Below are 41,201 nucleotides of genomic sequence, written 5' to 3' on the forward strand. Positions count from 1 at the left end.
GAATTTGGAGACAAAGATAATAATTTATAAATTTACCCCTCAGGTTTTTACATTGACCCTTAAATACTTTGCGAAACCAAGAATAACTGATATTCAACTTCATTGCCAGTTCTTCCGGGTCAACATCCTTGAATACATTCTCGTTCATGATGATTTTAGCCTGCTCTATTTTCTGATCGACATCACCCACTTCGAAAATCTTGTTTTTAGAGATGGACAATATCATCCCTATCATATGTAGCACAATACCGGCAAGATATTGCTGGGAAGAAATCTTATCAGCTTCCGCAATTTCCAAAGCGCGAGAGAAAAGTGAAACGAGCTCTTCATTCAACCCCACCTCCAACACTTGATTCTCTTTCGATAGAAAACCACCTTTCACCATATCATCAATCACAGCTCCCTCGAAACCAATATAATATTCATTCCAACCCGTCTGCACATAAGGATAATATGTATGCCACTGACCAGGAAACAGCACCATCAGTCGTCCTTTGCACACTTGCTTCTCTGGCGTGGTCTCCGAGGAGCCCCCCCCCTCCCTTTAGTAATATAGACCAACTGGTACTCGCGCAGAATCCGTCCTTTCTGCGCATTGAAAAAATAACCGGTAGGATGATCCTTCAACGGATAAGGAGAATTAGGCTGGATAGACTGAAAGCCCACAGTATTTACCCAAAGACCATATTTCTGGTCCATGTCATTTACAATAAGGTACTTAAACTCTACTCCTAAATCATTATAATTTTTAGTCATAACACGTGCCTTCCATAATAGCTCCGGAACAAAAATAGAGATTATTTATGAAAAATCCCGTCCGCAGCGAATATTATTCATCACGGACGGGAATAGACATGTAACCTAAAATAGCGCTTGCCTTAAAAAGCTTTATGATACAGAGCTTCTATATCTTCCACAGATGTAGGTCTCGGATTGCCACCGGTGCAGACATCATTAAAAGCATCGATAGCCAATTGATGCAAATCCTCTTCCCTAACATTGATTTCACGCAACCGCTGTGGAATGCCAATACTTAAAGACAATTTCCGGACAGCAGCAATAGCAGCACATATACCTTCTTCCACGCTCATACCTTCCGTATTGACTCCCATCGCCTTCGCAATATGGACATATTTAGGAGCAGCCGGGGACGCTGCATTATACTCCATTACGTAAGGAAGAAGCAATGCGTTGGCCACCCCATGCGGAGTGTCATAATGGGCACCCAAAGGATGGGCCATGGAATGAACGATGCCCAGACCGACATTGCTGAACCCCATACCGGCAATGTATTGCGCTTGAGACATGGCCTCGCGGGCAACCGGATCGCTGCCATTGTCTACGGCAGCTTTCAAATGGACAGCAATCATTTCAATGGCTTTCAGTTCGAACATATCCGACATAGCCCATGCACCCGGCGTTATATAGCTTTCTATGGCATGAGTCAGTGCATCCATACCGGTTGCAGCAGTCAATCCTTTCGGCATGGAATACATCAGCTCCGGGTCAACAATAGCTACTGCCGGAATATCATTAGGGTCTACACAAACCATCTTTTTTTTGACCTCTTCGTCAATGATAACATAATTGATGGTCACCTCAGCAGCAGTTCCCGCCGTAGTAGGTAAAGCAAAAGTAGGGACAGCCTTTTGACGAGTATCCGCCACACCTTCCAGAGACTTCACATCTGCAAAATCCGGATTATTCACAACAATACCAATACCTTTTGCCGTATCAATAGAAGAGCCGCCACCCAAAGCCACGATAAAATCGGCACCGGATGCCTTGAAAGCAGCCACACCATTCTGTACATTGGTAATGGTAGGATTGGCCTTCACATCACTGAAGAGCTCATAAGGTATACTGTTCTTCTCGAAAACTTCAATCACTTTATCAGCCACCTTGAAACGGATCAAATCTCTGTCCGTTACAAAGAAAGCCTTTTTGAAACCTCTGCGGGCAGCCTCCACGGCAATCGTTTCGCGACAGCCGGCACCGAAATAAGAGGTCTCATTCAATATCATTCTATACATAATTACACACTATCTGTTAAAACAATTATTTGGGCAAATTAAACGCTACGGACATTTCCTTCATTTGAAGCTGGCTCATACCATCCGGTTCAAAACCCATATTTTTGGCAGCGATATAAATAAGGGCGGATTTATTGAGTACATCCACCTGGTCGAAAGCAGCCATCACATCCACATCCACAGCAAACACACCATGTTTCTCCCACATCACTACATCATAGTCATCCAGTTCGCGGATGGTAGCCTCAGCCAATTCTACCGAACTGGGAAGTTGATAAGGGATGATACCCAAACCGCGGGGACAGAAAGCCTTTGTTTCCGGTATCATACTCCAAAGCAGGTTCGAAGCTACATCTTTTTCCAGAAACTTCTTGTTGTGAGTCATGGCTACCAGCTCAATAGGATGCGTATGCACCGAAGCTTTATAGGGAGAACCTTTCGCTATCAGATTGTTGTGTACACTAAGATGGGAAGGAAGTTCCGATGTAGGCTGTACAGACTGGTCGGCTATAATGACATAGCTGGCACAGTCATCCAAAATGCGGATGACCGAACCGTTCTCCATCGGCCAACGGGCCAAATCGCGCATACGCTTGTTGGTGCCTTTGCAATAAAAATAGCAGTCTTTCAAATAAGGTAAAGTAGCACCGATTGATTTCACCTCACTAATGGCGGGCATAGCCTTGATTTCATCGTCTACAAACTCAGTGATGTTGACCGTAATATTGCCCCCATTACGTTCTGCCCAACCTTTCTGCCAGAGATAACCAGCCACCTCAGCCACCTTATTAACTTCCGCAGCCAGCGCCGGACGATTTTCTAGAATTGATTTCATATATGCAGATATATTTTAGTTTTATATTCAAAGATAGGTATTTAAACTTACCCCAGCAACTGTGGCAGGAAAGAAGAAATTATCAAGACTGCCAAGCCTATGACAAGCACTGTAATTGTCTTGGGTGTACACCCTTTCCATTCCTTCAAAAGGATACCCCAAACATTGGAGAACGTTACGTTCAACGACATCAGGATGCACCACGAGAATGTGAGCAATACCGGAGAGGCAGCAAGGAATCCCTTACCCAAGCTAAGACCAAAGAACTGGCTGTACCACAACACACCGGCCAAAGCACAAAACAAGACATTGTTTACATAAAGGGATTTCTTGCCATAATCGCCCCAACTTTTGTTCCTGGAATTCTGATAGAAACAATAGACGGCATTCGTAATGAAACCACCCAGTGTCACCATCAATGTAGCAGGCAGTGTCTTGAATATATCCGCACTTTCAGCAAAACAGAGTTTCTCTCCAAAACCCAATCCTATACTGAAACACGCACTCATAAATCCGGCAAGAAGGGCTACAATAATACCTTTAGTAAAATTGAAATCCTTTACGGCCTTCTTCTTCTCTTCTTCGCTCAGGCTGGCAGACTTCATGCTACCGGCCAGACCGATAATGCCAATACCTACCAACGTGACCACTACACCAACAATAACCGATGTTGTCAAATCTCCTGCCTTACCAGTAAATACCGGAGTCAATATCGTTCCCAATCCGGCACAAGTACCCAAAGCGATAGACTGCCCAAGAGCTACGCCCAAATAGCGCATAGACAAACCAAACGTCAGTCCCCCCACTCCCCATAAAGCTCCGAAGAACATAGTCCAAAGCGTATCCGCAGGATTGTTTGCATAAATCTCGAACAGCGAATTGCCGGCAGGTACTGCCAGCAACGCGCCCAAGAACGGAAAAACCAGCCAAGCGAAAACACCTTGTACAATCCAATACGACTCCCAGCTCCACTCCTTGATGCGGTTAATGGGTACATAGCAACTGGATTGGCAGAATGCTCCGATGGCAATAATCAATAACCCTAATATTATTTCCATTTCTGTCAGTTACAAGGGTTTCCTATCCTCTTTTAGAGGTTACATTAGCTTCATACTTCTCTATTTCAGCGATGAACTCCTCACCTACCGGAACATTGTTTTTCAGACAGAACATGTCCCAAACAGCGTTCCAAGGCAAAGCCTTAGCCTCTTCGAGCAGAGCAAGGCGCTGGAAACCTTGACCGGTGGCCTCATATTCGCGAAGCTTTGCCAATGGTTCTAGTAACGCACGCAACATGCATTTCTGCGCCGCACGGGTACCGATTACATAAGCACCGATACGGTTGATGGAAGCATCAAAATAATCAAGACCAATGTGTACACGGTCCAGTGCATCGCAACGGACAATTTCTTGGAAAAGTTCAAGAGTGGGGTCATCCATGATAGTTACATGGTCAGAATCCCAACGTACCGGACGGCTTACGTGGAGCATCAGCTCAGGGACAAAGAGCAACATGGAAGACACCTTGTCTGCAGCACTTTCCGTAGGATGGAAGTGCCCGGTATCAATAGTAATAAGTTTCTGATGCTGTACACTATAGCCCATACAGAATTCATTGGAGCCTACTGTATAACTCTCTAAACCTATGCCAAACACCTTCGATTCAAGGCAGTCCTTCATATGCTTGTATTCCGTAGCAAAAATACGGTCGAGAGAATCTTTGAAAAGCACACGATACTTCATACGGTTTACAGTGATATCCTTGCTACCATCATGCACCCAAAGATTCATGATGCAGGGATCTCCCTGGCGGCGCCCCATTTCTTCGGCAATGGCACGACAACGTTTAGTATGTTCGACCCAAAAGTCACGGATACCTTGGTCCGGATGAGCCAGAGAAAGATTACCGCTCTTCGGATGAGAGAAAGAAGTGGAATTAAAATCCAATTTTATACCATTCTCGGCTGCCCATTGCATCCAGCTTTCGAAATGTTTCACCTCTACCTGATCGCGATCTACGAAGGTACCGCCAAAGTCACCGTAAATCTCATGCAAATTCAAACGGTGCTTACCGGGGATATAAGAAGCAGCTTTCAAAATATCGGAACGCAGTTCTTCCATATTACGGGCTTTACCGGGATAGTTTCCTGTTGTCTGGATACCACCGGTCAATGAGCCGGCAGATTCGAATCCCTGAACATCATCGGCCTGCCAACAATGCATGGAGATAGACACTTTCTGAAGTTGCTCCATTACTTTTTCTACATCCAATCCGAGAGCTGCGTAACGCTCTTTAGCAATTTCATACGCTTTGTTTATCAATTCTTCTTTCATGATACGTGATTTGATTATGAGTTATAAGTTATTGGTAATCATTATCCATTATAATTAGTCATCGTCAATTGCTTGAAGTGCAGGTAAGCGGTATTCCAATCCTCCATATCCTGCGGATAGAAAGTCTTTAATGGTATGGAACGGTTGATGAGCTGTCTCATGGAAGCAATGTCTCTAGCTGCTCCGGCAGCCAATGCCTGAACCATAACGTTACCGATAGCAGTAGCTTCGGAAGGTCCGGCAATCACGGGAATACCGACAGCATTGGCTGTCCACTGGTTAAGCAGTTCGTTACGGCTACCGCCACCGATAACATGTAAAGCCTCCACCGGACGTGGTGAAAGATTTCGCAGGCTATCCAGCACCTGACGGTATCTCAAAGCAAGACTCTCAAAGATACAGCGTACTATCTGTCCATGTGTCATGGGAATAGGCTGACGATAATCGGAACAATAGGTCTTGATGGCTTGCTCCATATTCGCCGGATTGGTAAACAAAGCATCATCCGGATTAATTAGACTACGGAATGGTTCACAAGTACCAGCCTCAACGATGAGTTCAGAATAAGGGATTTCCCCCCATTCGGTACGGCAACGTTCAAGCAGCCACATACCACAAATATTTTTTAACAAACGAATGGTTCCTTCCACACCGCCTTCATTCGTAAAATTCAAGGATTCTGTTTCAGCAGTAATGACTGGAGCATCCGTCTCCACTCCCATCAGAGACCAAGTACCACTACTTAGATAAGCAAAATTACGGTCCATGGCAGGTACGGCAGCAACAGCAGAAGCCGTATCATGCCCGGCAACAGCTATCACGGGGACAGCGCCAAGTCCGGTTATTCGTTGTACTTCCTCCGTCAAGCCCCCTATTTTTTCACCAGGATAGACAAAACGCCCGAAATGAGCTTGTGTCAGTCCAATCTCCTGCAGCAAGGCATCCTCCAGCCTGCAGGTATTGGCATTTACCAACTGTGCCGTACTGGCAATAGTATACTCCGTTACCATCTGACCGGTCAACATATAGCTCAAAGCATCAGGCATAAACAGCAATTTATCTGCAGCTGCCAATGCACTGTCATGATTACGGCGTAATGTATCAAGTTGGAACAAGGAGTTGAAATTCATCACCTGAATCCCCGTCCATCCATACACATGGCTACGAGGTATACGTGTGAAGAACGCTTCCGGAGCACCCACCGTATGAGGGTCACGATAGGAATACGGCTGGCGAAGAAATCCCCCATCCTTACCTACACAGACAAAATCTACTCCCCAAGTGTCGATACCGATGGAAGTTATTTCTACACCTTTACGGGCGGCAATCCTTAGCCCTTCAATAATATGACGGTAAAGTTCATAAATATCCCAGTAAAAATGTCTGCCAGCTTCAATCAGATGATTTGGGAAACGGTTTACTTCTTCCATTTCCAAACCATTCGAAGTAAAAGTTCCCAGAATTGTGCGACCACTGGTAGCCCCCAAGTCGACCGCAAAAAAGCATTGTTTCATGGTAATTAGTTTTAGTTGCTATTCAACGATACAAAAATAGGAGATTATCCCCCTACTTTTTGTACAGTTTTTGATTGAAAGGGTGTCAGATTTGACAATTGCATATCTATTCTATATTATATCAACATTTACCAAAGACATACGGAAACAATCTCCAATAACGTAAAAGAACAAACAAGACTCCAACAAAGAGAACAAAAACAACATATACAGTACACCCGATGTATAAAAAGAATAAAAAAGCTCTCCTTTTTGCATATTCTTTCCGAAATAATCCCTAATTTTGCACTACTCTTAGAATAATTATACAGAAAATGAAGAAAAAAGCCAATCGGTTAGACGCCATCAAGATGATTATCTCAAGCAAAGACGTCAGTTCTCAGGAAGAACTGTTGCAAGCTTTGAGCAAGGAAGGCTTTGAACTGACACAAGCCACCTTGTCACGCGACTTGAAACAGCTGAAAGTAGCGAAAGCAGCGAACATGAACGGTAAATACGTATATGTGCTGCCCAACAACATCATGTATAAACGTTCGAACGACCAGAGTGCAAGTGAGATGTTGATGACAAGCGGATTCGTTTCACTTCAATTTTCGGGCAATATTGCCGTCATCCGTACCCGGCCCGGATATGCCAGCAGCATGGCCTACGACATCGACAACCGGGAGTGTCCCGCCATTCTGGGTACCATTGCCGGAGATGACACCATCATGCTGGTGGTGCACGAAGCGGCGTCACATGACGAGGTACGCAGCTTCCTATCGCAAATCATCCCGAACATTAAATGATAGATAACAACAAAAAATAAGAAATTAAATAAGAAATGGATTCGAAACAAATTGATGTGATGGTGGCTGACGCCTCACATGAAGTTTACGTGGACAAGATTTTGGATACCATCCGGGAAGCTGCCAAGGTACGCGGAACGGGCATCGCAGAACGCACACACGAATACGTAGCTACTAAGATGAAAGAAGGAAAGGCCATCATAGCCTTGTGTGGAGACGATTTTGCCGGTTTCACCTACATAGAGAGCTGGGGCAACAAGCAATATGTAGCAACCTCCGGTCTGATAGTACACCCCAAATACCGGGGACTGGGACTGGCAAAACGTATCAAGACCGCCTCTTTCCGCCTGGCACGCCTACGTTGGCCCAATGCCAAAGTTTTCAGTCTCACCAGTGGAGCTGCCGTCATGAAAATGAATACCGAGCTGGGATATGTGCCCGTCACCTTCAACGAACTGACCGATGACGAATCGTTCTGGAAAGGTTGCGAAGGCTGTATAAACCATGATATATTGGTAGCTAAGAACCGTAAATTCTGCATTTGCACAGCAATGCTTTACGACCCGAAGCTGCACGAAGAGGATAAAATATAAAAATACTAAGGATATGGAAAAGAAGAAGAAAGTAGTAGTCGCATTCAGCGGAGGTTTGGATACCTCGTTTACGGTGATGTATCTTACCAAAGAAAAAGGGTACGAAGTATATGCAGCTTGTGCCAATACGGGCGGTTTCAGTGCTGAACAGTTGAAGACAAACGAAGAAAATGCCTACAAGCTGGGCGCCAAAGAATACGTCACCCTCGACGTGACGCAGGAATACTATGAGAAAAGCTTGAAATACATGGTATTCGGCAATGTTTTGCGTAACGGCACCTATCCTATCTCTGTAAGTTCCGAACGTATCTTCCAAGCATTGGCCATTGCACGCTATGCCAACGAAATCGGCGCGGATGCCATCGCCCACGGTTCTACAGGTGCGGGTAACGACCAGATTCGTTTCGACATGACTTTCCTCGTCATGGCTCCGGGCGTGGAAATCATCACGCTGACACGCGACATGGCACTGAGCCGTCAGGAAGAGATTGATTATCTGAACAAACACGGCTTTGCCGCCGACTTCACCAAACTAAAATATTCCTATAACGTAGGTTTGTGGGGCACTTCCATTTGTGGTGGCGAGATTCTGGATTCCGCGCAAGGGTTGCCCGAAAGCGCCTATCTGAAACACTGCACCAAAGAGGGCAGCGAGCAGTTGCGCCTCACTTTTGAAAAAGGTGAGCTGAAAGCCGTGAACGACGAGACATTCGACGACCCCATCAAAGCCATCCAGAAGGTAGAAGAGATTGGTGCGGCATACGGTATCGGACGCGACATGCACGTAGGCGACACGATTATCGGTATCAAAGGCCGCGTAGGTTTCGAAGCTGCCGCACCTATGCTGATTATCGGAGCACACAAGTTCCTCGAGAAGTACACTTTGAGCAAATGGCAGCAATACTGGAAGGACCAGGTAGCCAACTGGTATGGCATGTTCCTGCACGAAAGCCAATATCTGGAACCAGTAATGCGCGACATCGAAGCCATGCTGGAATCCTCGCAACGCAACGTAAACGGTACGGCTATCCTCGAACTTCACCCGCTCTGCTTTTCTACCGTAGGTGTAGAAAGCAAAGATGACCTTGTGAAAAACAAGTTTGGCGAATACGGTGAGATGCAGAAAGGATGGACGGCAGAAGATGCCAAGGGCTTCATCAAAGTAACCTCCACAGCACTGCGTGCTTATTATTCAAATCATAAAGACGAGAAAATCTAAATGACCGGCAGGAAGCAAAAACTGACACGTCCCCGGACTGGAAGGATGCTTTCAGGCGTATGTGCAGGACTGGCAAACTTTTTCGGACTCGATGTCTCATTGGTGCGTATCGTTTATACGTTCGCCACGATCTTTACTGCATTTGCAGGCATACCCATATACATTATAATGCTAATTGTTATACCACAAGAACCAAATAGATATTATCGAAATGATTAAAGTAGGAATCATCGGCGGAGCCGGATACACGGCAGGCGAACTGATACGTTTGCTGCTCAACCATCCGGAAGCGGAAATCGTTTTCATAAACAGCTCAAGCAACGCCGGCAACAAAATTACCGACGTACACGAAGGACTGTACGGCGAAACAGACTTGGTATTTACCGACCAGCTCCCGCTGGAAGAAATCGACGTACTCTTTTTCTGTACGGCACATGGTGACACGAAGAAGTTCCTCGAAAGCCACAACGTGCCCGAGGAACTGAGAATCATCGACCTCTCCATGGACTACCGCATAGCCTCTCCCGAACACGACTTCATCTACGGCCTGCCGGAGCTGAACCGCCGTGCCACCTGCAAAGCGAAGCACGTAGCCAATCCGGGCTGCTTTGCCACCTGCATACAGCTGGGCCTGCTGCCGCTCGCCAAACATCTGATGCTGAACGATGATATCATGGTGAACGCCATTACCGGAAGTACCGGCGCCGGTGTGAAACCGGGCGCCACGAGCCACTTCAGCTGGCGCAACAACAACATGAGCGTCTACAAAGCTTTCGAGCACCAGCATGTGCCCGAAATCAAGCAATCGCTCAAACAGCTGCAGAACAGCTTTGATGCGGACATTGACTTCATCCCCTACCGCGGCGACTTCCCGCGCGGCATCTTCACCACCATTGTGGTGAAGACCAAAGTGGCCCTGGAAGAAATCGTCCGCATGTATGAAGAATATTACGCCAAAGATTCCTTTACCCACATCGTGGAGAAGAATATCGACCTGAAGCAAGTGGTAAACACCAACAAGTGCCTCATCCATCTGGAGAAGCATGGCGACAAACTGCTTATCATTTCCTGCATTGATAACCTCCTGAAAGGCGCCAGCGGACAAGCTGTCCATAACATGAATTTAATGTTTAACCTGGAAGAGACCGTAGGATTACGGTTGAAACCTTCTGCATTCTAAAAAAAATGAATTTATTCGACGTATACCCTCTCTTTGACATCAACATCGTCAAAGGAAAAGGCTGCCATGTATGGGACGAGAACGGTACCGAATACCTCGACCTCTACGGTGGCCATGCAGTCATCTCAATCGGACATGCACATCCACATTATGTAGAGATGGTGAGTAACCAAGTTGCTACGTTAGGATTCTACTCAAACTCAGTAATTAACAAGCTGCAACAGCAAGTGGCAGAACGCTTGGGAAAAGTCTGTGGCTATGACGACTACTCATTCTTCCTCATCAACAGCGGTGCCGAAGCCAATGAAAACGCCTTGAAACTCGCCTCTTTCTACAATGGCCGTACCCGTGTGATATCCTTCTCAAAAGCATTCCACGGACGTACCTCACTGGCGGTGGAAGTAACGAACAATCCTAAAATCATCGCTCCCATCAACAACTGCGGGCACGTCACCTACCTCCCGTTGAACGACATCGAAGCCATGAAGGCCGAATTGTCCAAAGGAGATGTCTGCGCAGTGATTATCGAAGGCATACAAGGTGTAGGCGGCATCCAACTGCCGACAGACGAATTCATGCAGGCTCTCCGCCAGACTTGTACGGAACACAACACGGTCTTGATTCTCGATGAAATCCAAAGCGGCTACGGACGCAGCGGCAAGTTCTTCGCCCATCAGTACAACGGCATCAAAGCCGACATCATCACCGTGGCAAAAGGCATCGGCAATGGTTTCCCGATGGCAGGCGTACTCATCAGCCCAATGTTTACACCAGTATACGGGCAACTTGGAACCACTTTCGGCGGAAACCACCTGGCTTGCAGTGCCGCCCTTGCCGTGCTGGATGTGATAGAGCAGGAAAACCTGATAGAGAATGCAGCCCAAGTCGGCAACTTCCTGATAACGGAACTAAAGAAATTCCCTCAAATCAAGGACGTTCGCGGACGCGGACTCATGATAGGGCTGGAATTTGAAGAACCCATCAAGGAACTGCGCCTAAGACTACTGAAAGAGCAGCATGTATTCACCGGTGTAAGCGGTACGAATGTACTTCGCCTGCTGCCGCCTCTGTGCCTCGGCATGGATGAAGCAAAGGAATTCTTGGAACGCTTCAAGAAAGTACTTTAATATTTGACACAAATAATCAGCCAGCAAAAGAAACGACCGAAAAGCAGAATACCTTTCTCTCTCGGTCGTTTTTTGTAGAAAATTTATCTACCTTTGCCAGCAAAACAACTCTTTTAACAACAAAAAGATATGAAAACAGCAATTATCGGTGCAGGAAATATGGGGGGAGCCATTGCCCGAGGGCTGGCAAAAGGAACAATCATCCCTGCCGGTAACATCATTGTCTCCAACCCCACCCAGGGCAAGCTGGACAAGCTGAAGGCAGAATTCCCCGCATTGCAAGTGACCAATGACAACCAGGAAGCGGCAGCCGGTGCAGATATGATAATCTTTGCCGTGAAGCCATGGCTGATGGAGCCAGTGATAAAGGAACTGGAACTAAAAGGCACAGAGATTCTTATATCCGTTGCAGCCGGCATTCCTTTTGAAGAGCTGACACACTATGTAGCAGACAAAGAAATGACCATGTTCCGTCTTATTCCCAATACCGCCATCAGCGAGATGGAAAGCATGACACTCATCGCCAGCCGCAATGCCACCAAGGAGCAGGAGCAACTGATGCTGGACATTTTCAACCAGATGGGACTCGCCATGCTCATTCCCGAAGAAAAGATTGCGGCAACCACTGCCATGACTTCCTGCGGCATCGCCTACGTGCTTAAGTATATCCAGGCAGCCATGCAGGCCGGCGTTGAAATGGGTATCTATCCCAAAGACGGCATGCGCATGGTGGCACAATCCGTGAAAGGGGCAGCCGAGCTGATTCTGAACAACGACACGCACCCCAGTGTTGAGATTGACAAGGTGTGTACCCCCGGAGGAATTACCATCAAGGGAATCAACGAGCTGGAACATGAAGGATTCACCTCCACTGTGATTAAAGCCATCAAAGCGAGTAAATGATATTTAATGTGCTAATGTAACGATGTCCCGATATGCCTATGAGCTACGGTATAATTAAACATTGTGCAGCCTATTGGCACATTGCCACACTTTAATAACAACCCATTAAAAAAATATAATTATGGACGAACAAATCAGACAAATAGCCGAACGCCTGCGCGGACTGCGTGACGTATTGGAACTGACTGCCGACGATATCGCCCGCGACTGCGACATCTCTGCAGAAGAGTACCGTCTGGCCGAAACCGGAGAATTCGACATCTCGGTCAGCATGCTGCAGAAGATAGCACGGCACTACGGCATATCACTGGACGCACTGATGTTTGGGCAAGAGCCCAAAATGAGCTCCTACTTCCTGACACGTGCCGGAAAAGGAACCAGTATAGAACGTACCAAGGCATATAAATACCAATCGCTGGCAGCCGGTTTCATCAACCGCACGGCAGACCCGTTCATCGTGACCGTAGAACCGAAACCGGACAGCGAGCCGATACATTACAACAGCCATACCGGTCAGGAGTTCAACCTCGTACTGGAAGGCCGTATGATGGTCAGCATCGACGGCAAAGACTTAATCTTAAACGAAGGAGACAGTCTATACTTCAACTCCAAACTGCCGCACGGCATGAAGGCGCTTGACGGAAAGACTGTAAAATTCCTGGCAGTAATCATGTAATAAAGTTATGGTAGAAAGATTTTTATCTCAAACATCCTTCACCTCACAGGAGGACTTCATCAAGAACTTGAAGATAAACGTACCGGAGAATTTCAACTTCGGCTACGACGTAGTGGATGCCTGGGCAGCCGAGCAGCCCGACAAACCCGCACTGTTGTGGACCAATGACCAGGGCGAATGCCGGCAGTTTACCTTTGCCGACATGAAACGGTACACAGACATGACGGCTTCCTATTTCCAAAGCCTCGGCATCGGGCACGGAGACATGGTGATGCTGATACTGAAACGCCGTTATGAATTCTGGTTCAGCATTGTGGCACTGCACAAACTCGGTGCAGTGGTGATTCCCGCCACCCACCTGCTGACGAAGAAAGACATCGTATACCGCTGCAACGCCGCAGACATTAAAATGATAGTCTGTGCCGGCGAAAGCGTCATCACCGACCATATCACGGCAGCTATGCCAGAGTCTCCTTCTGTGAAACGCCTCGTAAGCGTCGGGCCGGAAGCTCCCGAAGGATTCGAAGACTTCCACAAAGGTATCGAGGCCGCCGCTCCTTTCGTGAAACCGGAACATCCGAACACGAACGATGACATCTCCCTGATGTACTTCACCAGCGGTACTACCGGAGAGCCCAAAATGGTGGCCCACGACTTCACCTATCCGTTGGGACATATCGTCACCGGCAGCTTCTGGCACAACCTGAAAGAGAGCAGCCTACACCTCACCATTGCCGACACCGGTTGGGGAAAAGCCGTGTGGGGCAAGCTCTACGGACAATGGATTGCCGGTGCCAACGTATTTGTATACGACCACGAGAAGTTCACTCCCGCAGCCATACTGGAGAAGATACAGGATTATCACGTCACGTCGCTTTGTGCACCGCCCACCATCTTCCGGTTCCTCATTCACGAAGACCTTACGAAGTACGACCTATCCAGCCTGGAATACTGCACCATCGCCGGAGAAGCCTTGAACCCCGCTGTATTCGAGACCTTCAAGAAACTGACGGGCATCAAGTTGATGGAGGGTTTCGGACAGACCGAAACGACCCTCACCGTCGCCACCATGCCCTGGATGGAACCGAAACCCGGCAGCATGGGATTGCCCAATCCGCAATACGACGTAGACCTGATAGACAACGACGGCCGTTCTGTGGAAGCCGGTGAACAGGGACAGATTGTAATCCGTACCGACAAAGGCAAACCGCTGGGATTGTTCAAGGAATACTACCGTGATGCCAACCGCACCCACGAGGCATGGAACAACGGCATTTACTACACGGGAGATGTAGCCTGGAAGGACGAAGACGGCTACCTCTGGTTCGTGGGTCGCGCCGACGACGTCATCAAAAGTAGCGGCTACCGCATCGGCCCGTTCGAAGTGGAAAGTGCATTGATGACCCACCCAGCCGTAGTAGAATGTGCCATTACCGGTGTGCCCGATGAAATCCGCGGCCAAGTGGTAAAAGCTACGATTGTGTTGGCAAAAGAGTACAAGGCACGCGCCGGAGAAGAGCTTGTCAAGGAGTTGCAGAACCATGTGAAGAAAGTGACGGCTCCCTACAAATACCCGCGTGTCATCGAATTTGTTGATGAGCTCCCCAAAACCATCAGCGGGAAAATCCGCCGTGTGGAAATCCGGGAGAACGACCGGAAATAACACTCGCCACCCAGCATCTGAATCATAAGACAACATCCGGGTAAATGAATAAGGAAGGGGTAAAACCGAAGTCTGCCATTCTATTGACGATTTCAGTTTTACCCCCTCTTTTTACAAATAGTTGTCTCATTGTGAATACCAAAAGGAGAAAAAAACTATATTTGCACGAAATTAAACTTCACTTGGAACATTTATAAACAAGAAAGACCGACACGGCATATGAAAAATAGAATGCAGATATGGAAAATACTGGCTTTCTTAGGAGCGGTACTTTTCTTGTCTGATACAATATACGCCCAACAATGGACATCCGATAGTCATTCGGAATACAAACGGGATACACTCCCTTTCTCACAGCGCTTCATCCACAGATTAGGCGTAGAAGGGCGTGCTGGCTATATTTTTCAGACCAACCCTTTTCTGGAGTACTCCAACCACCAATACAAGGCCATGAAAAATGCCTATGCCGGCCATCTGAAATACTCCTTCCAGCTCCGTCCCCACACCGTTGCCGACCAGGCTTATATAGGAGCCTATCAAGGGATTGGAGTCGGCTATTTCAACTTCGGCAATCCGGAAGAGCTGGGCAACCCGCTGGCGGTCTATCTGTTTCAAGGGGGACGCATCGCCCAATTCAGCCCCCGCATATCCTTGAACTATGAATGGAACTTCGGCGCATCGTTCGGCTGGAAACCCTACGATGAATATGACAACCCGGAGAACCAGATTATCGGCTCGAAAGTGAATGCCTATCTCAATGTGAACCTCTACTTAAAGTGGGCACTCTCCCCCAAGTTCGACTTGATGATAGGAGCTACCGGAAGCCACTTTTCCAACGGAAACACCCAATATCCCAACTCCGGTCTGAACACGGTGGACTGCAAAGTGGGACTGGTATATAACTTTAACCGCAGAGCGGATGAACTCGCCCAATCATGGCAACGCCCTATTGTTCCTCCATTCCCCCGCCACGTCAGCTACGACTTGACTTTGTTCGGCTCCTGGCGAAAGAAAGCAGTGGCCCATGAGGGCAGTAGTGGCCAGGTACCCGCACCCGGCACTTACAACGTGTTCGGTTTCAGCTTTGCACCCATGTACAACTTCGGCTATAAATTCCGCGCCGGTGTGGCGTTGGACGGCGTATACGACCACAGTGCGAACATGAAAGAATCGTACGAGGAAGAGAACGGCTTCTATACTCCGCCCGCCAAGAAACAGATGGCATTGGGCTTATCCGCCCGCGGAGAATTTGTCATGCCTTACTTCACGGTAGGTATCGGTCTGGGAGCCAATGTTCTGCACGGCGGCGGTGACATGAAGTCTTTCTATCAGATTCTTGCCCTGAAAATAGACGTAACACGCAATTCGTATCTCCATATAGGATATAACCTCCGGGAATTTCATGAGCCCAATTATCTGATGTTGGGTATCGGCTATCGGTTCAATAACAAACGCCCCAAGCTGTTCTGAACAATAAAGAGGAGGCTATTTATATAGATTCTTTTATTTCATCTGCAAGCACATATTAGTAAGTGCCACGCGCATATCATCTACTATAGTATTATAGTTAGTTTGTTAGTTCACAGCGATGAACACTTTGTTCAAGTATAGAGAAACAGTTTGTTCCAATAAGGAAAAACAGTTTGTTTTCATATGATGAAACGAAATGTTTTGTTAAGGGAAACAAAGTGTTCGCCATAATGAAACAACTTGTTCTATTAAGGGAAACACTTTGTTCGCTATAGAGAAACGGTCTTTCATATCAAGAGCTTATAAAGAAAAAGCTCTGCAAATCAATGATTCACAGAGCTTAATCGAGTACTCGAAGCGGGACTTGAACCCGCACAGCCGCAATGGCCAAAGGATTTTAAGTCCTTCGTGTCTACCATTCCACCATTCGAGCATCCTAAAAAGGGAAAAGAGAGCGGAAAACGAGACTCGAACTCGCGACCCTAACCTTGGCAAGGTTATGCTCTACCAACTGAGCTATTTCCGCATTTGGAGAACGGGTGCAAAGATAAACAGTTTTCCCGTTTCTGCCAAATTTTTTTTTATAAAAGTACAGTACTCGCAGCGGGACTTGAACCCGCAGAACCTTTTACCTGCCCAGCAACTCTTTCTCTGCAGCTTGCATGGTCTCAAAATTGAAACCATCTACCACTTTCCGCATCAGGGCAGAGACTTCATCGTTGCAAAGGTTTCCGATACTGCCTTCATGGGTATGATGTACCTCTTTGCTGTGCGAGAAGTTTCCGGCTTCAATATCCAGTCCCACCTTCTTGTAGGCATCGCGGAAAGGCATCCCTTCACGTGCCAAGCGGTTGACTTCCTCCACACTGAAAATAAGCAGATACTTGTCATCATCAAGAATATGTTCGTTCACCTTGATTTCATTCATAATGTAAGTCGTCATCTGCAGACAGTCTTTCAGTTCCTGAAAAGCAGGCAGGAAGACCTCTTTGATAATCTGCAAGTCACGGAAATAGCCGGAAGGAAGATTGTTGGCTATCATCATAATCTGCTGGGGAAGGGATTGCAGTTTGTTGCACTTGGCACGCGTCAGTTCAAAGACGTCCGGGTTCTTCTTGTGAGGCATGATGCTGGAGCCGGTAGTGCAATCGTCCGGCAGCTTCACAAAACCGAAGTTCTGACTGTTGAACATACATGCGTCAAAAGCCAATTTCGATATGGTTCCGGCCACACTGGCAAGGGCGAAAGCAACATTACGCTCCATCTTGCCACGCCCCATCTGGGCATACACTACGTTGTAGTTGAGGGAATCAAATCCCAAAAGACGGGTAGTCATCGTACGGTTCAGCGGGAACGAGGAACCGTATCCCGCAGCAGAACCCAAAGGATTGCGGTTGCACATCTTGAAAGCTGCCTGAAGGAACATCATATCGTCCACCAGGCTCTCGGCGTATGCCCCAAACCAAAGTCCGAAAGAAGACGGCATGGCTATCTGCAAGTGTGTATAACCCGGCATCAGTACATCCTTGTAGCGTTCGCTCTGCATAACCAGCACATGGAACAATTGCTCCACAGCTTCCGCCACCTCCTTTATCTCTGCACGGGTAAAGAGCTTCAAATCGAGCAACACCTGGTCGTTGCGCGAACGTCCGCTGTGTATTTTCTTACCTATATCACCCAAGTTGCGCGTCAGCATAAGTTCCACTTGTGAGTGAACGTCTTCCACTCCCTCTTCTATCACAAATTCTCCACGCTCGGCCATCGCATAGATTTCCTTCAATTCGGCCAGCAATTGCCGCAGTTCTTCCTTCGTCAACAAGCCAATGCTTTCGAGCATCGTGATGTGCGCCATGGAACCCAGCACATCGTGCTTTGCCAAATAAAGGTCCATTTCACGGTCACGGCCTACCGTGAAGCGTTCGATATCCTTATTTACCTGAACGGATTTTTCCCAAAGTTTCTGAGCCACGTTGTTTCTAATGATTAATGGTTAGTGATTAATATTGTATCATCGCCAACATATCTGCCATCTTCTCCAATCCTTCCTGCAAGGGTTTCTGCACCATGGTCTTCATAAACGGATTTATATCCATGCCGATGGTCAGTTTCATTTTGCATTCGGTTTCGGTGGTGGGTACAATCTGTATCCACAGATTGAAGGGTAGCGGTGAAGTGGTTGTTGCAAACTTGATACACTTGCAAGGTTCCTTCTCCACAATCTGCAACGTAATCTTTCCCACGGGGGCCACCTCTATCGTCATGCTCTCCGCGTCAAAACTCAAGTTCTTCACTTTGTCTTCAGGCAGACGGTCTTTCACCTTCTCCAGATTGCTCAGGTCGGAAAGCTTTTCATAAACAGCTTCTTGTGAAGCCGGTACAACTTTCACTCCACTCTCAAATTTCGTCATAATCAATCGTATTCAAAAAGAAAAAAGAACTATCCGGACAGAATCTATCCGAATGGCTCTTTTATCCATATTAACATTTTTACAAATAAGTTCTTATTTACCAGATTCCCAATGTGCAGGGTCTTTACGCCATTCATTCAGAGTCTCCACATCTTCTTCCTCGATATAGCCCGTACGCAGTGCCACTTCCATCACAGCCTCGTAATTGGTCAGCGTCACCAAAGGCACCTTGGCATCCTTGAAAGCCTTTTCGGCAACCGGGAAACCATAAGTATAGGCAGCCACCATACCGATGACCTCACATCCGTCACGGCGGATAGCTTCTACAGCCTTTAAACTGCTTCCACCCGTAGAAATCAAATCTTCCACGACTACCACCTTCATACCGGGACGAAGTTCACCTTCAATCAAATTCTCCAGTCCATGGTCTTTCGGAGTGGAGCGTACATATACAAACGGCAAGTTCAATGCATCGGCCACCAAGGCACCTTGCGGGATAGCTCCCGTTGCCACACCGGCAATGGCATCCACCTGTCCGAAACGTTCCAAAATCAGACGCATAATTTCAATCTTTACGAAATTACGGAGAGAAGGATAAGAAAGGGTTTTGCGGTTATCACAATAAAACGGAGACTTCCATCCGGATGCCCAAGTGAACGGGTTAGCCGGTTGTAGTTTAATCGCTTTTATCTTCAGCAACTTCTCTGCAAACAATCTTTCTAAAGTTTTCATAGCAAAACTAATCTATATATGATAAATATGGCACAAAAATACGGAAACAGAATGAGAATAAAAAAGAGAAAGCCGATAATTTTCATTCGGAGTAGTCATTTTCCTCAGAAACCTCTATGCAACGACATATATCCTTCATTTCGAACCCCCTGCTCAAGGCAAAACGCACCAGTTTGCCATTCAACTCATACTCACTTTCGGCACGGACGCTTTTACGCTTTGCCGCCAGCAGTTTCTGCAAGACGGCGTGGTATTCCTCCTCATCAATCTCGTTCAAATAGGGCCAATAGACAGATGAAGATATCTTTTTCAACTGGAGCGCCTGCCCTATCTTCATCTTGCCCCATTTGGCTAAACGGTATTTGTCGTTGATGAAAGCACGGCAGAAGCGTTCTTCATCAATGTACTTCTCTTGTTCCAGACGGTTGATGATACGGTCTATGGCATCATAGGCAATGCCCCAGCGTTGCAGTTTCTCCGCAATCTCCGCCCGGCAATGCTCGGCAGTGGAGCAATATGCCGCCACTCTGTTCAAAGCTTCAGTTTCAGTTATTTCTATCATCGTTCTGCAATTACGTACCGGTCGTTGCCGGAAATATCTTTTCGGATACGGACATTCGTATAGCCTTGCTTGCGAAGCATCGAAGCGACAGCCTCTCCAAATGCCCGGTTGATTTCAAAATAGAGTCGGCCGCCGACCGTCAGCATGCTCCGTCCCAGTTCACCTATACGCCGATAGAAACGGAGCGGGTCGCTGTCTGGAACAAACAAAGCTCCCGAAGGTTCCCAGTTCAAGACATTTGGCTCCATGTCCTTCTTTTCTGTTTCCGTAACATAAGGCGGATTACTGACGATTACATCAAAGTACTCATCCTCAGTCGGTTGATACGTCAGGACATCACGCTGTACAAATTGTACGGAGGTCTGCAAAAGGCGGTTATTGTCGCCGGCTATGGCAAGAGCTTCTCCGGAAATGTCCCAAGCAGTTACTTCCGCTTCCGGCAACTCTTTAGACAAAGTGACGGCAATACACCCACTTCCAGTGCCAATGTCGAGAATACGGGAAGCCGGAGCGACTTCCTCCAGCATCCTCTCCACCAGTTCTTCCGTTTCGGGACGGGGAATAAGCACCCCCGGAGCCACCCGAAAAGTACGTCCCAGGAAACGGGCAGTACCCTGCACATACTGTATGGGCTCAAAATTGCACAGACGGGAAAGAATGCTTTCCAATTCCTTTTCATCCTTTGGAGATAAAATCATATCTTTGCCCAGGTAATAGTCAATATGACTCTGACCTAACATTTCACAGCAGACAATACGGGAAAGATTGGCTGCCTCCCGGGGAGGATAGCACTCCTGCAAAGCACTGCGGATATGTGAAACGGTTACATTCATTCGGAGTCCGGTTTTATTCGGGCTGCAAAAGTAATCATTAATTTTGATTATTCAACCAAAAGACAAGCAAGGATATGAATTCAGAAGAAGAGAAATATATGCTGCGATGCATCCAACTGGCACAAAACGGACTTTGCAATACAGCACCCAACCCGATGGTGGGAGCGGTAATAGTATGTGACGGGAAAATCATAGGCGAGGGATACCATGTGCGCTGTGGAGAAGCCCACGCCGAGGTCAACGCCATCCGTTCCGTGAAAGACACGTCCCTGCTGAAACGTTCCACCATCTATGTCAGCCTGGAACCGTGTTCGCACTATGGCAAAACTCCTCCTTGTGCAGACCTCATCATCGAGAAGCAGATTCCACGCATCGTCATCGGGTGCCGGGACCCTTTTTCTAAGGTTGCGGGCCGGGGCATACAGAAACTGAAGGATGCCGGACGTGAAGTTATTGTCGGAGTGCTGGAAACAGAATGTCGGCAGCTCATCCGCAGGTTCATCACTTTCCATACTTTGCGACGCCCCTACATCACCCTAAAATGGGCGGAATCTTCTGACAGATATATCGATTACTCCCGCACGGACGGTAAACCGGTTATCCTCTCCAGCCCGCTGACTTCGATGCTGGTACACAAGAAACGGGCAGAGCACAGTGCCATATTAGTAGGTACCCGTACGGCTGAACTGGACAATCCCGGCCTGAATGTCCGCCATTGGTATGGTCGTTCACCGGTACGTATCGTGCTGGACCGGCAACAAAAGCTATCCCCCAGCCTTCACCTATTTGACGGTAGCGTGCCGACCCTCGTTTTTACAGAAATCCCGCACGCTCCGCTACCGAATGTAGAATATCTGCCAGTCAGCGACTACCGGCAGAATATACTCCCCGAAATCATGGAAATGCTGTATACACGCGGATTACAATCCCTTTTGGTAGAGGGTGGCAGCCAAACGCTCCAATCCTTCATTGATGCCGGATTGTGGGACGAAATCTTTGTGGAAGAAGCTCCGCACCTTCTTCATTCCGGCGTCAAAGCGCCCGAAATCAGTGACGGATATCCATTTGCAACAGAGTATTCTTTCGGCAGGAGTTTTCGCCATTATACGGCCTCAAGAAACAGTCAATAGCCTCATTTCAGGGCTTTTTTATCGAGAAAAAGGGGGATATTATCTATAATTTTATATAAAACTTCCCCGTAAAGCTGTTTATAGAAAAAAATGTTCCTATTTTTGCAACTTGTAAATAAACACTAACTTTCAAAATGAGAATAAAGTTTCTATCAGTAATTGTGAGTTTTCTTATTGTGTCATTTGCTCTAAGTTCATGCCTTGACTCTGACGACAATTATGAATTCAGCTCCGATGCTACTATACATGCTTTTGGTATCGATACCATACATGGCAAACATTACAAATTTACAATTGACCAGCTCAATAGACTCATCTATAACAGAGATTCATTGCCCGTAGGTTCAGATACCATCATTGACCGTATTCTGATTGATACTATGACCGTTACCGGTTGGATAACTTCAGGCTCGCCTACCGACACGGTATTCGTCATGTCGGACTCCGTGGATTTGAGACCCGCCATGAATAACGATGCCGGCATGCTGTTCAAAGCACATGCCGCCGACGGTGTTACAGTCCGCGAATATAAATTGAAAGTTAATGTACACCTGCAAGACCCGGACTCACTCGTATGGACAGACATGCAGAAAAGGGGGAATATATTCTCCAATACCATCAATTTAGGTCAGCAAAAAGCGGTTGTACTGGGAGACGAACTATTTGTCTACACTTCCAACAGTACTGCTTACAAGACATCGACTGCGCCCGATAAATACAACTGGAGTAAAGTCAATGTCAGCAACCTCCCCTCAGACGTAAAGCTGACATCTGCCGTAGAGTATAACAATGCGCTTTATATGGTTACAGAAAGCAAAAGAGTATTCAGCTCTACCAACGGCGGCGCCTGGACAGAAGTCACTACATTGGGAGACAATGTCATAGTCCTCATCAATGGTTTCTCCGACCGGCTCTCGGGTATTGTGGAAATCAACGGAAAGCAATATTTCAACATCTGTAAAGACGGAAAGAATTGGGAAGCGGAAAACACGGCTGACAACCTTACCCTTGAGGAAGTCCCGGCAGGATTCCCTACCGAAAACATATCCACCACCCAGACCAACACCGGCAATGGTGTAGAGAAGGTGGTTCTGGCAGGAATGCCGCTGGCCAACGAACAAGAGACAATACCCTGGTTCTCATTGGACGGCAAAGGCTGGGCAAGCCTGGCTAACACCATGTATGACACATATTGTCCCGGCATGGACAACCCAGCCATCATGTACTATGGCGACATGTTCTATTGCTTTGGAGGGGAACTTGACGCTATCTACAGCTCCATCACCGGCATTGCATGGAGCAAGACAGAAACCAAATTCCTGTTACCCCAGGAATTCAAAGGAAAAGGCGCGTACTCCATTATAGTGGAACCGACGAAAGACAAAACTGTGGCCCCGGCAGACAAACGGGACTTCATTTGGGTGATATTCGGCGGTAACGGCACCAAGAATGAAGTATGGCGCGGACGTCTTAACAGATTGGGCTTCGAAATACAATAATAATGATGTCATATAAGGAAGAAATCGATCTAAACCGGATACCCCAGCACGTGGCGATTATCATGGACGGTAACGGACGGTGGGCCAAGCAGCGTGGACACGAACGCAGCTATGGACATCAGGCCGGCGCAGAGACTGTGCACGTCATTGCAGAGGAAGCCGCTAAATTAGGAGTCAGATACCTTACTTTATATACGTTCTCTACCGAGAACTGGAATCGTCCGTCGGACGAGGTAGCTGCCTTGATGGGGCTGCTCTTCGACTCCATAGAGGAAGAGACGTTCATGAAGAACAATATCAGTTTCCGAGTAATAGGAGATATTGAAAAACTGCCTGCCAACGTACAGCAACGGCTCAACACTTGCGTGGCACACACCTCCCACAACACGGGAATGTGCCTGGTGCTGGCATTGAGCTACTCTTCCCGCTGGGAAATAACGGAGGCTGCCCGGCAAATAGCCGACCTGGTACAGAAAGGTGAGCTGAAACCCGAACAAATCGACAGTGAGCTCATATCCCGTCATCTGACGACCCACTTCATGCCCGACCCCGACCTGCTGATACGTACCGGAGGAGAGCTCCGCCTCAGTAACTACATGCTCTGGCAATGCGCCTATTCGGAACTTTATTTCTGTGATACCTATTGGCCCGACTTCCGTGAAGAAGAATTACGCAAAGCCATATGTGACTATCAGAAACGCGAACGCAGGTTCGGCAAGACCAGCGAGCAAATCAATTAATCACCGGACACACAAATAGTAAATAGTAAATTGTAAAATAGTAAATAAAAAGATGCACTATCGTATTTTCTCCATACTCGTAACGTTTGTCTGCCTTTTCGGCTGCGCACTGACAACAGCAGCACAGGACGTAAACAACACCGATGAAACCGAAAAGCCGGTTATACTCTATTCGGGAACACCCAAGAAGTATGAAATAGCCGACATTAAGGTCGAAGGAGCCCAGAACTATGAGGATTATGTAATTGTCGGATTGTCCGGACTATCCAAAGGGCAGACTATCACCGTGCCGGGTGACGAGATTACACAAGCTTGTAAGCGCTACTGGCGCCACGGTCTGTTCTCTGACGTGGAAATTACAGCAGACAAGATTGAAGGCGACCAAATTTGGCTGACCATTCATCTGACCATGCGTCCGCGTGTTTCCGACATACGCTACAACGGTGTGAAGAAGTCAGAGCGTGAAGACCTGGAAAGCAGAATCGGCATGATAAAGGGCGGTCAGATTACACCTAATCTAGTGGACCGCGCCAAGACCTTGATAAAGCGCTATTTTGACGACAAGGGCTTCAAGAATGCAGATGTAATCATCACCCAACGTGATGATCCGGAAAAGAAGAATGAAGTGATTGTCAACATCGACATCGACAAGAAGGAGAAAGTGAAAGTACATCAAATCACCATTGTAGGCAACGAGGCCCTCACGACCAAGAAGCTGAAGCGTGTGATGAAGAAAACAAACGAAAAGGGCAAGCTGCTCAATCTGTTCCGCACCAAGAAATTCATTGAGGACAACTACGAAGCGGACAAACAGCTGATTATCGACAAATACAACGAACTGGGTTATCGTGACGCCATCATCGTGACAGACAGTATCAAGCCCTACGATGACCGCACGGTAGACATCTTCATGCAGATTGAGGAAGGACAGAAATACTATCTCCGCAATGTAACCTGGGTAGGTAACACACTGTATCCTTCCGAACAACTGAACTTCCTCCTCCAGATGAAGAAGGGTGATGTCTACAACCAAAAGTTACTTGAAGAGCGTACAATGACCGATGACGATGCCATCGGTAACCTTTACTACAACAACGGTTATCTGTTCTACAGCCTCGAACCGGTGGAAGTAAACATCGTGGGCGACTCCATCGACCTGGAAATGCGTATCTACGAAGGTCGCCAGGCTACCATCAATAAAGTCAGCATCAACGGTAACGACCGTTTGTATGAAAACGTAGTACGCCGTGAACTCCGTACCCGTCCGGGCGAACTCTTCAGCCGTGAAGACCTGATGCGTTCCATGCGTGAAATCCAGCAGATGGGACACTTCGACCCCGAACAAATCCAGCCCGACATCCAGCCGAGACCGGAAGACGGCACGGTAGACATCGGTTATGACCTTGTATCCAAAGCCAACGACCAGGTAGAGTTCTCCGCCGGTTGGGGACAAACGGGTATTATCGGTAAGTTAAGTCTGAAGTTCACCAACTTCTCTCTGTCCAACCTGCTGCATCCGGGTGAGAACTACCGCGGTATCCTCCCGCAAGGCGATGGTCAGACATTGACCATCAGCGGCCAGACCAATGCCAAATACTATCAGTCATACAGCGTTTCATTCTACGACCCGTGGTTTGGCGGTAAACGCCCGAATGCATTCTCCGTATCGGCTTTCTATTCCCGCCAGACCGACATCAGTAGCCGTTATTACAATTCAGCCTACATGAACAGCTATTACAACAGCTATTATAGCGGTATGTATGGCTACGGTATGTACAACTACGGCAATTACAACAACTACGAGAATTATTACGACCCGGACAAATCTATCCAGATGTATGGTCTTGCAGTGATGTTCGGTAAGCGTTTGAAGTGGCCGGATGACTACTTCCAGTTCACAGCCGAGTTGTCTTACCAACGTTATGTTCTGAGTGACTGGCAGTACTTCCCGGTTACCAACGGTAAGTGTAATAACCTCAGCCTCAACCTGACCTTGTCCCGTAGCTCTATCGACAACCCGATTTATCCGCGCCAAGGTTCCGAGTTCTCGTTGTCTGCACAAATCACACCGCCTTTCTCTCTGTTCGACGGTACCGATTACAGCAAGTATAGCACCAGCAGCCAGGAAGACATGAACAAGATGCACAAGTGGATTGAATACCACAAGTGGAAATTCAAATCCAAAGTCTACATCCCGTTGATGGACCCGATTACCGTCAAACGTACTCCGGTGCTGATGGGACGTGTAGAATTCGGTTTGCTGGGACACTACAACAAATACAAAAAGTCTCCGTTCGAAACGTTTGACGTGGGTGGTGACGGTATGACCGGCTACTCCAGCTATGCTACAGAAAGTATCGCCCTCCGTGGTTATGAGAACAGCTCATTGACTCCATACGGTTCTGAAGGTTATGCCTATACACGTCTCGGACTGGAATTAAGATATCCTTTGATGCTCGAAACAAGTACCAGTATTTATGCGTTAACGTTTGTGGAAGCCGGTAATGCATGGCATGATGTCAATAAGTTCAACCCGTTCGAATTGAAACGTTCAGCCGGTGTCGGTGTCCGCATCTTCCTCCCGATGATTGGTATGATGGGTATCGACTGGGCTTACGGTTTCGACAAAATAATGGGTTCCTCGCAATATGGCGGCAGCCAGTTCCACTTCATCCTGGGACAGGAATTCTAAGCAATGGACAATTGATAATTGACAATTAATGCAGTATCGTTATGAAGAAGAGTTTATTGATCCTTTTTACGCTGTTTGCAGTAAGTATAACAGCCAATGCACAGAAGTTCGCCTTGATTGACATGGAATATATCCTGGAAAATATTCCTGCCTACGAACGTGCCAATGAACAACTGGAGCAAGCCTCCAGACAATGGCAGAGTGAAGTCGAAAAGATTTCCGAAGAAGCCAAGACTCTGTACAAGAACTATCAGTCTCAGATTGCCTCCCTTTCTGAAACACAGAGAGGTAAAAAGGAAGAAGAGATTGTCGCTAAAGAGAAATCAGCAGCCGAACTGCGCCGCAAATACTTCGGTCCGGAAGGCGAACTGTATAAAAAACGTGAAAGTCTGATGCAACCCATTCAAGATGAAATATACAATGCTGTAAAGGAAATTGCGACACAGAACGGATATGCGGTAGTTGTAGACCGTGCTTCCGCATCAAGTATCATTTTTGCCTCGCCGAGTATTGACGTCAGCAATGAAGTACTTGCAAAACTGGGATATTCAAATTAATTTCATACATTTGTTTCAGAATATAGACTGCATTCAGGATTAAAAATAAGCTTGCTTATTTTGTATTGCGTTCAGTTTGCGCTATATTTGTCCCCGACGAATAATCATTCAAATAAATAATAAACATTATGCTTAAAAAAATCGCACTACTCGTAGTTATGTTCGCCCTCCCGCTGGGAGCTATGGCGCAAGCTAAATTCGCTCACATGAATTCTCAGGAAGTAATCACTGTTATGCCTGAATTTACCAAAGCTCAAGCTGACCTTGATGCTATGTCTAAGAAATATCAGGATGAAATGCAGCGCACTAACGAAGAATTCCAAAAGAAGTATCAGGAATATCTTGTTCAACAAGATTCTTTGCCCAAAAACATCGCTGAAAGACGCCAGAAAGAATTAAACGATATGGCCCAACGCCAAGAACAATTCCAACAAGAAGCTTATCAAAGTATGCAGAAAGCACAGCAGGATGCTATGGCTCCTATCTATAAGAAACTGGACGAAGCTATCCAAGCTGTCGGCAAAACTGAAGGTGTTGTCTACATTTTCGACTTGGCCCGTACCCCGATACCATTCGTAGGAGCACAGAGCGTTGATGTAACTGCCAAAGTCAAAACGCAATTGGGCATTAAATAATAGAATTATTATGATAAAGCAAGCGCGGATAGTTTTATCCGCGCTTATTTTTTATACATTACTGAGAAATTTGAATTATCTTTGCATGGTACATAGCCTTTAGAACGCATGAAACAGACATTACCTTCTGCAGCCGGTCCCATCGGAATATTCGATTCCGGATATGGTGGACTGACTATTCTGAGCAAGATACGGGAAGCCCTTCCCCAATATGACTACATTTACCTGGGCGACAACGCACGTGCACCTTACGGGACCCGCTCATTCGAGATTGTCTATGAGTTCACTTTACAGGCAGTCACCAAACTGTTCGAGATGGGATGCCATCTCGTCATTCTGGCATGTAATACAGCTTCGGCAAAAGCCCTGCGCAACATACAAATGAATGATTTGCCCCGCCTCGACCCAATGCGTCGTGTGTTGGGAGTAATCCGCCCAACCGTAGAATGCATAGGGAACATTACCCAAAGCCGCCATGTGGGAGTGCTTGCCACGGCAGGAACCATCAAGTCTGAATCCTATCCGCTGGAAGTGCATAAACTCTTCCCCGACATCAAAGTGAGCGGTGAAGCCTGCCCTCTATGGGTATCCCTCGTAGAAAACAACGAGGCACAAGGTGAGGGTACCGACTACTTCATACGCAAGAACATCGGCAACCTGCTGGCCAAAGACACGCAGATAGACACCGTCATTCTGGGCTGCACACACTTCCCGCTGCTGCTGCCTAAGATACAACAATACATGCCCGACGGCATCACGACCGTCACCCAAGGGGAACTGGTGGCAGACAGTCTGAAAGACTATCTTCACCGTCATCCGGAAATGGACAGAAAATGCACCAAAGGTGGAAGATGCGTCTACCGCACCACAGAATCGGAGGAGAAATTCACAGAATCGGCTTCCACTTTCCTGAATGAATCGATAAGAGTTGAGAGGATTGAACTATAAATCCATCAGCATTAAACATTAAAACAAAAACATTTGTTATATTTGTAAGACAGAAACCTCTAAATTCTTACCATCATGAAAGAAGAAGATAAAAGCAAACTCATTGAGGTGTTCACCGGTTCACCGTGGGAAGCAGAACTTGTAAAGAGCCTGCTGGGAAATAGTGATATTGAAGCTGTAACAAAAGACGGAATGGTAGTAAACGTTGTACTGCCTGCCACTGCGGTAGATGTTTCCGTCCTCGTCAATGAAAAGGACTACGAAGCCGCTATGGAAGTAGTCCGCGAATACGAAAAGAGAGAAAATGGAGATTGATTTCAATAGAATTGCTGTCAAGATAGGCAGCAATGTTTTGACACGTCGTGACGGCACTCTCGACGTCACCCGCATGTCCGCTTTGGTGGACCAGATAGCCGAGCTGCACAAGGCCGGCATAGAAATAATACTTGTTTCTTCCGGAGCCGTTGCTTCGGGACGTAGTGAAGTGCACCCCACCAAGAAGTTGGACAGCGTAGACCAGCGCCAGCTCTTTTCCGCTGTAGGGCAGGCCAAACTCATCAACCGCTACTACGAGCTGTTCCGGGAGCATGGCATCCCCGTGGGACAAGTGCTCACAATGAAAGAGAACTTTTCCACCCGCCGCCATTACCTCAACCAGAAAAACTGTATGACCGTAATGCTGGAGAACGGCGTCATTCCCATTGTCAATGAGAACGACACCATCTCCGTGAGTGAACTGATGTTCACCGACAACGATGAGCTGTCCGGCCTGATAGCCTCCATGATGGATGCCCAGGCACTAATCATTCTCAGCAATATAGACGGCATCTACAACGGTTCACCCGCCGACCCGAATTCTCAGGTCATCCGTGAAATAGAACAAAGCAAAGACCTCTCCTCCTACATACAAACTTCCAAATCCAGCTTCGGACGCGGCGGCATGCTGACAAAAACCAACATTGCCCGCAAAGTGGCAGATGAGGGCATCACAGTAATCATAGCCAACGGGAAGCGGGACAACATCCTCGTGAAAATAATGAATAATGAAGAATTAAACTATACCCGTTTCATTCCGTCTCCGGAACCGGTATCGAGCATCAAGAAATGGATTGCGCACAGCGAAGGGTTTGCCAAAGGCGAACTGCACATCAATCATTGTGCCACCGAACTGCTCTTCTCGGACAAAGCAGTAAGCATCCTACCGGTAGGCATCACTGACGTTATAGGCGAGTTCGAGAAGGACGACATCGTACGGATTATCGACTTCGGCGGTAAACCCATCGGTGTGGGAAAAGCCAACTGTGACTCCAGCCAGGCACGGGAAACAATGGGAAAACATGGAAAGAAACCCGTAGTGCACTACGACTACCTATATATAGAATAGGCCACAGACGGATACTATCCACGATATTCATACTTGCATATTTATCACTCTATACTCAGTAAGAAAATGAACTTAAACAAAACTTTTGTCGCCGTACAAGATGCCAGCCGTAACATGCTAGCGTTGAGCGACAAAGAAATCAACCAAATATTACTGGCTGTTGCAGACGCTGCCATAAACAAAACAGACTTCATTCTGAGTGAAAACCAGAAGGATTTGGAGCGTATGCCTTCTACCGACCCTAAATACGACCGCCTGAAACTGACAAAAAGCCGTTTGCAGGACATCGCTGCGGACATCCGCAACGTAGCCGCCCTCCCTTCTCCTTTGGGAAAAGTCCTTAAAGAGAACGTATTACCCAACGGATTGAAGATAAAAAGGGTCAGTGTACCTTTCGGTGTCATAGGCATTATCTACGAAGCCCGTCCCAACGTCAGTTTCGATGTATTCTCACTCTGCCTTAAAAGCGGCAATGCCTGTATTCTGAAAGGCGGAAGCGATGCAGACTATTCCAACCGTGCCATAATCAGCGTGATACACGAGGTACTGGAGCATTTCAACGTAGATACACATATCGTGGAACTGCTTCCTGCCGACAGAGAGGCGACTGCCGAACTACTGCATGCCAACGATTATGTAGATTTGATAATTCCGCGCGGCAGCAGCAGCCTGATAAACTTCGTACGCCAGAATGCCACAGTACCGGTTATAGAGACAGGTGCCGGCGTATGCCATACGTTCTTCGACCGCTATGGCGATATAAGCATAGGTCCATCTATCATTGCCAATGCAAAGACACGCCGGGTCAGTGTATGCAACGCTTTGGATTGCCTGATTATCGAAGCCGACAGCCTGGCTAATTTGCCCGACCTATGCCTGCCGCTGCAATCAAGCAATGTAGAGATATTTGCCGATGAACCCGCCTACCACAGTCTGCGTGACAAATATCCCGTCGAGCTGTTGAGACTTGCCACTGAAGACTGCTACGGCAGAGAGTTCCTGGACTACAAGATGGCCATTAAAACCGTGAATTCTTTCCAGGAAGCATTGGCACATATCCGGAAGTACGGTTCCAAACATAGCGAATGCATCATTACGGACGACAAGACACGTGCCGAATGGTTCTGCCGGGAGGTGGACGCCGCTTGCGTATACGTCAATGCACCGACCTCTTTCACCGACGGCGCACAATTCGGACTCGGTGCCGAGATTGGCATCAGCACCCAGAAGCTACACGCCCGCGGTCCGATGGCTCTGGAAGAAATCACCACATACAAATGGATTGTCGAAGGTTCCGGACAGACCAGACCTTGACAGCCGAATAACAAAGATATAGATACACTAAAAAGACTGTAAATATGAAGAACTTTACTTGCGTGCAGGACATCGGTAACCTGAAGTCTGCACTGGACGAAGCATTCGAGATTAAAAAAGACCGTTTCAAATATGTGGAACTGGGACGTAACAAAACGCTGATGATGATTTTCTTCAACTCCAGCCTGCGTACCCGCCTCAGTACACAGAAGGCTGCATTGAATCTGGGCATGAACGTAATTGTACTGGACATCAACCAGGGAGCCTGGAAACTGGAGACAGAGCGTGGTGTCATCATGGACGGTGACAAACCGGAACACTTACTGGAAGCCATTCCCGTGATGGGCTGCTATTGCGACGTCATCGGCGTACGTTCTTTTGCACGCTTCGAAAATAAGGAAGACGATTACAACGAAGTGATACTGGAGCAGTTCATCAAGCATTCCGGCCGGCCGGTATTCTCCATGGAGGCTGCCACACGCCATCCGCTGCAGAGTTTTGCCGACTTGATAACCATTGAGGAATATAAGAAGACGGCACGCCCCAAAGTAGTGATGACATGGGCTCCACATCCGCGTCCATTGCCCCAGGCTGTCCCCAACTCCTTTGCCGAATGGATGAATGCAACTGATTATGACTTTGTGATTACACATCCCGAAGGTTATGAACTCGACCCCAAGTTCGTAGGAAATGCCCGCGTAGAATATGACCAGATGAAAGCTTTTGAAGGAGCCGATTTTGTCTATGCCAAGAACTGGGCGGCCTATACAGGCGACAACTACGGACAAATATTGAGCAAAGACCGCACCTGGACAGTAGGCGAGCGCCAGATGGCCGTTACCAACAATGCCTACTTCATGCACTGCCTACCGGTTCGACGCAACATGATTGTGACGGATGATGTGATAGAAAGCCCGCAGTCCATCGTAATCCCCGAAGCGGCCAACCGGGAGATTTCAGCAACAGTGGTGCTGAAGAGACTGCTTGAAAGCCTCTAACCAGAGGACAAGACTACTTTATTCTTTTTAGGCGCGGATTACGCGGAAAACGCGGATTCTTTTCTTAAATTTTTCCGTGAAATCCGCGTAATCCTCGCCTAAAAAGAAATTATAGCAAATGCATTTCAGCTACACCGCTATTACTTTTCCACTTCTTTGTCCGCTTCTTCCCAACCGATGAAACCTTTGTCAAGGTCATAGATTATATATCCTTTTTTGCTCAGTATGGCAGCGGCCTTTTTACTACGCTTACCACTACGACAATATACTGCAACCGGTTTGTCCTTCTGCAGAGTGGAGTCGGCCATCGTTTCAAACGACTCATCCAATACATTGATATTGATACTGTGGGGCACGTGTCCTTCCGAGTATTCGGCAACAGTACGCACATCCAGAAGCTGCACCTCCGGATTGGCTATCAATGTGGAAAAGTCATCTACCGAAACAGACTTGAACTGTCCCTCCTTCTGCTGGCAGGAAAAGAGGGTGGTAAAAACGAGGCAAAAGCCCGCGAACAATGTCTTCATCGAATATTTCATTTTAGTCAGGGTTATAAACAAAATCGTAAGTCTTGATGTCACCGGAATAAGTGTGCACACTGAAATGAACCATAACCTTCTGTATACCCTCTGCCGCATACTGCCGCAAAGGTACGGAAGCGTAGGCACGCCTGGTATAAGACACCACCTCCTCCTTTGCGTCATGATACAGCGTCAGATATACTTCACTACACCCGGTAGCAGTATCCACAATCACTTCATCCTCAATAAAATGGAACTTATGTTCACCATTCTCCTTGACTATCAGTGTCATATTGAGATAGTCGAGTCCCATCCAGATACCCAGTACATCAGTAGGGTCTGTCTTGACGCCCTCCTCGAACTTGTCGACCGTTTGGGGAACGACAGAAAGAACACCGCTCAAGGCATACAGCACCGCACCGGCAGTTCCATCGGCAGTTACCTCCGAAGCATAATTACTGATGACACGTACCGAGGCGTTTGCCTCTATGTTCGTCTTTGTCTTGTCCTCCACTACCGGCAAGGTTTCCCCTTCATCCGTCACAACAGACCGCAGATAGCCGTCAGCCCCCGAAAAGGCAGTCAAGAATTCCAACTTCACGGAAGGATAATGATAATCATCATCGCCACAACCAGCCAACAGACAGGCCAACAAAGGCAAAAGCCACCAATCACAGTACTTCTTCATGTATTCATTCTTTTATAGCCGCCAGATAATTCTTCAACGGGTTGGCATACATCAGCAGCATTTTTCCGCGCAGAAAGTCCACGTCCTTATTAGGAATGGAGATACGCTCCAACTGTTGTTCTATATAGGTCGTGAAGCGCTGCTTATCCTCGGCAGTGTAATGGTCGGAAAAATCCTCCTTCCCCTCGAGAAGGTCGTGTGCCACATAATTATTGGGATACATCCGGTAGCTGGCATGAATACGTTTGTCTATCAGTGCAGACATGCGTGCAAAGAGTTCGGGCTTCGGAAGTGAACGGTCCATCTTCGCCAATTCATCATTCATGCAGGCACCCGTCTGGAAATGTACCCGCCCTTTATAGCCGAACAGTCCGGTCTGCATATTCAGCAAGTCGTCAGCCGTCGTTTTCTTATAGCCTTCAATGTCCCGTTTCAATTGGAACTCCTGCGCTTTCAGGAAGTCGCAAGGGTCGTATTCATAGGAAATGGCAAGCGGAGCTATATTCATTTCCATTAAGCGGTCAATGACGTCGCCTTCACCGCCTATTGCCAGCATCTTCAGCACACTGTCCTGCGTGCGGTCGTTGGAATCCTTGGCACGCCCTTCACGTTGTGCAATCCAGATAGACTGTTTCTTCTCACTGATGGTATAATGCATATAGCGGGACATGCGTGCGGAAGCCTCCAGCATCTGGCGCATGGTCAACGCACGCAGCACGATGAAGGACTTGTTGACACGCACGAATTTCTTAATCCACGGATAGACAAGCAGGTTGTCGCCAATGGCTATCTCTACCGTATCCATACCCTGGTCTACCAAAAGAATGGACAAGAAACCGGAATCGAGAATAATGTCGCGATGATTGGAGATATAGGTATACGCCGCCGACTTGTCTGCCGGCAACGCGGTATGGTCCAAAGTCAATCCATCCGTAGCCTCCTTCGCCAATTTCCACAGAAGCCCATAGCAGAAGGTCTTCTGAAATTCCAGCTTGGTTTTACACGCGCGCATTTTCTGCGACCAGACTTCAAAAGGTACACCAGGCATCACAGTATCCACTGCCTGCCGGAACGCCGCATCGCCAATCAGTTCCTCATAGACTTGAGGAAGTTCCTCATCATGATAAGGACGGATTTCATCAAATTCCACGTTCGCATTCATAATGAATAATGATTAATCCTTAAACTTGTTTTCTATAATATCTGTCATTACATCCTTCATCTCCATTCCGGCAGCACGAACCTGCTGGGGAATAAAGCTGGTGGCAGTCATTCCGGGGGTGGTATTCACCTCCAGCAGATTGATTTTTTCCCCTTCGGTAATGATATAGTCCACACGGATAATGCCGTAGGCCCCGAGTATATCATAAATGGCAGAAGTCAGCGTCTGCACCCGGCGGGTCAAATCGTCCGAGATGCGGGCGGGAGTAATCTCGTCAGACGCACCATTATACTTAGCTTCATAATCGAAGTACTCGTTGTGGCTCACCACCTCCGTAATGGGGAACACTACGGACTTGTCTTTTGTTTTGTAACAGCCGCAGGTAATCTCGGTTCCGTCCATAAAGGCCTCCACCACTACTTCCTGCGCTTCCGCAAATGCCTTGGCTATGGCAGGTTGTATCTGCTCTTTCGCCGTCACCTTGGTCACGCCGAAGCTGGAACCTCCCAAGCTGGGCTTAATGAAGCAAGGCAGACCGATTTTCTCCATCACATCTTCATCCGTTACCGACTGTCCGCCGCGCAGCAACAACGATTCGGCAATGCGCACACCGAAACCTTTCAGATACTGGTTGCAGGCAAACTTATCGTACGTGAGCGACGCTGCCAGTACTCCGCAACACGAATAAGGGATGTGGAGCATATCAAAATAGCCCTGCAGACGGCCGTCCTCACCCGGAGTTCCGTGGATGGTGATATAGGCAAAGTCGAATGTCACTTTCTCGCCATCCAGCACGAAGCTGAAGTCATTGCGGTCTACCGGAGTCTTAGCGCCGTCGGGCAGCTGTACATGCCAGTCCAGTCCGTGCATTTCTACAATATATAAGGTATACTTCTCCTTGTCGATGAAGGAGTAAATCCCCTGTGCACTACGCAGGGAGACGTGGAATTCGGAGGTATCTCCTCCGGCTACAATAGCAATCGTGCGTTTCATTCTAATTCTCTGTTACTGATATAGCCTCTCCATTTGTCTATCAGTCGGGTCATGTCATCGGGCAATTCCGAAGTGAAGTACATTTCTTCTCCGGTGACGGGATGCACAAACCCCAGCGTCATGGCATGCAATGCCTGCCGCGGACAAGTGTCGAAGCAGTTGTTTACAAATTGTTTGTATTTAGCGAAGTGGGTTCCTTTCAGGATTTCGTGTCCACCGTAACGTTCGTCGTTGAAAAGTATGTGTCCGATGTGCTTCATGTGCACACGGATTTGATGGGTGCGTCCCGTTTCAAGGATACATTCCACCAGTGTGACGTATCCCAAACGTTCGAGCACCCGGTAATGGGTGACGGCATGCTTTCCCTGGTCGTCGGGGAGGACGGTCATCTGCATGCGGTCTCTGGGATTACGACCGATATTGCCGACAACGGTCCCTTCATCCTGCTCCACATTTCCCCAGACCAGCGCCCGGTAACGGCGTTTTGTCGTCTTGTTGAAGAACTGGTTGCCGAGATTCGTCTTGGCATCCGGAGTCTTGGCTATCACCAGCAGGCCGGAGGTGTCCTTGTCGATGCGGTGCACCAGTCCCACATGCGGGTCATTGGCATCATAATCGGGATTATCCTTCATATGCCAGGCTATGGCGTTGACAAGCGTACCGTGATAGTTGCCATGACCGGGGTGCACCACCAGACCGGCAGGTTTGTTCACTACCATCAGATACTTGTCCTCATATACTATATCAAGGGGGATGTCTTCGGGGATGACTTCATTCTCATAGCGTGGACGGTCCATCATCACAGTGATTACATCCATCGGCTTCACCTTATAGCTGCTTTTCACAGCCTTGCCGTTCGCCATCACGAAGCCTGCATCGGCAGCCTTCTGGATGCGATTGCGCGAAGAGTTCGTCAAGCGGTCGAACAGATACTTGTCCACCCGCATCATCTCCTGCCCCTTGTCCACCACCACACGGAAGTGTTCATAGAGTTGCGCCTCGTCACCCACCGGCTCTACGTCGTCCAGCTCATCATTATCTATATCATCCGGCAATTCTTCTATCATCACGGCATTTACAATTTGACTATTTACAATTTACGATTGGAGTCAGATGTTTATCAGAACCAGGACTCATCTGCCGCGGAGTCTTCGGACAACATGGGTTCAACGGTACCTCCCACAGAATCCACTCCCAGGGAGTCTGCCTGCAAGGCGCCTCCATCTCCCACCATCAGCGTCAGCACTGCACCGGCGGGCACTTTCTCGCCGATGGAAAGCTGACGACCCTTATACTTCACGCCATACACCCAGTCCTTCTCACCCGGAATATACTGTATCTCGGCCAGCTTGAAGCCCGAAGCCAGAATACGCGCTTCCGCCTGCCGCAGCGAACTGTTGTCCGCCACATCGGGTACTATGTGCAGAGGGACTTCAATCGTATTGATTGTAAGATAGATGGTACGTCCTTCCTTTACCTTTTGTCCGGCTGCCGGATTATATTCGAGGATGCAGCCGGCAGGAAGAGTCTTGACATAACTGGAATCCGAAACGATGCAGACCAAGCCGCGGTTACGGAACATTTTCTCGGCTTCCTCCACTCCCATGCCCTTCACATCGGGCACTATCACAGCCTCGCCGTGGCGGGTATATATATCCAGTCCTTTCAGCACTCCGAACAGCAATCCCACTACCACAACGGCCATCGCAAGTATGTTCGCCCAGAAGAACCGGTTCTGCCGGAAAGAGAAAAAATCTTTTATTGTCATAATCGATAATGCATTATTTGGGACAAAGATACAATTTTCACCACATAGTACACGGAGTTGGCAATAGTTTTTTCCGGAGAAGCGGGCACAATACATAAGAAAAGCTGCAAAAGACCAGAATCAGTCTTTTGCAGCTCCCTTATTTCTTTAATACGAACGAGAACGACTATTATGCCTTTACTCCGTTGTATTCGTCAGAAACAGTCAGTTTCTTTCTGCCTTTAGCACGACGTGCTGCCAATACTCTGCGGCCGTTTGCTGTAGCCATTCTCTCACGGAAACCGTGTTTGTTCTTTCTCTTTCTGTTCGAGGGTTGAAATGTTCTTTTCATTACTGTATCTTGTTTTATGTTATTATTCTCACGAATTCGGGCTGCAAAAATAGATACTTTTTTCAAATAAACCAAGAGATAACTCATTTTCTCTCAAAAGTTTTTGTGTTTTTTACCGATTTCCATTACTTTTGCACTCGCAAACCAGCACTAACGAAGTAAATACCAATATAATAATATTAAAGACTATAAGTATGATTAATGCCCAAGACATTAAAATCGGAACTTGCATCCGTATGGACGGCAAGCTGTATTTCTGTATCGACTTCCTGCATGTAAAGCCGGGAAAAGGTAATACTTTCATGCGCACCAAGCTGAAAGACGTGGTAAACGGTTACGTTCTGGAACGCCGTTTCAACATCGGTGAGAAACTGGAAGACGTACGTGTAGAACGTCGTCCCCACCAATACCTCTATCATGACGGTGACAACTACCAATTCATGAACCAGGAGACTTTTGACCAAATTCCCATCGCCCACGACCTCATCAACGGTGTTGACTTCCTGCTCGAAGGAATGATAGTAGACGTGGTATCAGACGCTTCTACAGAAACCGTACTCTATGCTGATGTGCCCATCAAGGTTCAACAGAAGATTACCTATACGGAGCCGGGACTGAAAGGCGACACAGCCACCAACACGCTGAAGCCCGCTACGGTAGAATCAGGTGCAACGGTCCGCGTTCCTTTGTTCATCAACGAAGGCGAGACTATCGAAATCGATACGCGCGACGGTTCTTACGTAAGCCGCGTAAAAGCATAAGCCCTTTTGGAAATCAGGCAAATGCCCTTTTCATATCATCCCCGGTGCTCCACTTGGCATCCGGGGATTTTTCTTTCCATTTATTCATCTACAAAGCTTAAATGATATATCTTTGCGGAGACAACCAAAACATAAAGCCATACCCATGAGATACTCCGTCATCATCCCCGTATACAACCGCCCCGATGAGGTGGATGAACTGCTGCAAAGCCTGACGCAGCAAAGTTTCAAGGATTTTGAAGTGATTGTGGTGGAGGACGGCTCCTCCATCCCCTGCAAGCCGGTCACAGAGAAGTATCAGGAACTATTGGACGTGCATTACTATGACAAGCCCAACTCCGGCCCCGGGCAGACCCGTAACTACGGGGTGGAACGAAGCAAGGGCGAATACCTGATAATACTGGATTCGGACTGCATCCTGCCCGAAGGTTATTTCCTTGCTGTGGAAGAAGAGCTGCAGCACGAAGCCGCCGATGCCTTCGGAGGCCCCGACCGCGCGCACGAATCATTCACAAACATACAGAAAGCCATCAACTACTCCATGACCTCCTTCTTCACCACCGGCGGTATCCGTGGGGGGAAGAAGAAGATGGACAAGTTCTATCCGCGTAGCTTCAACATGGGTGTGCGGCAGGAAGTGTACCAAGCCCTGGGCGGATTCTCGCGGATGCGCTTCGGGGAGGACATCGACTTCAGCATCCGAATCTTCAAGGGAGGATATACATGCCGGCTGTTCCCCGGTGCCTGGGTATACCACAAGCGACGGACAGACTTCCGAAAATTCTTCAAGCAGGTACACAATTCCGGGATTGCCCGCATCAATCTGTACAAGAAGTATCCGGAATCACTGAAGCTCGTCCACCTGCTGCCGGCCGCATTTACCCTGGGAGTGGCCATATTCCTGCTGGGAACGCCCTTCTGCCCGTACAGCCTGCTGCCCATCGCTCTTTATGCGCTTCTGGTATGCATGGACTCCACTATCCGGAACCGTAGCCTCAGCATCGGGCTCTACTCCGTCGCCGCCGCCTTCATCCAGCTCATCGGATACGGGACGGGGTTCCTGCGCGCCTGGTGGAACCGCTGCATACTTGGCAAGGACGAGTTCGAGGCGTTCAAAAAGAACTTTTACAAATAAGGAGGATTAGGGGTTAAGGATTAGGGATGATATGGAGAAACTGAATATCAACCAGTGGGCTGCAGAGGACCGCCCGCGGGAAAAGATGATGCAGAAAGGGGCGGAAGCCTTGAGCGATGCCGAACTGCTAGCCATCCTCATCGGCTCCGGCAATACGGAAGAAACCGCCGTGACACTGATGCAGCGCATACTCGCCGCCTGCGGCAACGACCTCAACCGCCTGGGCAAATGGGAGGTGCGGGACTTCTCCCGATTCAAAGGCATGGGCCCCGCCAAAAGCATCACCGTCATGGCATCCCTGGAACTGGGCAAACGCCGCAAGCTGCAGGAACGCTCCGGACGTACCGCCATCCGCTCTTCCGCCGACATCTACGAGCTGTTCCATCCCCTGCTCTGCGACCTTGCCACAGAAGAATTCTGGGTACTGCTTATGAACCACGCCGCCAAAGTGATAGACAAGGTACGCATCAGCCGCGGCGGCATCGACCAGACTACCGCCGACGTGCGCAGCATCCTGCGCGAAGCCCTGCTGCAACGCGCCACACAGATAGCCCTTATCCACAACCATCCCTCCGGCAACCCGCACCCCAGCAACGACGACCAGCGGCTGACGGAACTCGTGAGGAAAGCCGCCCAAACCATGAACATACACCTGACCGACCACGTCATCGTCACGGACGGAAGCCATTACAGCTTCAACGACGAAGGATTGCTATAAATAATCCAAGTTACGGACATACTATACGAAAGACAAAAGCGGTCATAACACTAACTATCAGCATATTGTATTTACCTGCTATTTACCAGCTAATGTAAAAGCCGTTACCGCGGTATGTAAAAGCCGTTACCCTATATTGTAACGCCCTTTACCCCATATTGTAAAGACCTTTACCGCCTATTGTAAAAGGAGTTTCCCCAGGGGTAAAGGGAGTTCCCCCAGAGGGTGAAGCGTGTTTCCCCACCGTCAAACTGTCTTTTCCTAATTTAGCTAGACGCTTTTTCTTTTTATAACCGACATCAGTAGACGGTTCTTGGAATGTTGTACTGGTTCAGTAGTCACTTCTTCCCAAGCCCT

Annotated in this window: 41 protein-coding genes, 2 tRNA genes and 1 pseudogene; 24 read left to right on the top strand and 20 right to left on the bottom strand. The window is 47.9% G+C overall.

Going from position 1 to position 41,201, the window contains the following annotated elements; translation table 11 throughout:
• From DXD65_RS19145 to DXD65_RS19170, 6 genes and pseudogenes are all read right to left on the bottom strand, one after another.
• Window positions 1–756, bottom strand: a pseudogene (locus tag DXD65_RS19145) (AraC family ligand binding domain-containing protein); the annotation flags it as partial.
• A 122-nt stretch (window positions 757–878) separates the two neighbouring features.
• A complete protein-coding gene (fucO, locus tag DXD65_RS19150) occupies window positions 879–2,033 on the bottom strand; it encodes a lactaldehyde reductase (protein ID WP_008662885.1) in 1,155 nt (384 codons plus the stop codon).
• 25 nt (window positions 2,034–2,058) lie between these two features.
• Complete coding sequence (gene rhaD / locus DXD65_RS19155; protein WP_005825102.1) at window positions 2,059–2,868, bottom strand: rhamnulose-1-phosphate aldolase; 810 nt, start codon at window positions 2,866–2,868, stop codon at window positions 2,059–2,061.
• 47 nt (window positions 2,869–2,915) lie between these two features.
• Window positions 2,916–3,926 carry an L-rhamnose/proton symporter RhaT gene (locus DXD65_RS19160; RefSeq protein ID WP_005825105.1) on the bottom strand — a complete coding sequence of 337 codons (1,011 nt, stop codon included), beginning with the start codon at window positions 3,924–3,926 and terminating at the stop codon, window positions 2,916–2,918.
• Window positions 3,927–3,948: 22 nt separating this feature from the next.
• Window positions 3,949–5,202, bottom strand: coding sequence for an L-rhamnose isomerase (locus tag DXD65_RS19165; RefSeq protein ID WP_009037783.1), 1,254 nt, complete (start codon window positions 5,200–5,202; stop codon window positions 3,949–3,951).
• 41 nt (window positions 5,203–5,243) lie between these two features.
• Window positions 5,244–6,716 (bottom strand): rhamnulokinase, encoded by a 1,473-nt coding sequence (locus DXD65_RS19170; protein WP_005825109.1) that lies wholly within the window; start codon window positions 6,714–6,716, stop codon window positions 5,244–5,246.
• A gap of 314 nt (window positions 6,717–7,030) precedes the next feature.
• Here DXD65_RS19170 and argR point away from each other — a divergent pair, with 314 nt between their 5' ends.
• The 10 genes from argR (at window position 7,031) to DXD65_RS19220 (ending at window position 16,335) form a co-directional block, all read left to right on the top strand.
• Window positions 7,031–7,504, top strand: a complete 474-nt coding sequence (gene argR / locus DXD65_RS19175) for an arginine repressor (RefSeq protein WP_005825113.1) — start codon at window positions 7,031–7,033, stop codon at window positions 7,502–7,504.
• A 35-nt stretch (window positions 7,505–7,539) separates the two neighbouring features.
• On the top strand, window positions 7,540–8,097 hold the full coding sequence (locus DXD65_RS19180) for a GNAT family N-acetyltransferase (protein ID WP_005825115.1): 558 nt from the start codon (window positions 7,540–7,542) through the stop codon (window positions 8,095–8,097).
• Between the two features lie 13 nt (window positions 8,098–8,110).
• On the top strand, window positions 8,111–9,316 hold the full coding sequence (locus DXD65_RS19185) for an argininosuccinate synthase (RefSeq protein WP_005825117.1): 1,206 nt from the start codon (window positions 8,111–8,113) through the stop codon (window positions 9,314–9,316).
• Window positions 9,317–9,535: a PspC domain-containing protein gene (locus DXD65_RS19190; RefSeq protein ID WP_005825120.1), complete on the top strand. Its 219-nt coding sequence runs from the start codon at window positions 9,317–9,319 to the stop codon at window positions 9,533–9,535.
• Window positions 9,528–10,496, top strand: coding sequence for an N-acetyl-gamma-glutamyl-phosphate reductase (gene argC / locus DXD65_RS19195; RefSeq protein WP_005825122.1), 969 nt, complete (start codon window positions 9,528–9,530; stop codon window positions 10,494–10,496). The genes DXD65_RS19190 and argC overlap by 8 nt, the downstream gene beginning before the upstream one ends.
• A gap of 5 nt (window positions 10,497–10,501) precedes the next feature.
• Window positions 10,502–11,623 carry an aspartate aminotransferase family protein gene (locus tag DXD65_RS19200; protein ID WP_005825124.1) on the top strand — a complete coding sequence of 374 codons (1,122 nt, stop codon included), beginning with the start codon at window positions 10,502–10,504 and terminating at the stop codon, window positions 11,621–11,623.
• A 129-nt stretch (window positions 11,624–11,752) separates the two neighbouring features.
• On the top strand, window positions 11,753–12,526 hold the full coding sequence (gene proC / locus DXD65_RS19205) for a pyrroline-5-carboxylate reductase (RefSeq protein ID WP_005834777.1): 774 nt from the start codon (window positions 11,753–11,755) through the stop codon (window positions 12,524–12,526).
• A gap of 121 nt (window positions 12,527–12,647) precedes the next feature.
• Window positions 12,648–13,202 carry a helix-turn-helix domain-containing protein gene (locus DXD65_RS19210; protein WP_005825132.1) on the top strand — a complete coding sequence of 185 codons (555 nt, stop codon included), beginning with the start codon at window positions 12,648–12,650 and terminating at the stop codon, window positions 13,200–13,202.
• 7 nt (window positions 13,203–13,209) lie between these two features.
• A complete protein-coding gene (locus tag DXD65_RS19215; protein WP_057281362.1) occupies window positions 13,210–14,865 on the top strand; it encodes an AMP-binding protein in 1,656 nt (551 codons plus the stop codon).
• A gap of 219 nt (window positions 14,866–15,084) precedes the next feature.
• The gene (locus DXD65_RS19220) at window positions 15,085–16,335 is read left to right on the top strand and encodes an acyloxyacyl hydrolase (RefSeq protein ID WP_035457578.1); all 1,251 of its coding nucleotides are present in this window, start codon (window positions 15,085–15,087) and stop codon (window positions 16,333–16,335) included.
• Window positions 16,336–16,684: 349 nt separating this feature from the next.
• Here DXD65_RS19220 and DXD65_RS19225 read toward each other — a convergent pair.
• The 7 genes from DXD65_RS19225 to prmC form a co-directional block, all read right to left on the bottom strand.
• Window positions 16,685–16,768: transfer RNA gene (locus DXD65_RS19225), tRNA-Leu, on the bottom strand.
• A gap of 20 nt (window positions 16,769–16,788) precedes the next feature.
• A tRNA-Gly gene (locus tag DXD65_RS19230) sits at window positions 16,789–16,861 on the bottom strand.
• 102 nt (window positions 16,862–16,963) lie between these two features.
• Window positions 16,964–18,304 carry an argininosuccinate lyase gene (gene argH / locus DXD65_RS19235; RefSeq protein ID WP_057281363.1) on the bottom strand — a complete coding sequence of 447 codons (1,341 nt, stop codon included), beginning with the start codon at window positions 18,302–18,304 and terminating at the stop codon, window positions 16,964–16,966.
• Between the two features lie 28 nt (window positions 18,305–18,332).
• Complete coding sequence (locus DXD65_RS19240; protein ID WP_009037778.1) at window positions 18,333–18,743, bottom strand: SRPBCC family protein; 411 nt, start codon at window positions 18,741–18,743, stop codon at window positions 18,333–18,335.
• A gap of 93 nt (window positions 18,744–18,836) precedes the next feature.
• Window positions 18,837–19,475: an orotate phosphoribosyltransferase gene (gene pyrE / locus DXD65_RS19245; protein WP_117713834.1), complete on the bottom strand. Its 639-nt coding sequence runs from the start codon at window positions 19,473–19,475 to the stop codon at window positions 18,837–18,839.
• An 82-nt stretch (window positions 19,476–19,557) separates the two neighbouring features.
• Entirely contained in the window at window positions 19,558–20,037 is a 480-nt protein-coding gene (locus DXD65_RS19250) for a regulatory protein RecX (protein ID WP_009037777.1), read from the bottom strand.
• Entirely contained in the window at window positions 20,034–20,870 is an 837-nt protein-coding gene (prmC, locus tag DXD65_RS19255) for a peptide chain release factor N(5)-glutamine methyltransferase (RefSeq protein ID WP_009037776.1), read from the bottom strand. The genes DXD65_RS19250 and prmC overlap by 4 nt, the downstream gene beginning before the upstream one ends.
• Before the next feature lie 74 nt (window positions 20,871–20,944).
• Between prmC and ribD the strand changes: the two genes are divergently transcribed.
• The 11 genes from ribD to DXD65_RS19310 all read left to right on the top strand — a co-directional run bounded on the left by ribD (window position 20,945) and on the right by DXD65_RS19310 (window position 32,767).
• Complete coding sequence (gene ribD / locus DXD65_RS19260) at window positions 20,945–22,000, top strand: bifunctional diaminohydroxyphosphoribosylaminopyrimidine deaminase/5-amino-6-(5-phosphoribosylamino)uracil reductase RibD (protein WP_005834757.1); 1,056 nt, start codon at window positions 20,945–20,947, stop codon at window positions 21,998–22,000.
• Between the two features lie 134 nt (window positions 22,001–22,134).
• Window positions 22,135–23,499 carry a DUF6242 domain-containing protein gene (locus tag DXD65_RS19265; RefSeq protein ID WP_008662875.1) on the top strand — a complete coding sequence of 455 codons (1,365 nt, stop codon included), beginning with the start codon at window positions 22,135–22,137 and terminating at the stop codon, window positions 23,497–23,499.
• A gap of 5 nt (window positions 23,500–23,504) precedes the next feature.
• Complete coding sequence (locus tag DXD65_RS19270; RefSeq protein ID WP_005834753.1) at window positions 23,505–24,239, top strand: isoprenyl transferase; 735 nt, start codon at window positions 23,505–23,507, stop codon at window positions 24,237–24,239.
• Window positions 24,240–24,291: 52 nt separating this feature from the next.
• Complete coding sequence (bamA, locus tag DXD65_RS19275) at window positions 24,292–26,931, top strand: outer membrane protein assembly factor BamA (RefSeq protein WP_005825149.1); 2,640 nt, start codon at window positions 24,292–24,294, stop codon at window positions 26,929–26,931.
• Between the two features lie 41 nt (window positions 26,932–26,972).
• A complete protein-coding gene (locus DXD65_RS19280) occupies window positions 26,973–27,488 on the top strand; it encodes an OmpH family outer membrane protein (RefSeq protein WP_044468779.1) in 516 nt (171 codons plus the stop codon).
• Between the two features lie 128 nt (window positions 27,489–27,616).
• On the top strand, window positions 27,617–28,123 hold the full coding sequence (locus DXD65_RS19285; RefSeq protein ID WP_008662872.1) for an OmpH family outer membrane protein: 507 nt from the start codon (window positions 27,617–27,619) through the stop codon (window positions 28,121–28,123).
• Window positions 28,124–28,231: 108 nt separating this feature from the next.
• The gene (gene murI, locus DXD65_RS19290; protein ID WP_008662870.1) at window positions 28,232–29,071 is read left to right on the top strand and encodes a glutamate racemase; all 840 of its coding nucleotides are present in this window, start codon (window positions 28,232–28,234) and stop codon (window positions 29,069–29,071) included.
• A gap of 75 nt (window positions 29,072–29,146) precedes the next feature.
• Window positions 29,147–29,386, top strand: coding sequence for a DUF2007-related protein (locus DXD65_RS19295; protein WP_008662868.1), 240 nt, complete (start codon window positions 29,147–29,149; stop codon window positions 29,384–29,386).
• Window positions 29,376–30,455, top strand: a complete 1,080-nt coding sequence (proB, locus tag DXD65_RS19300; RefSeq protein ID WP_057254176.1) for a glutamate 5-kinase — start codon at window positions 29,376–29,378, stop codon at window positions 30,453–30,455. The genes DXD65_RS19295 and proB overlap by 11 nt, the downstream gene beginning before the upstream one ends.
• 66 nt (window positions 30,456–30,521) lie before the next feature.
• Window positions 30,522–31,769: a glutamate-5-semialdehyde dehydrogenase gene (locus tag DXD65_RS19305; protein WP_005825156.1), complete on the top strand. Its 1,248-nt coding sequence runs from the start codon at window positions 30,522–30,524 to the stop codon at window positions 31,767–31,769.
• A gap of 44 nt (window positions 31,770–31,813) precedes the next feature.
• On the top strand, window positions 31,814–32,767 hold the full coding sequence (locus DXD65_RS19310; RefSeq protein WP_005825157.1) for an acetylornithine carbamoyltransferase: 954 nt from the start codon (window positions 31,814–31,816) through the stop codon (window positions 32,765–32,767).
• Between the two features lie 140 nt (window positions 32,768–32,907).
• On the opposite strand, the gene DXD65_RS19315 is transcribed toward DXD65_RS19310, so the two are convergent.
• The 7 genes from DXD65_RS19315 to rpmH all read right to left on the bottom strand — a co-directional run bounded on the left by DXD65_RS19315 (window position 32,908) and on the right by rpmH (window position 38,230).
• A complete protein-coding gene (locus DXD65_RS19315) occupies window positions 32,908–33,294 on the bottom strand; it encodes a rhodanese-like domain-containing protein (protein ID WP_035449865.1) in 387 nt (128 codons plus the stop codon).
• 13 nt (window positions 33,295–33,307) lie between these two features.
• Entirely contained in the window at window positions 33,308–33,976 is a 669-nt protein-coding gene (locus DXD65_RS19320; protein WP_005834744.1) for a hypothetical protein, read from the bottom strand.
• 4 nt (window positions 33,977–33,980) lie between these two features.
• Complete coding sequence (locus tag DXD65_RS19325) at window positions 33,981–35,138, bottom strand: acyltransferase (RefSeq protein ID WP_117887875.1); 1,158 nt, start codon at window positions 35,136–35,138, stop codon at window positions 33,981–33,983.
• A 12-nt stretch (window positions 35,139–35,150) separates the two neighbouring features.
• A complete protein-coding gene (locus DXD65_RS19330; protein ID WP_117887876.1) occupies window positions 35,151–36,131 on the bottom strand; it encodes a D-alanine--D-alanine ligase in 981 nt (326 codons plus the stop codon).
• Window positions 36,128–37,198, bottom strand: coding sequence for an RluA family pseudouridine synthase (locus DXD65_RS19335; RefSeq protein WP_005834741.1), 1,071 nt, complete (start codon window positions 37,196–37,198; stop codon window positions 36,128–36,130). The genes DXD65_RS19330 and DXD65_RS19335 overlap by 4 nt, the downstream gene beginning before the upstream one ends.
• Before the next feature lie 53 nt (window positions 37,199–37,251).
• Complete coding sequence (locus tag DXD65_RS19340) at window positions 37,252–37,899, bottom strand: PASTA domain-containing protein (protein WP_005834739.1); 648 nt, start codon at window positions 37,897–37,899, stop codon at window positions 37,252–37,254.
• 169 nt (window positions 37,900–38,068) lie between these two features.
• Complete coding sequence (gene rpmH, locus DXD65_RS19345; protein WP_004292199.1) at window positions 38,069–38,230, bottom strand: 50S ribosomal protein L34; 162 nt, start codon at window positions 38,228–38,230, stop codon at window positions 38,069–38,071.
• A 194-nt stretch (window positions 38,231–38,424) separates the two neighbouring features.
• Between rpmH and efp the strand changes: the two genes are divergently transcribed.
• From efp to radC, 3 genes are all read left to right on the top strand, one after another.
• Window positions 38,425–38,991, top strand: coding sequence for an elongation factor P (gene efp / locus DXD65_RS19350; protein ID WP_005825176.1), 567 nt, complete (start codon window positions 38,425–38,427; stop codon window positions 38,989–38,991).
• 145 nt (window positions 38,992–39,136) lie between these two features.
• Window positions 39,137–40,126 carry a glycosyltransferase gene (locus tag DXD65_RS19355; protein WP_005825178.1) on the top strand — a complete coding sequence of 330 codons (990 nt, stop codon included), beginning with the start codon at window positions 39,137–39,139 and terminating at the stop codon, window positions 40,124–40,126.
• A gap of 31 nt (window positions 40,127–40,157) precedes the next feature.
• Window positions 40,158–40,844: a RadC family protein gene (radC, locus tag DXD65_RS19360; RefSeq protein ID WP_005825180.1), complete on the top strand. Its 687-nt coding sequence runs from the start codon at window positions 40,158–40,160 to the stop codon at window positions 40,842–40,844.
• Window positions 40,845–41,201 lie beyond the last annotated feature (357 nt).

This window comes from Bacteroides sp. 4_1_36 (genome assembly GCF_003466325.1).
Classification (GTDB): Bacteria; Bacteroidota; Bacteroidia; order Bacteroidales; family Bacteroidaceae; genus Bacteroides; species Bacteroides uniformis.

What these genes read in the sequence shown, in the direction of transcription:
- fucO (WP_008662885.1), bottom strand. Translation starts at nt 2,033, where the DNA reads ATGTATAGAATGATATTGAATGAGACCTCTTATTTCGGTGCCGGCTGT.
- rhaD (WP_005825102.1), bottom strand. Translation starts at nt 2,868, where the DNA reads ATGAAATCAATTCTAGAAAATCGTCCGGCGCTGGCTGCGGAAGTTAAT.
- DXD65_RS19160 (WP_005825105.1), bottom strand. Translation starts at nt 3,926, where the DNA reads ATGGAAATAATATTAGGGTTATTGATTATTGCCATCGGAGCATTCTGC.
- DXD65_RS19165 (WP_009037783.1), bottom strand. Translation starts at nt 5,202, where the DNA reads ATGAAAGAAGAATTGATAAACAAAGCGTATGAAATTGCTAAAGAGCGT.
- DXD65_RS19170 (WP_005825109.1), bottom strand. Translation starts at nt 6,716, where the DNA reads ATGAAACAATGCTTTTTTGCGGTCGACTTGGGGGCTACCAGTGGTCGC.
- argR (WP_005825113.1), top strand. Translation starts at nt 7,031, where the DNA reads ATGAAGAAAAAAGCCAATCGGTTAGACGCCATCAAGATGATTATCTCA.
- DXD65_RS19180 (WP_005825115.1), top strand. Translation starts at nt 7,540, where the DNA reads ATGGATTCGAAACAAATTGATGTGATGGTGGCTGACGCCTCACATGAA.
- DXD65_RS19185 (WP_005825117.1), top strand. Translation starts at nt 8,111, where the DNA reads ATGGAAAAGAAGAAGAAAGTAGTAGTCGCATTCAGCGGAGGTTTGGAT.
- DXD65_RS19190 (WP_005825120.1), top strand. Translation starts at nt 9,317, where the DNA reads ATGACCGGCAGGAAGCAAAAACTGACACGTCCCCGGACTGGAAGGATG.
- argC (WP_005825122.1), top strand. Translation starts at nt 9,528, where the DNA reads ATGATTAAAGTAGGAATCATCGGCGGAGCCGGATACACGGCAGGCGAA.
- DXD65_RS19200 (WP_005825124.1), top strand. Translation starts at nt 10,502, where the DNA reads ATGAATTTATTCGACGTATACCCTCTCTTTGACATCAACATCGTCAAA.
- proC (WP_005834777.1), top strand. Translation starts at nt 11,753, where the DNA reads ATGAAAACAGCAATTATCGGTGCAGGAAATATGGGGGGAGCCATTGCC.
- DXD65_RS19210 (WP_005825132.1), top strand. Translation starts at nt 12,648, where the DNA reads ATGGACGAACAAATCAGACAAATAGCCGAACGCCTGCGCGGACTGCGT.
- DXD65_RS19215 (WP_057281362.1), top strand. Translation starts at nt 13,210, where the DNA reads ATGGTAGAAAGATTTTTATCTCAAACATCCTTCACCTCACAGGAGGAC.
- DXD65_RS19220 (WP_035457578.1), top strand. Translation starts at nt 15,085, where the DNA reads ATGAAAAATAGAATGCAGATATGGAAAATACTGGCTTTCTTAGGAGCG.
- DXD65_RS19240 (WP_009037778.1), bottom strand. Translation starts at nt 18,743, where the DNA reads ATGACGAAATTTGAGAGTGGAGTGAAAGTTGTACCGGCTTCACAAGAA.
- pyrE (WP_117713834.1), bottom strand. Translation starts at nt 19,475, where the DNA reads ATGAAAACTTTAGAAAGATTGTTTGCAGAGAAGTTGCTGAAGATAAAA.
- DXD65_RS19250 (WP_009037777.1), bottom strand. Translation starts at nt 20,037, where the DNA reads ATGATAGAAATAACTGAAACTGAAGCTTTGAACAGAGTGGCGGCATAT.
- prmC (WP_009037776.1), bottom strand. Translation starts at nt 20,870, where the DNA reads ATGAATGTAACCGTTTCACATATCCGCAGTGCTTTGCAGGAGTGCTAT.
- ribD (WP_005834757.1), top strand. Translation starts at nt 20,945, where the DNA reads ATGAATTCAGAAGAAGAGAAATATATGCTGCGATGCATCCAACTGGCA.
- DXD65_RS19265 (WP_008662875.1), top strand. Translation starts at nt 22,135, where the DNA reads ATGAGAATAAAGTTTCTATCAGTAATTGTGAGTTTTCTTATTGTGTCA.
- DXD65_RS19270 (WP_005834753.1), top strand. Translation starts at nt 23,505, where the DNA reads ATGTCATATAAGGAAGAAATCGATCTAAACCGGATACCCCAGCACGTG.
- bamA (WP_005825149.1), top strand. Translation starts at nt 24,292, where the DNA reads ATGCACTATCGTATTTTCTCCATACTCGTAACGTTTGTCTGCCTTTTC.
- DXD65_RS19280 (WP_044468779.1), top strand. Translation starts at nt 26,973, where the DNA reads ATGAAGAAGAGTTTATTGATCCTTTTTACGCTGTTTGCAGTAAGTATA.
- DXD65_RS19285 (WP_008662872.1), top strand. Translation starts at nt 27,617, where the DNA reads ATGCTTAAAAAAATCGCACTACTCGTAGTTATGTTCGCCCTCCCGCTG.
- murI (WP_008662870.1), top strand. Translation starts at nt 28,232, where the DNA reads ATGAAACAGACATTACCTTCTGCAGCCGGTCCCATCGGAATATTCGAT.
- DXD65_RS19295 (WP_008662868.1), top strand. Translation starts at nt 29,147, where the DNA reads ATGAAAGAAGAAGATAAAAGCAAACTCATTGAGGTGTTCACCGGTTCA.
- proB (WP_057254176.1), top strand. Translation starts at nt 29,376, where the DNA reads ATGGAGATTGATTTCAATAGAATTGCTGTCAAGATAGGCAGCAATGTT.
- DXD65_RS19305 (WP_005825156.1), top strand. Translation starts at nt 30,522, where the DNA reads ATGAACTTAAACAAAACTTTTGTCGCCGTACAAGATGCCAGCCGTAAC.
- DXD65_RS19310 (WP_005825157.1), top strand. Translation starts at nt 31,814, where the DNA reads ATGAAGAACTTTACTTGCGTGCAGGACATCGGTAACCTGAAGTCTGCA.
- DXD65_RS19315 (WP_035449865.1), bottom strand. Translation starts at nt 33,294, where the DNA reads ATGAAGACATTGTTCGCGGGCTTTTGCCTCGTTTTTACCACCCTCTTT.
- DXD65_RS19320 (WP_005834744.1), bottom strand. Translation starts at nt 33,976, where the DNA reads ATGAAGAAGTACTGTGATTGGTGGCTTTTGCCTTTGTTGGCCTGTCTG.
- DXD65_RS19325 (WP_117887875.1), bottom strand. Translation starts at nt 35,138, where the DNA reads ATGAATGCGAACGTGGAATTTGATGAAATCCGTCCTTATCATGATGAG.
- DXD65_RS19330 (WP_117887876.1), bottom strand. Translation starts at nt 36,131, where the DNA reads ATGAAACGCACGATTGCTATTGTAGCCGGAGGAGATACCTCCGAATTC.
- DXD65_RS19335 (WP_005834741.1), bottom strand. Translation starts at nt 37,198, where the DNA reads ATGATAGAAGAATTGCCGGATGATATAGATAATGATGAGCTGGACGAC.
- DXD65_RS19340 (WP_005834739.1), bottom strand. Translation starts at nt 37,899, where the DNA reads ATGACAATAAAAGATTTTTTCTCTTTCCGGCAGAACCGGTTCTTCTGG.
- rpmH (WP_004292199.1), bottom strand. Translation starts at nt 38,230, where the DNA reads ATGAAAAGAACATTTCAACCCTCGAACAGAAAGAGAAAGAACAAACAC.
- efp (WP_005825176.1), top strand. Translation starts at nt 38,425, where the DNA reads ATGATTAATGCCCAAGACATTAAAATCGGAACTTGCATCCGTATGGAC.
- DXD65_RS19355 (WP_005825178.1), top strand. Translation starts at nt 39,137, where the DNA reads ATGAGATACTCCGTCATCATCCCCGTATACAACCGCCCCGATGAGGTG.
- radC (WP_005825180.1), top strand. Translation starts at nt 40,158, where the DNA reads ATGGAGAAACTGAATATCAACCAGTGGGCTGCAGAGGACCGCCCGCGG.